The 56479-nt window shown below is 73.7% G+C and carries 48 protein-coding genes, 1 tRNA gene and 3 pseudogenes (1 of these 52 cut by a window edge); 27 read left to right on the plus strand and 25 right to left on the minus strand.

The window, feature by feature from the left end; genetic code table 11:
* The 3 genes and pseudogenes from IF88_RS0132330 to IF88_RS0132340 form a co-directional block, all read left to right on the plus strand.
* A pseudogene (locus tag IF88_RS0132330) lies at nucleotides 1–554 on the plus strand (serine/threonine protein kinase); the annotation flags it as partial.
* Between the two features lie 170 nt (nucleotides 555–724).
* Nucleotides 725–2047 (plus strand): sensor histidine kinase, encoded by a 1323-nt coding sequence (locus tag IF88_RS0132335; RefSeq protein WP_051837928.1) that lies wholly within the window; start codon nucleotides 725–727, stop codon nucleotides 2045–2047.
* The gene (locus IF88_RS0132340; RefSeq protein ID WP_030720607.1) at nucleotides 2035–2691 is read left to right on the plus strand and encodes a response regulator; all 657 of its coding nucleotides are present in this window, start codon (nucleotides 2035–2037) and stop codon (nucleotides 2689–2691) included. Before IF88_RS0132335 ends, IF88_RS0132340 begins: the two co-directional genes overlap by 13 nt.
* Here IF88_RS0132340 and IF88_RS47445 read toward each other — a convergent pair.
* From IF88_RS47445 to metG, 3 genes are all read right to left on the minus strand, one after another.
* Nucleotides 2688–5252, minus strand: coding sequence for a bifunctional serine/threonine protein kinase/MFS transporter (locus IF88_RS47445; protein ID WP_078893281.1), 2565 nt, complete (start codon nucleotides 5250–5252; stop codon nucleotides 2688–2690). The two genes, IF88_RS0132340 and IF88_RS47445, sit on opposite strands and share 4 nt — an antisense overlap.
* Nucleotides 5253–5292: 40 nt before the next feature.
* Complete coding sequence (locus tag IF88_RS0132355) at nucleotides 5293–6507, minus strand: glycosyltransferase 87 family protein (RefSeq protein WP_051837917.1); 1215 nt, start codon at nucleotides 6505–6507, stop codon at nucleotides 5293–5295.
* A gap of 151 nt (nucleotides 6508–6658) precedes the next feature.
* Complete coding sequence (metG, locus tag IF88_RS0132360; RefSeq protein ID WP_030720614.1) at nucleotides 6659–8374, minus strand: methionine--tRNA ligase; 1716 nt, start codon at nucleotides 8372–8374, stop codon at nucleotides 6659–6661.
* A 448-nt stretch (nucleotides 8375–8822) separates the two neighbouring features.
* On the opposite strand from metG, the gene IF88_RS0132365 reads away from it, so the two are divergent.
* Together IF88_RS0132365 and IF88_RS48495 are read left to right on the plus strand one after the other, a co-directional pair.
* Complete coding sequence (locus IF88_RS0132365; protein WP_234323769.1) at nucleotides 8823–9371, plus strand: sigma-70 family RNA polymerase sigma factor; 549 nt, start codon at nucleotides 8823–8825, stop codon at nucleotides 9369–9371.
* A gap of 851 nt (nucleotides 9372–10222) precedes the next feature.
* Nucleotides 10223–10942, plus strand: a pseudogene (locus IF88_RS48495) (IclR family transcriptional regulator domain-containing protein); the annotation flags it as partial.
* A 379-nt stretch (nucleotides 10943–11321) separates the two neighbouring features.
* On the opposite strand, the gene IF88_RS0132375 reads toward IF88_RS48495, so the two are convergent.
* A tRNA-Leu gene (locus IF88_RS0132375) sits at nucleotides 11322–11406 on the minus strand.
* 82 nt (nucleotides 11407–11488) lie between these two features.
* Here IF88_RS0132375 and IF88_RS0132380 point away from each other — a divergent pair.
* Nucleotides 11489–11797, plus strand: coding sequence for a hypothetical protein (locus IF88_RS0132380; RefSeq protein WP_030720621.1), 309 nt, complete (start codon nucleotides 11489–11491; stop codon nucleotides 11795–11797).
* Here IF88_RS0132380 and IF88_RS0132385 read toward each other — a convergent pair.
* Nucleotides 11784–12725 (minus strand): beta-ketoacyl-ACP synthase III, encoded by a 942-nt coding sequence (locus IF88_RS0132385; RefSeq protein WP_030720623.1) that lies wholly within the window; start codon nucleotides 12723–12725, stop codon nucleotides 11784–11786. The two genes, IF88_RS0132380 and IF88_RS0132385, sit on opposite strands and share 14 nt — an antisense overlap.
* 207 nt (nucleotides 12726–12932) lie before the next feature.
* Here IF88_RS0132385 and fdhD point away from each other — a divergent pair, with 207 nt between their 5' ends.
* Nucleotides 12933–13760 (plus strand): formate dehydrogenase accessory sulfurtransferase FdhD, encoded by an 828-nt coding sequence (fdhD, locus tag IF88_RS0132390; RefSeq protein ID WP_030720626.1) that lies wholly within the window; start codon nucleotides 12933–12935, stop codon nucleotides 13758–13760.
* On the opposite strand, the gene IF88_RS0132395 is transcribed toward fdhD, so the two are convergent.
* The 3 genes from IF88_RS0132395 to IF88_RS0132405 form a co-directional block, all read right to left on the minus strand.
* Nucleotides 13750–14187: a (2Fe-2S) ferredoxin domain-containing protein gene (locus tag IF88_RS0132395; RefSeq protein ID WP_199808171.1), complete on the minus strand. Its 438-nt coding sequence runs from the start codon at nucleotides 14185–14187 to the stop codon at nucleotides 13750–13752. The two genes, fdhD and IF88_RS0132395, sit on opposite strands and share 11 nt — an antisense overlap.
* Nucleotides 14188–14196: 9 nt before the next feature.
* On the minus strand, nucleotides 14197–15237 hold the full coding sequence (locus IF88_RS0132400; protein ID WP_030720631.1) for a bile acid:sodium symporter family protein: 1041 nt from the start codon (nucleotides 15235–15237) through the stop codon (nucleotides 14197–14199).
* Between the two features lie 149 nt (nucleotides 15238–15386).
* Nucleotides 15387–16415, minus strand: a complete 1029-nt coding sequence (locus IF88_RS0132405) for a hypothetical protein (RefSeq protein WP_158754701.1) — start codon at nucleotides 16413–16415, stop codon at nucleotides 15387–15389.
* A 270-nt stretch (nucleotides 16416–16685) separates the two neighbouring features.
* Here IF88_RS0132405 and IF88_RS0132410 point away from each other — a divergent pair, with 270 nt between their 5' ends.
* Entirely contained in the window at nucleotides 16686–17537 is an 852-nt protein-coding gene (locus tag IF88_RS0132410) for a LysR substrate-binding domain-containing protein (RefSeq protein WP_030720637.1), read from the plus strand.
* 154 nt (nucleotides 17538–17691) lie between these two features.
* Nucleotides 17692–19515, plus strand: coding sequence for an AMP-dependent synthetase/ligase (locus tag IF88_RS0132415; RefSeq protein ID WP_030720640.1), 1824 nt, complete (start codon nucleotides 17692–17694; stop codon nucleotides 19513–19515).
* 16 nt (nucleotides 19516–19531) lie between these two features.
* Here IF88_RS0132415 and IF88_RS0132420 read toward each other — a convergent pair whose 3' ends face one another.
* Complete coding sequence (locus IF88_RS0132420; RefSeq protein ID WP_030720643.1) at nucleotides 19532–20155, minus strand: HdeD family acid-resistance protein; 624 nt, start codon at nucleotides 20153–20155, stop codon at nucleotides 19532–19534.
* A 327-nt stretch (nucleotides 20156–20482) separates the two neighbouring features.
* Here IF88_RS0132420 and IF88_RS0132425 point away from each other — a divergent pair, with 327 nt between their 5' ends.
* The 6 genes and pseudogenes from IF88_RS0132425 to IF88_RS0132445 all read left to right on the plus strand — a co-directional run bounded on the left by IF88_RS0132425 (nucleotide 20483) and on the right by IF88_RS0132445 (nucleotide 26647).
* Complete coding sequence (locus IF88_RS0132425) at nucleotides 20483–21751, plus strand: ABC transporter substrate-binding protein (protein ID WP_030720645.1); 1269 nt, start codon at nucleotides 20483–20485, stop codon at nucleotides 21749–21751.
* Nucleotides 21752–21760: 9 nt separating this feature from the next.
* Nucleotides 21761–24472, plus strand: a complete 2712-nt coding sequence (locus IF88_RS0132430; RefSeq protein WP_051837920.1) for an ABC transporter permease subunit — start codon at nucleotides 21761–21763, stop codon at nucleotides 24470–24472.
* Nucleotides 24469–25002: pseudogene (locus tag IF88_RS0132435) on the plus strand (ATP-binding cassette domain-containing protein); the annotation flags it as partial. The gene IF88_RS0132430 and the pseudogene IF88_RS0132435, both read left to right, overlap by 4 nt.
* Before the next feature lie 120 nt (nucleotides 25003–25122).
* Entirely contained in the window at nucleotides 25123–25239 is a 117-nt protein-coding gene (locus tag IF88_RS49690; protein ID WP_420711019.1) for a hypothetical protein, read from the plus strand.
* A gap of 162 nt (nucleotides 25240–25401) precedes the next feature.
* The gene (locus tag IF88_RS0132440) at nucleotides 25402–26208 is read left to right on the plus strand and encodes an aldo/keto reductase (protein ID WP_051837934.1); all 807 of its coding nucleotides are present in this window, start codon (nucleotides 25402–25404) and stop codon (nucleotides 26206–26208) included.
* Nucleotides 26209–26221: 13 nt separating this feature from the next.
* Entirely contained in the window at nucleotides 26222–26647 is a 426-nt protein-coding gene (locus IF88_RS0132445) for an RICIN domain-containing protein (protein ID WP_030720657.1), read from the plus strand.
* Between the two features lie 69 nt (nucleotides 26648–26716).
* Here the strand turns inward: IF88_RS0132445 and IF88_RS0132450 are convergent, their stop codons facing one another.
* Together IF88_RS0132450 and IF88_RS0132455 are read right to left on the minus strand one after the other, a co-directional pair.
* Nucleotides 26717–27481 carry a class I SAM-dependent methyltransferase gene (locus tag IF88_RS0132450; RefSeq protein ID WP_234323770.1) on the minus strand — a complete coding sequence of 255 codons (765 nt, stop codon included), beginning with the start codon at nucleotides 27479–27481 and terminating at the stop codon, nucleotides 26717–26719.
* Nucleotides 27481–27786, minus strand: a complete 306-nt coding sequence (locus IF88_RS0132455; protein WP_030720662.1) for a 4a-hydroxytetrahydrobiopterin dehydratase — start codon at nucleotides 27784–27786, stop codon at nucleotides 27481–27483. The genes IF88_RS0132450 and IF88_RS0132455 overlap by 1 nt, the downstream gene beginning before the upstream one ends.
* 174 nt (nucleotides 27787–27960) lie before the next feature.
* Between IF88_RS0132455 and IF88_RS0132460 the strand changes: the two genes are divergently transcribed.
* Both IF88_RS0132460 and IF88_RS0132465 read left to right on the plus strand, forming a co-directional pair.
* Entirely contained in the window at nucleotides 27961–29763 is a 1803-nt protein-coding gene (locus IF88_RS0132460) for a hydroxysqualene dehydroxylase (RefSeq protein WP_030720665.1), read from the plus strand.
* Between the two features lie 43 nt (nucleotides 29764–29806).
* Nucleotides 29807–30622: a helix-turn-helix domain-containing protein gene (locus tag IF88_RS0132465; protein WP_030720669.1), complete on the plus strand. Its 816-nt coding sequence runs from the start codon at nucleotides 29807–29809 to the stop codon at nucleotides 30620–30622.
* On the opposite strand, the gene IF88_RS0132470 is transcribed toward IF88_RS0132465, so the two are convergent.
* The gene (locus tag IF88_RS0132470) at nucleotides 30608–31024 is read right to left on the minus strand and encodes a hypothetical protein (RefSeq protein WP_030720672.1); all 417 of its coding nucleotides are present in this window, start codon (nucleotides 31022–31024) and stop codon (nucleotides 30608–30610) included. The genes IF88_RS0132465 and IF88_RS0132470 overlap by 15 nt on opposite strands.
* 258 nt (nucleotides 31025–31282) lie before the next feature.
* Here IF88_RS0132470 and IF88_RS0132475 point away from each other — a divergent pair, with 258 nt between their 5' ends.
* The 4 genes from IF88_RS0132475 (at nucleotide 31283) to IF88_RS46880 (ending at nucleotide 35626) form a co-directional block, all read left to right on the plus strand.
* Nucleotides 31283–32278 carry a hypothetical protein gene (locus tag IF88_RS0132475; protein WP_158754703.1) on the plus strand — a complete coding sequence of 332 codons (996 nt, stop codon included), beginning with the start codon at nucleotides 31283–31285 and terminating at the stop codon, nucleotides 32276–32278.
* Nucleotides 32275–32859, plus strand: a complete 585-nt coding sequence (locus tag IF88_RS42495) for a hypothetical protein (RefSeq protein ID WP_030720678.1) — start codon at nucleotides 32275–32277, stop codon at nucleotides 32857–32859. The genes IF88_RS0132475 and IF88_RS42495 overlap by 4 nt, the downstream gene beginning before the upstream one ends.
* A gap of 86 nt (nucleotides 32860–32945) precedes the next feature.
* Nucleotides 32946–34379: an NAD(P)/FAD-dependent oxidoreductase gene (locus IF88_RS0132485; RefSeq protein WP_037807852.1), complete on the plus strand. Its 1434-nt coding sequence runs from the start codon at nucleotides 32946–32948 to the stop codon at nucleotides 34377–34379.
* The gene (locus IF88_RS46880) at nucleotides 34376–35626 is read left to right on the plus strand and encodes an MAB_1171c family putative transporter (protein WP_030720684.1); all 1251 of its coding nucleotides are present in this window, start codon (nucleotides 34376–34378) and stop codon (nucleotides 35624–35626) included. Before IF88_RS0132485 ends, IF88_RS46880 begins: the two co-directional genes overlap by 4 nt.
* An 82-nt stretch (nucleotides 35627–35708) precedes the next feature.
* Here IF88_RS46880 and IF88_RS0132495 read toward each other — a convergent pair whose 3' ends face one another.
* Nucleotides 35709–36554, minus strand: a complete 846-nt coding sequence (locus tag IF88_RS0132495) for a bifunctional 5,10-methylenetetrahydrofolate dehydrogenase/5,10-methenyltetrahydrofolate cyclohydrolase (protein WP_030720687.1) — start codon at nucleotides 36552–36554, stop codon at nucleotides 35709–35711.
* A 286-nt stretch (nucleotides 36555–36840) separates the two neighbouring features.
* Here IF88_RS0132495 and IF88_RS0132500 point away from each other — a divergent pair, with 286 nt between their 5' ends.
* Both IF88_RS0132500 and IF88_RS0132505 read left to right on the plus strand, forming a co-directional pair.
* Nucleotides 36841–37602: a methyltransferase type 11 gene (locus tag IF88_RS0132500; protein WP_030720689.1), complete on the plus strand. Its 762-nt coding sequence runs from the start codon at nucleotides 36841–36843 to the stop codon at nucleotides 37600–37602.
* 213 nt (nucleotides 37603–37815) lie between these two features.
* Nucleotides 37816–39405, plus strand: a complete 1590-nt coding sequence (locus tag IF88_RS0132505) for an RNA polymerase sigma factor (RefSeq protein WP_030720692.1) — start codon at nucleotides 37816–37818, stop codon at nucleotides 39403–39405.
* Between the two features lie 60 nt (nucleotides 39406–39465).
* Here the strand turns inward: IF88_RS0132505 and IF88_RS0132510 are convergent, their stop codons facing one another.
* From IF88_RS0132510 to IF88_RS0132525, 4 genes are all read right to left on the minus strand, one after another.
* On the minus strand, nucleotides 39466–39915 hold the full coding sequence (locus IF88_RS0132510) for an SRPBCC family protein (RefSeq protein WP_030720695.1): 450 nt from the start codon (nucleotides 39913–39915) through the stop codon (nucleotides 39466–39468).
* A 42-nt stretch (nucleotides 39916–39957) separates the two neighbouring features.
* Nucleotides 39958–41376 (minus strand): amino acid permease, encoded by a 1419-nt coding sequence (locus IF88_RS0132515; protein WP_030720697.1) that lies wholly within the window; start codon nucleotides 41374–41376, stop codon nucleotides 39958–39960.
* Between the two features lie 75 nt (nucleotides 41377–41451).
* Nucleotides 41452–43629: a phage holin family protein gene (locus tag IF88_RS0132520; RefSeq protein ID WP_030720700.1), complete on the minus strand. Its 2178-nt coding sequence runs from the start codon at nucleotides 43627–43629 to the stop codon at nucleotides 41452–41454.
* A gap of 202 nt (nucleotides 43630–43831) precedes the next feature.
* Complete coding sequence (locus tag IF88_RS0132525; RefSeq protein ID WP_030720704.1) at nucleotides 43832–44236, minus strand: hypothetical protein; 405 nt, start codon at nucleotides 44234–44236, stop codon at nucleotides 43832–43834.
* Nucleotides 44237–44367: 131 nt separating this feature from the next.
* On the opposite strand from IF88_RS0132525, the gene IF88_RS0132530 reads away from it, so the two are divergent.
* The 3 genes from IF88_RS0132530 (at nucleotide 44368) to IF88_RS0132540 (ending at nucleotide 46342) form a co-directional block, all read left to right on the plus strand.
* Nucleotides 44368–45156 carry an MBL fold metallo-hydrolase gene (locus IF88_RS0132530; RefSeq protein ID WP_030720708.1) on the plus strand — a complete coding sequence of 263 codons (789 nt, stop codon included), beginning with the start codon at nucleotides 44368–44370 and terminating at the stop codon, nucleotides 45154–45156.
* On the plus strand, nucleotides 45153–45809 hold the full coding sequence (locus tag IF88_RS0132535; RefSeq protein ID WP_030720711.1) for a DedA family protein: 657 nt from the start codon (nucleotides 45153–45155) through the stop codon (nucleotides 45807–45809). The genes IF88_RS0132530 and IF88_RS0132535 overlap by 4 nt, the downstream gene beginning before the upstream one ends.
* A gap of 74 nt (nucleotides 45810–45883) precedes the next feature.
* The gene (locus IF88_RS0132540) at nucleotides 45884–46342 is read left to right on the plus strand and encodes a hypothetical protein (RefSeq protein WP_030720714.1); all 459 of its coding nucleotides are present in this window, start codon (nucleotides 45884–45886) and stop codon (nucleotides 46340–46342) included.
* Here the strand turns inward: IF88_RS0132540 and IF88_RS0132545 are convergent.
* The 3 genes from IF88_RS0132545 to IF88_RS0132555 all read right to left on the minus strand — a co-directional run bounded on the left by IF88_RS0132545 (nucleotide 46339) and on the right by IF88_RS0132555 (nucleotide 49499).
* Entirely contained in the window at nucleotides 46339–47481 is a 1143-nt protein-coding gene (locus tag IF88_RS0132545) for an MBL fold metallo-hydrolase (protein WP_051837925.1), read from the minus strand. The genes IF88_RS0132540 and IF88_RS0132545 overlap by 4 nt on opposite strands.
* Nucleotides 47482–47543: 62 nt before the next feature.
* Nucleotides 47544–48770 (minus strand): aminotransferase class I/II-fold pyridoxal phosphate-dependent enzyme, encoded by a 1227-nt coding sequence (locus IF88_RS0132550; protein ID WP_030720721.1) that lies wholly within the window; start codon nucleotides 48768–48770, stop codon nucleotides 47544–47546.
* Nucleotides 48771–48926: 156 nt separating this feature from the next.
* Nucleotides 48927–49499 carry a TIGR03086 family metal-binding protein gene (locus IF88_RS0132555; protein ID WP_030720724.1) on the minus strand — a complete coding sequence of 191 codons (573 nt, stop codon included), beginning with the start codon at nucleotides 49497–49499 and terminating at the stop codon, nucleotides 48927–48929.
* Nucleotides 49500–49698: 199 nt separating this feature from the next.
* Between IF88_RS0132555 and IF88_RS0132560 the strand changes: the two genes are divergently transcribed.
* Nucleotides 49699–50517: a methyltransferase domain-containing protein gene (locus tag IF88_RS0132560; protein WP_030720727.1), complete on the plus strand. Its 819-nt coding sequence runs from the start codon at nucleotides 49699–49701 to the stop codon at nucleotides 50515–50517.
* Nucleotides 50518–50583: 66 nt separating this feature from the next.
* On the opposite strand, the gene IF88_RS0132565 is transcribed toward IF88_RS0132560, so the two are convergent.
* From IF88_RS0132565 to IF88_RS0132585, 5 genes are all read right to left on the minus strand, one after another.
* Nucleotides 50584–52551, minus strand: coding sequence for a DUF5107 domain-containing protein (locus tag IF88_RS0132565; protein WP_030720730.1), 1968 nt, complete (start codon nucleotides 52549–52551; stop codon nucleotides 50584–50586).
* 88 nt (nucleotides 52552–52639) lie between these two features.
* Nucleotides 52640–53539, minus strand: a complete 900-nt coding sequence (locus IF88_RS0132570; RefSeq protein ID WP_030720733.1) for an arginase family protein — start codon at nucleotides 53537–53539, stop codon at nucleotides 52640–52642.
* A gap of 4 nt (nucleotides 53540–53543) precedes the next feature.
* Complete coding sequence (locus tag IF88_RS0132575; RefSeq protein WP_030720736.1) at nucleotides 53544–54122, minus strand: GNAT family N-acetyltransferase; 579 nt, start codon at nucleotides 54120–54122, stop codon at nucleotides 53544–53546.
* A 47-nt stretch (nucleotides 54123–54169) separates the two neighbouring features.
* The gene (locus IF88_RS0132580; protein ID WP_158754705.1) at nucleotides 54170–54649 is read right to left on the minus strand and encodes a hypothetical protein; all 480 of its coding nucleotides are present in this window, start codon (nucleotides 54647–54649) and stop codon (nucleotides 54170–54172) included.
* Nucleotides 54650–54678: 29 nt separating this feature from the next.
* Nucleotides 54679–56479 carry the 3' end of a putative T7SS-secreted protein gene (locus IF88_RS0132585; RefSeq protein WP_030720741.1) on the minus strand. It continues 2873 nt past the right edge of the window, so only the last 1801 of its 4674 coding nucleotides appear in the window; its start codon lies beyond the right edge, outside the window — the gene reads right to left on this strand; its stop codon occupies nucleotides 54679–54681.

Consider the following 56479-nt stretch of genomic DNA (forward strand, 5'->3'; position numbering starts at 1 on the left):
CCCCCGCACCCACCCCCCCCACGCCCTCCCCCGGCGGCCCCGGCGGGCGGACCGGTACGGCGAGTCCGGCGGCGCCGCGGCCGGTTCCCCCCGCGTCCGACGACAAGGCCGCCCCCGCCGGCTACCACATGGTCGAGGACCCGGAGGGCTTCTCGCTCGCCGTCCCCCTCGGCTTCACGCGCAAGGTCGAGGGGCCGCGGATCTTCTACATGTCCCCCGGCGAGACCTTCCGCATCGGCATCAAGGTGGCTGATCCGGAATCGGGCGGTCCGCTCGCCGTGCACCAACGGGCCCACGCCAAGGGGCCGTCGAACAACCCCGGCTACCGGGACGCCGAGGTCGTGGCCAGCACGCACGACGGCCACGAGGCCGCCCTCTGGCTGTTCACCTGGAACGGCTTCTCGGCGGCCGAAGGCCCCCGGCACACCCGCGACCTGTGCTGGGAGGAGGGCGGGCGGCTGTACGACGTGTGGGTCTCCTCGCCGGTCGGGCGTTCCGGTGAGGCCCGCGGCTACTTCGACACGGCGGTGCGGACCTTCGTACGGACCGGCTGAGCGGCGCACCGGGACGGTTCCGTCCGGTTCCGGGCGACCGGGAGCAGAAGGCGACGGGAACCGATCAGGAGGAGCCGGAACTGACCCGCCTGCACAAGACGGTGCTGGTCCTGGTCGTCCTGGTCTCCTCCTTCATGATCTTCCGGCCGGCCCCCCTAGACTGGGGACACATGTCCGACTCCCTTCCTCCCGGCGACGCGACCGCCGGACCTGCCGCCGGGCCACCGGCCGCCGTCCGGGCCGCGATGCGAAGGCCGCTGCGGTTCCTGGGCTCGTGGTGGCCCTGGCGGTGCTGGGCGTACGCGGGCAGCGGGTTCCTCATCGGCTATCCGGTACTGGTCGTGCTGGGGCTGCTCGTCGGGCTCGGGGTGGTGCTCGCGGTGGCCGGGATCGGGCTGCTGCTCCTGCTCTGCGCGGTCGTCGCCGGGGTGCCGCTGGGCGCGCTGGAGCGGTGGCGGCTGCGGTGCGTGGAGCCCGTGCCGGTGGCGGATCCGCACGCCTCGCTCGCCGGGGCCGGGCCGGCGGCCTGGCTGCGGACGAGGCTGCGCGAGCGGGCCACCTGGCGGGAGTTCGGGTACGCCGCTCTGCTCGGGCCGGTCTTCGGGGCGGCCGGGTTCATCGTGATCACTCTGGTGGCGTTCTCCCTGATCCTCGTCGCGACCCCGGTCACCGTCCGGGCCATCGCTCCCGACCAGGTGATGCTGATACCCGGCCGGGCCGTCTCCGGGCCGCTGGAGGCCCTGGGCGGCACGGCGGCCGGACTGGTCGGGCTGCTGGTGGCGGCGTACGCGGGAGGCCTGCTCGCGGGGGCCCAGGTCGCGACCGTGCGCCGGCTGCTCGGGCCGCGCGAGGAAGCCGACCGGGTCCTGGAGCTCACCCGCTCGCGGGTCCGGCTCGTCGAGGCCTTCGAAGCCGAACGGCGCCGCATCGAGCGGGACCTGCACGACGGCGCCCAGCAGCAGCTGGTCGCGCTCAGCATGACCCTGGGCCTCGCCGAACTGGAGCTGCGGGGGCTGCCGGAGGCCGCCGGAGCCGCCGCGCTGGTGGCCCGGGGCCGCGGCGAGGCGAAGGTGGCCCTGGAGCAACTGCGCGACCTCGTACGGGGCATCCACCCGCAGGTGCTCACCGACCACGGGCTCGGGGCGGCCGTGGCCGAGGTGGCCCTGCGTCATCCCGTGCCCGTCACGGTGGACCTGGACCTGCCCCGGCTGCCCGAACCGGTCGAGATCACCGCGTACTTCACGGTCACCGAGGCCCTCGCGAACGCCGCCAAGCACAGCGGTGCCTCGCGGATCGTGGTCGCGGGTAGGGTCGAGGGCGACCGGCTCACCCTCTCCGTCACCGACGACGGCCGCGGCGGCGCCGATCCCGGCGCGGGGGCGGGACTGGCGGGACTCGCGGACAGGGTGGCGATGTTGAAGGGCAGGCTGGTGGTGTCCAGTCCGGTGGGCGGGCCGACCGAACTGCGCGTGGAGGTCCCGTGCTCAGGCTGATCCTCGCCGAGGACTCCGTACTGCTGCGCGCCGGGCTGACGGAGCTCCTCACCCGCGGCGGCCACCGGGTCCTCGCCGCCGTCGGCAACGCCGACGAGCTCGTACGGGCGGTGGAGGCGGAGCGGCCGGACGCCGTCGTCACGGATGTGCGGATGCCGCCCGGCTTGCGCGACGAAGGCCTGCGCGCCGCGCTCGAACTCCGCTCCCGGGACGCGTCGTTGCCCGTGCTCGTGCTCTCCCAGTACGTGGCCACGGCCTACGCCACCCAGCTGTTCACCGGAGCCTCGGCGGCCGGACTGGGCTATCTCCTCAAGGACCGCGTCGGCGAGGTCGCCGAGTTCCTCGACGCCCTTCAGCGGGTCGCCGACGGCCAGACGGTCATCGACCCGGAGGTGGTACGGGTCCTGCTCGGCCGGCAGTCCGAGGAGCGGCCGCTGGCCCGGCTGACGCCGCGCGAGCGCGAGGTGCTGACCCTGATGGCCTCGGGCCTCAACAACCAGGCCTTGGCCGCACGGCTGTTCATCACCGAGGCCGCCGTGGTCAAGCACGCGTCCAGCATCTTCACGAAGCTCGACCTGGACGCCACCGAGGGCAACCGCCGCGTCCTCGCGGTCCTGGCCCACCTGGCGGGCCAGGAGGCCTAGGGGGTGTCCCCTCGCGGGGTTCCGGTCCTGATCAGCAGGGCGGCCGGCAGGGCCGCGAGGAGGAGGCCGCCGACCACGCACCACAGGGCGGTGGTGTAGGAGTCCAGCAGCCGGGCGAACAGGTCGGTGTCGTCCGAGACCGCGTTGAGGTGGCTCATCAGGACGGTGCCGAGCACGGCCCCGCCGATCGACTGCCCTACGTGGTGGGCCGCGCCGAGGGCCGCCGAGGCCCCGCCGGCGTGCCGCGGGGTCACCCCGGCGGTCGCGAGGGAGTAGAGCGGGACGAGGGTCAGGCCCAGGCCGACGCCCGTGAGCAGCATGCCGGGCAGCATCCCGGTCGCGTAGGTGGCCGCACCCCCCACACCCGCCAGCAGGGCCAGCCCGAGGGCCGTGAGCAGCAGGCCGGGCAGGATCAGGGCACGCGGTGCGAAGCGGGGCAGCAGACGGGCGGAGACCTGGGTGGCCGTCACCAGGGCGGCGGCGACCAGGGGCAGGTGGGCCGTCCCGGACGCGGCCGGTCCCTCGCCGCGGATCTGCTGGGCGAAGAAGCCCAGCGCGGGGAGGAGGGCGACCGTGGCGGCGCCCGTGAACAGGACGACCAGGAGGGAGGCGAGGCGGCTCCGGTCGGCGAGGACGTACGGCGGGAGCAGCGGGCCGGACGTCCTGGTCTCCCACCCCAGGAAGGCGGCGAGCAGCACGATGCCGCCCACGAGCAGCAACAGGCTCAGGGGGACGGCCCAGCCGACCGTCCCGACCTCGACGAGGCCGTAGGTCAGGGCCGCGAGTCCCGCCGATCCGAGGAGCACCCCGGGTCCGTCGAACCGGGCGCCGGTACGGCCCGGGCGGTCGGGCAGCAGGGTGAGCGCGCCGATCAGGGCGAGCACGGCGAGCGGGACGACCGACCACAGGGCCCAGCGCCACGCCAGGACCTCGGCGAGCCACCCGCCCGTGAACACGCCGAGCGCGCTGCCGCCCGCAGCGACCGCCGCGTAGATCCCGAAGGCCCGGCCGCGTTCCCGGGGGTCGGTGAAACCGGTGGCCACCAGGGACAGGGCCGCCGGGACGAGCAGGGCGGCGGAGGCGCCCTGCAGGGCGCGGGAGGTGATCAGCAGCCCGGCGCCGTCGGCCGCGCCGCCGAGCACCGCGGCCACCGCGAACCCGATCAGGCCGGCCACCAGCAGCCGCCGGGCCCCGAGCAGGTCGGCGAGGTGCCCGCCGAGCAGCAGCAGCCCGCCGAGGGCGACCAGGTAGGCGCTGAAGGCCGGGCCGATGCCGTCGCCGCTGATGCCGAAATCGGCGTGCATCTGTGGCCCCAGCAGGTTGAACTGCGCCGCTTCGACCAGCACCAGCAGCTGCGTCAGGGCGAGGACCGCGAGGCCCCACCACCGTCTGGGGTGTGGGGGCGCGGGGGCGGACGGGTCGCCGGGGACGGGGCCCGGGGGCGGGCCGAAGCCGTCCGAGGGGCCGAAGTGGCCGGGGGCCGTGGGGGCGTACGCGGGCGGTGTCCCGTACGGGGAGGCGTCCTGCCGGGACTGCGCCGGCACGAGGCGGGGGTCCGGCGCCCCGGCGGGCGGTCCCCCGGCCGGAGCCTCGCCGCCGGCTCCGGCTCCGACTCCGGCTCCGAGTCCCACTCCGGCTCCGGCTCCGGCTCCGGGAGGAGACGCCGGGGCGTAGTCCAGCAGCCGCGCGGCGTGTCGCCCGAGTTGGGCCAGTACCGCACCCGGGAGCCATTCCCCGGGTGCGTCCGCCGCCGTACGCGCCGCCACCTCGTCGGGGGTGGGCCGCCGGGCCGGGTCCTTGTGCAGGCACGCGCCGACGAGGTCGACCATCGACTCCGGTACGCCGGTCAGGTCGGCCTCCTCCTCGGCGATCCGGAAGAGATGGGCGTTCAGCCCGGTGTCCGTGGCGCCGAAGAGCATGCGCCCCGTGGCGGCGTACACGAGGACCGCGCCGAGGCAGAAGACGTCGCTGGCGGGGGTCAGTTCGAGTCCGCGTACCTGTTCCGGGGACATGAACCCCGGCGAGCCGATCAGCATGCCGGTACGGGTGTGCAGGCTGTCGCCGGTCAGGCTGTCCATCGCCCGCGCGATGCCGAAGTCGATGACGCGGGGCCCGTCGACGGTGACGAGCACGTTGGACGGCTTGAGGTCGCGGTGGATCAGGCCCGCGTCGTGCACGGCCCGCAGCGCGAGCGCGAGCCGGTTGGCGAGGGTCCGCACCGAGTCCTCGGGCAGCGGACCGAACTGCCGGGCGACCACGGTCTGGAGGTCGGGCCCCGGGATGTACTGGGTCGCCACCCAGGGAACGGCGGCCTCGGTGTCGGCGTCGAGCACCGCCGCCGTCCAGCTGCCGCCCACCCGGCGCGCGGCGGCCACCTCGCGTGCGAACCTCCTGCGGAATTCGGGGTTCCCGGCGAACTCCGCCTGCACCACCTTCACGGCGACGGTACGGCCGCCCTCGGAGCGGCCCAGGTAGACCAGGCCCATGCCGCCCGCCCCCAGCCGGGCGATCAAGCGGTACGGTCCCATACGGGTCGGGTCTTCGGCGATCAGCTGATCCACGGACGGAAGGATAGTGCAACTATCCAATGTACGGGGACCGTCAGGCGAAATGCCCTCCCGACCGCTCGTTCCGCGCTGTCGGCCGCCCGTCCGACGGCCGGAGCCGGAAGGAGCCAGTCACGACGCGGGAGACGCCCGGGACCGTCACCGTACGGGACCAGAGCGCCAGCAGCACCGGGAGCGCCAGGTAGCCGAAGCGGCCGGCGGGGGCCAGCAGGAAGGCCGTGGTGAGGCCGATCGCGAGGCGGTCGGCCGCCGCGACCAGTGTGCGCGGGGGCCGGACCAGCAGCGAGAGGGCCACGGCCAGGCCGCCCAGCACCAGCAGGGCCACCGTCAGGTACCAGCCCCAGGAGCCGAGTTCGGCGAGGAGGTGTCCGGGGAGCGGGCTGCCGGCCGGGGTCGGGACCTCCGCGCGCCCGGTGGGGAAGGCGAACACCTGTCGCCACACCTCGCGCGGCTGGAGCAGTGCACCCGGCAGCACCAGCAGGGCCGTGCCGCCGGCCGCCACCAGCGCGCAGCGCACCGCCGGCCGCCCGCCCCGGCAGATGGCGAGCAGGCTCACCGCCACCGCCACCGCGGGCAGCGCCGTCCACTTCAGCGCGCAGGCCCCGGCGAGGGCCGCGCCCGCCACCGCGGGCCGGCCCGCCGCCGCGGCGGCGAGCGCCAGGCAGCACAGCCCGGCCAGCGGCAGGTCCACCCCGCTGACGGCCAGGGGCAGCGCCACCACGGGCGAGGCCACGAGCGCGGGGAGCAGCGGCGACCGGGCCGCGCCGAGCAGTCGCCGCCCGGCCCACAGGCTGCCGAACAGGGCCGCCGCGCACCAGATCCGGGCGTCGCCCAGCAGCCGGAGGGCCCAGCCGTCCCCGCCGCCGAGCAGCGCCCGCGGGAGGCCGAGCAGGGCCATGCCCGGCAGGTACGGCGTGTACTCGTCCACGGCCGCGGGCCCCTCCACGTAGAGCCGGCCGGACTCCAGCAGGAGCCGCCCGGACCGTTCGATGACCCTCACCTCCGACTGTCCCTGGCCGGTCAGGACCAGCCACAGCAGCGGCACGGCGACGGCCCCGAGCAGCGCGGCGCCGAGTGCGGCGCGGCGGCGGCCCAGGGCGGTGGCCGCGGCGGCGGCGAGGTAGCCGCTCGCCGCGCACCAGCCCCACAGCCGGTGGGGTCCCAGCGGGGACAGCAGCGGAAAGGACAGCGCCCAGGCGGCCGCGAGCAGCCAGCCCGCAGTCCAACGGGCGGTACGGGAAAGGGTCATGGCCCCATTCCAGCCGCGCGGCCCCCACCGGGTCTGCACGCCCAGGTGGACACTTCACGGTGGGGTTTTCCCTACCGTCCCGCCCGGCGGGCACGCGAAAGGGGCGCGACCCCGGAAGGTCGCGCCCCTCACGTGGTGGTCGCTCGAAGGCTCAGGCCTCCGGGGAACCGCCGAAGCGCTCGCGGTAGGACTCCAGGTCCTCCTCGGTGACCCGCGCGAAGAGCACCGGCGGCACGGTGAACGGCGTACCGGCCGGGACCGCGTCCAGTGCCTTGGCCTGCTCGGGGGCGATCCAGGCGGCCGTGTCGTCAGCGAGGTCGAAGGAGGAGCGCATGGCGCGCGCCGAGGCCGGGATGAACGGCTCGGAGACCACCGAGTAGAGGTGGATGAGGTTCATCGCGGTGCGCAGGGTGAGCGCCGCGCCGTCGAGGTCGGTCTTGACCTCCAGCCAGGGGGCCTTCTCGTCGAGGTACGCGTTGCCGGCCGACCACAGGGCGCGCAGCGCGGCCGCGGCCTTGCGGTACTGGAGGGAGTCCATGTGGCCCTCGTACTCGGCCAGCAGCTCGGCGATCTGCTCGCCCAGCTTGGCCTCGACCTCGCCTGCGGGGCTGCCGGCGGGGACCTCGTCGCCGAACTTCTTCCGGGAGAAGGTCAGTACGCGGTTCACGAAGTTGCCGAGGGTGCCGCCGAGGTCCTTGTTGACCGTGGCGGCGAAGTGCTCCCACGTGAACGACGAGTCGTCGGACTCGGGCGCGTTGGCGATGAGGAAGTAGCGCCAGAAGTCGGCCGGGAGGATCTCCAGCGCCTGGTCGGTGAAGACGCCGCGCTTCTGCGAGGTGGAGAACTTGCCGCCGTAGTACGTCAGCCAGTTGAAGGCCTTGACGTAGTCGACCTTCTTCCACGGCTCGCGGGTGGCCAGTTCGGTGGCGGGGAACATCACCGTGTGGAACGGGACGTTGTCCTTGGCCATGAACTGCGTGTAGCGGACGTCCTCGGCCTCGTACCACCACGACTTGTAGTCGCGGTTCGCCGGGTCCAGGTCCGACCACTCCTTGGTGGACCCGATGTACTCGATCGGGGCGTCGAACCAGACGTAGAAGACCTTGCCCTCGGCGGCCAGCTCGGGCCAGGTGTCGGCCGGGACCGGGACGCCCCAGTCGAGGTCACGGGTGATGGCGCGGTCGTGCAGGCCCTCGGTCAGCCACTTGCGGGCGATGGAGGAGGCGAGCTGCGGCCACTCCTCCTCGTGCTCGGAGACCCAGGCCTCGACCTCGTGCTGGAGCTTGGACTGCAGGAGGAAGAGGTGCTTGGTCTCGCGGACCTCCAGCTCGGTGGAGCCGGAGATGGCCGAGCGGGGCTCGATCAGGTCCGTGGGGTCCAGGACGCGGGTGCAGTTCTCGCACTGGTCGCCACGTGCCTTGTCGTAGCCGCAGTGCGGGCAGGTGCCCTCGACGTAGCGGTCCGGCAGGAAGCGGCCGTCGACCGGCGAGTAGACCTGCCGGATCGCGCGCTCCTCGATGAAGCCGTTCTCCTGGAGCCTGCGCGCGAAGTGCTGGGTGATCTCGCGGTTCTGCGCGGAGGAGCTGCGGCCGAAGTAGTCGAAGGACAGCTCGAAGCCGTCGTAGACCGCCTTCTGGGCGTCGTGGGCCTGCGCGCAGAACTCGGCGACCGAGATGCCGGCCTCCTTGGCGGCGAGCTCGGCGGGGGTGCCGTGCTCGTCGGTGGCGCAGATGTAGAGGACGTCGTGGCCGCGCTGGCGGAGGTACCGGGAGTACACATCCGCCGGAAGCATCGACCCGACCATGTTGCCCAGGTGCTTGATCCCGTTGATGTACGGAAGCGCGCTGGTGATCAGGTGTCGAGCCATCCTCGGATGCTCCATTTCCTATGTGCGGTACCACGTGACGTGACGGACTGTGAATGCGGTTCATCGTATCGAACCGCCGAAAGGCCACGCGCCGCATTTGTTCATGGGTGGACGTAACGCAAAAGCGAGGGCAGTGACCTCTCCGTCACGGCCCTCGCGATCGGGCCCATGTTACAGGCGGACCGCCGGCCGCCGGACCGGTGGTCCGGCGGCACCGGCAGCGGGCATATGCATACGTGCCGGCTGGAGCCTCCTGCGATCGACATCGATCACAAGTCGATCATCACCGACGCAATGCTTCCAGGTTTCTTCTCTGCGCCCTCCGAGTGCGCCCGCGCTGCTTTCCTGTTCTGCGCACAGGGGATGAGGTGGAGCGGTGAACGATGGCGGACCGGAGGAGTCCGGTGGGGCCGTGGGACTACCGAGCCGGCGTCGGCGGCCGACTCCCATGAGCCAGTGGCACCCGACGGCGCGCCTGTCGTACTGGGCCTTCCACGCCAACCGGCGGCCCGCGTACATGCGCTTCGCGTACCTGCACCTGGGTTCCGACGCGGCGGCGGAGGAGGCCGTGGACGCCGCCTTCGACTCGATCATGGGCGAATGGCTCCGGATGCTCCACATGGACCGCCTCGACGCCTACGCGTGGACGGTGCTCAAGCACTGCCTGGTCGACCGGCAGGGCCGGCGCCACCCCTGGCAGCAGCAGCCCGAGCCGATGGACATCAGCGCCTTCGAGGCCGCCCTCAAGGAGGCCCACGCCGACCAGTACGAGGTACTGACCGACACCATCCGCTTCTACTCCGCCGTCTCCCGGCTCGCCGAGCGCCAGCGCGACGCCGTACTCCTGCGGTACGGGCTCCAGTGCACCCCCGGTGAGGCCGCCGCCGTGATGGGCGTCGACGAGGCCACGGTCCGCTCCTACCTCGGCCAGGCCCACCGGCGGCTCGCGCGCCTCCTCGACACGTCCGCCGAATCAGCCGAATCCGCCGGCTCATGAAGCGGTACGAACCCCAGGAGCGGCGGGACGGCGACGGAACCCCGCGCTCGCTCGCCGAGTTCCTCGCCCGGGCCGGCGTGCGCGACCGCTACCGGTACTACGACCTCGGCGCGGCCGAGGCCCGGCTGCTGCGCGCCACGCCGCACGGCCCGGTCCCCGGACACCGGGCCCGGCGCCGGTCCGCCTACGGCTGGAGCGACCCGGCCGGGGACTGCCCGCTCGACGCCGAGCGGGCCCGGCGCGACCTCAAGGCCGTCTGCCTGGCCTCGGTGTGCGCGCCGAAGGCCGGGGCGCACCTCGACAACTTCGGCACCGGCGGGCGCACCGACCTGGCCGGCGCGGTCGTCTTCGGCTGCCTGCTGCACCTGGCCGGGCTGCGCGAAGGCTCCCGCTTCTGGTGGCAGTTCGCGGCAGGTTCCGGGAGCCCGCCGACCGCCGCCGCCGCGTACTGCCTCTTCCTCGACCACTCCCGGCGCGGTGAACACCACGACGCCCGGCTCTGGGCGCGCGAGCTGGGCCGCCGCGGCTTCCGGCCGGGCGGCCGGCGGGACCTGCGGGAGGTCCGGCTGTGCGCGCAGGCGGCCGTGCTGCGCTACGTCGACCAGTTCGAGGACCCCGATCTGGGCCCGGTGCCGCTGCCGCGGCCCGGGCTGTCCGGGGTGCTGGCCGCGTTCCTGGCGCCGCCCGTCTCCGTGGCGGCGACGGCAACGGAGACGGCGACGGCGACCGTCCCGGCACCGGTGGCCTCGGCACCGGTGGCCACGGTCCGGCCGGCCGCCGGGCCGCTGCGCCACCCGGCACTGACGGCGGCGGCCCGCGGGACCGTCGTCCAGGGCGGGACGAGCGAGGCCCTGGCGGAGGCCCGCCGCGCGCTGGCCGTCGTACGCGTCCTGGAACAGCACCCGCTCGGGGTGCGGGCCGCCCAGCTGGCCCGCGAGGCGAGCCTCGCCGAGGGGGAGCTGCGCCCGCTCCTGTCGATGCTGTGCGAGGAGGAGTACGCGTACCGCCCGGGCGCGGGGGTGTACGCGCGCGGGCCCGCCCTGGACCGGCTCGCCGCCCCCGGCGGCCACGGCCTGACCGGCCAGCTCCAGCGCACCCTGGCCCTGGCCCGGGACAGCGCGGGCGCCGCGGTGTACCTCAGCCGGTACGCCGAGGGCGAGGTCCGGATCACGCAGACGGCGGACGGGCCCGCGGCCCCGCCGGTGCGGGAGTGGGTGGACTTCCGGGCGGCCGCGCACGCCAGCGCGGTCGGCAAGTGCCTGCTGACCCAGCTCGACCACGACCGCCGCGCCGACCACGTGGCCCGGCACCGGACCGCCCGGCTCACCCCGCGGACGATCACCGACAGCAGGGTGCTGTTCAGCGCGCTGGACGCGGTCGCTCCGGGCGCGCCCGTCTTCGACCTGCTCGAGTACTCCCCCGGGGTCGTCTGCTCGGCGGTCCCGATCGCCACCGGCGACGCGGCCGGGAGCCTCGCGCTCTCGCTGCCCGCGACCCATGCCCACCGGCTGCCCGAGGCCACCGCGGCCCTGCGCCGCAAGGCCGTCCCGGTCCTCCTGGCCCTGCTCCTGACCGGCGCGATCCCCCCGGACGCCACGGCCGCCGCCGCGGCCCCCGCGGACGCCCCCGCCGCGGAGCCCCCGGCTCGGCCCGTGCCGATGAGGGCGCCGGTCACCCCGGAGACCCTCCGCCACCTGCGCCGCCTCTTCCGCACCCCGCTCACCGGAGCCACGGCCACCCCGGGCGGCCCCCACCTGGTCAGCGACACCACGGCCGCGGCGGCCTACCTCTTCGACGCCGCCCCGGCCGGCGACCAGCCCCGCCTGTCCCTGCCCCACACCTTCACGTCGGTCGCCCCGGGCAGCCTGACCACCCCGACGGGCCTGGTGGTCCTTAGCACGTGAACGGCAAAAAAGAAGAACCCCACACGATGTGTGGGGTTCTTTCTTGTGTCCGAGGGGGGACTTGAACCCCCACGCCCGATAAAGGGCACTAGCACCTCAAGCTAGCGCGTCTGCCATTCCGCCACCCGGACCAGGTGGTCGGCCCCGGTTTCCCGCGGCGACATGGACAACAATAGCAAAGGATCGGCGGGCTTCCGACCACATATCCGAGCGGTGGGCGTCCGCCACGCCGGGCTGACCTGCGGGCATGCACCGACGGGCGTAGCGAGACGGCATGTCTCGCCGGGGGCGGGCGGGGTCGCCGTCTACCTCGCCGGGGACCTGGACTTCCGGGCCGTGCTCGGGAGCGGCCCGGCCCGGTTCCGGGCGGCGGCGCTGGTGCTCGTCCTGGCGACGGTCCCGGTCGGCACGGGTGCCTCCGGGCTCCGGCAGCCGGTGGCGCTCGTCGTCGTGCTGCCGGGGACGCCGGGAGCCGAGGTGCGCCGTGCCCCGGGCCGCACGGCGACGCCTACGGGCAGCTGATGACCTGGCCCGCGTAGGAGAGGTTGCCGCCGAAGCCGAACAGGAGGACCGGGGCGCCGCTGGGGATCTCGCCGCGCTGGACCAGCTTGGACAGGGCCATCGGGATGCTGGCGGCCGAGGTGTTGCCGGAGTCGACGACGTCGCGGGCGACGACGGCGTTGACGGCGCCGATCTTGGCGGCGAGCGGCTCGATGATCCGCAGGTTCGCCTGGTGCAGGACGACCGCGGCCAGGTCCTCCGGGGTGATCCCGGCCTTCTCGCACACCTTGCGGGCGAGCGGCGGGAGCTGGCTGGTGGTCCAGCGGTAGACGGACTGGCCCTCCTGGGCGAAGACCGGCGGCGAGCCCTCGATCCGGACCGCGTTGCCCATCTCCGGGACCGAACCCCACAGCACCGGGCCGATGCCCGGCTCCTCGCAGGCCTCGACGACGGCCGCGCCGGCGCCGTCGCCGGTGAGCACGCAGGTGGTGCGGTCGTTCCAGTCGGTGATCTCGGTCATCTTGTCGGCGCCGATGACCAGGGCGCGGGTGGCGGAGCCGGCGCGGATGGCGTGGTCGGCGGTGGCCAGGGCGTGGGTGAAGCCCGAGCAGACGACGTTGATGTCCATCACGGCGGGGCCGCCGCCCATGCCCAGCTTGGCGGCGACGCGCGCGGCCATGTTGGGCGAACGGTCGATCGCGGTGGAGGTGGCGACCAGGACGAGGTCGATGTCGTCCGGGGTCAGGCCGGCGCCGGCCAGCGCCTTGCCCGCCGCCTGGTAGGCCAGCTCGTCCACCGGCTCGTCCGGGCCCGCCATGTGGCGGGTGCGGATGCCGACGCGGGACCGGATCCACTCGTCGGTGGTGTCGACCATGGCCGCGAGGTCCTCGTTGGTGAGCACTTTCGCGGGCTGGTAGTGCCCTAGCGCCACCACGCGTGAACCGGTCATGGGCGGGGTCCCCCCTTGTACGGAAGTCAGGATCACCCAGCTTTGCCTGCTACTGGTGGGTACGGGTGCGTGTGACCCGACAGGATTCCGGCCCCGGATTTTGGAGCTTCCCGAGGATCCACCTGCCGGGAGCGTCGCGGGAAGCGGAACCGGGACAATGAGCTCGTCGGATACCGGCGAGAAAGCAGAAGGGGAGGGCTGATCACCATGGGACGGGTCACCGAACGTCGTCGCGTCGTCCGGATCCGGAACGGCGGGGCGGGCGTCCGCCCGGACACGCTGGTGGCCGAGGAGCCGCTGGAGATACGTCTGAACGGCAAGCCCCTGGCCATCACGATGCGTACGCCGGGCGACGACTTCGCGCTGGCGGTGGGCTTCCTCGTCAGCGAGGGAGTGCTCGCGGCGGCCTCGGACGTGCAGGCCGTCACGTACTGCGAGGGGGCCACCGAGGACGGTTCGAACACCTACAACGTGGTCAACGTGCAGCTGGCCGCCGGGGTTCCGGTGCCGGACATCACGCTGGAGCGGAACGTCTACACCACCTCCTCCTGCGGCCTGTGCGGCAAGGCCAGCCTGGACGCAGTCCGTACGGCGACCCGTTTCCCGGGGATCGCCGCCGATCCGGTACGGGTACCCGCGGAGGTCCTCTGCGAGCTCCCGGACCGGCTGCGCGCGGCCCAGAAGGTCTTCGACCGTACGGGCGGACTGCACGCGGCGGGGCTGTTCACGGCACGGGGCGAGCTGCTGGACCTGCGGGAGGACGTGGGCCGGCACAACGCGGTCGACAAGATCGTCGGCCGTGCGTTCCAGGCCGGCCGCCTCCCGCTGACGGGCGCGGTCCTGCTGGTGTCGGGCCGGGCCTCCTTCGAGCTCGTGCAGAAGGCCGTGATGGCGGGCGTCCCGGTGCTGGCGGCCGTCTCCGCGCCGTCCTCGCTGGCGGTGGACCTGGCGCTGGAGTCGGGGATGACGCTGGTCGGCTTCCTGCGGGGGCCGGACATGAACATCTACGCGGGCGAGGAGCGGATCACCCTCTAGCCTTCCGGCGGCCGCGGCGGGCGGTGTCGGCGGCCGGCTTCGGGGCCGGGGGGTCGATGCGGTGGAGGTCCAGGGTGGCCGGGAGCGGGGTGGTGCCCGGGCCGCCGGATTCGGCCCAGGCGATGATCTCGTCGGTCGCGGTGTCGTCCAGGGCCCAGCCGAACCAGGTCGCGCGGGCGCCGCGGCGGCGGGCTTCGGTGGTGGGCTGCACCACGATGACGTTGGCCTGGGCGCAGGGGCCGAGGCACTCGCTCGTACGGACGGCCAGGCGGCCCCCGGAGGCGGCCGCGGCCTCGCGCAGCCGGGCGAGTTGGCCGGCGTGGTCGGAGCCGGGGTTCTTGCGGGGGTCGCCGCAGCAGCAGCCGCGGCAGACCACGAGGGTGCAGGGGCGTTCGGCGTGGGCGGCGAGCGGGCGTATCCAGGTCACCACCGCACGTTATCGGGCCTGGCCGGTGGGCTGTTGGGCCGCGGGCGAGACCTCCGCCACACGGTCGGGGGCGGGTTCGCGGTCCGGGTCCTGGGCGCGGCGGCGGGCGATGACCGCGCAGACCATCAGCTGCATCTGGTGGAAGAGCATCAGCGGGAGCACGGCGAGGCCGGCCTGGGCTCCGAACAGCACGCTGGCCATGGGGAGTCCGGCGGCCAGGCTCTTCTTCGACCCGGCGAACTGGATGGCGATGCGGTCCGCGCGGCCGAAGCCGAGGCGGGCCGAGCCGTACCAGGTGACGAGCAGCATGACGGCGAGGATCACCGCCTCGACCAGCAGCAGGGCGCCGATGCGCGGCGGGCTGACCTGGTGCCAGATGCCCGCGGTCACGCCCGCGCTGAAGGCGGCGTAGACGACGAGCAGGATCGAGCCGCGGTCGACGTAGCCGAGGACCTGCTTGTGGCGGACGAGGAAGCCGCCGACCCAGCGGCGCAGGGACTGCCCGAGGAGGAAGGGCAGCAGCAGCTGGAGGGTGATCTTGAGGAGCGAGTCGAGGGAGAAGCCGCCCGCGTGGCCGCCGAGCAGGCCGGCGGCGAGGAGGGGGGTGAGGGCGATGCCGGCCAGGCTGGAGAAGGAGCCGGCGCAGATCGCGGCGGGCACGTTGCCGCGGGCGATCGAGGTGAAGGCGATGGAGGACTGGACGGTCGAGGGGACCAGGCAGAGGAAGAGCAGGCCGGCGTAGAGCGGCTGGGTCAGGACGGCGGGAACGAGACCGCGGGCGGCCAGGCCGAGGAGCGGGAAGAGCAGGAAGGTGCAGGCGAGCACGGTGAGGTGCAGCCGCCAGTGGCGCAGTCCTTCGAGGGCCTCGCGGGTGGAGAGCCGGGCGCCGTAGAGGAAGAAGAGCAGGGCCACGGCCGCGGTGGAGGCGCCGTCGGCGATCGGGGCGGCCGCACCGCGGGCGGGGAGCAGGGCGGCGAGGCCGACGGCGGCGAGCAGGGCCAGGACGTACGGGTCCAGGGGCAGCCGGGCGGGGAGGTGCGGGCGGCGCATGTGCGGGGTGCTCACTTGCTGTCGGGGGGAGTGGCGCCCGGGTGGACGGACCCGGGCGCTGTGCTCCCTCCATGGTCGACGGTGGGCGGTGATCGGGAAACCCGTACACCGCACTCACTGTCATCACGACCCGCGATGGCAGGCGGGTGTCATCTCTCGCCGGTCTCCGCGGCGGACGCCGGGGCCGGGGCGGGTGCGTCAGTGGTGGTGGCGGTGGCACTGGCACTGGCGGCGGCGGTGGCGATCAGGGCCTCGGCGAGGTTCTCCTTGCGCATCCGCAGGTCGACGTAGAGCAGGGCGTTCACCAGCGAGGGGAAACCGTACTGGAAGAGCGCGCTGAGTACGCCGCCGACCAGCACGGCGATCGCGTACACGATGATCCCGACGATGATCTCTTCCGGATCGGCGTGGCCCTCGCTCCCCGCCGACAAGGCGGGGACGAGCGAGACCATGCCGACCAAGCCGAAGGGCATCTGGATGGCGTAGCCGACGGCGCCGGCCACGATGGACCCGACCAGCGAGATGCCGAACACGCGCCACCAGCCGCCGCTGACCAGCTGGGAGGAGCGCCGCAGGGAGGCGACCGGCCCGAGACCCTCGCACACGGCGACGGCGGGCGCGAGGCTGAACCGTGTCATCAGCCAGGCCGCGACGGGCAGGTAGAGCAGGACGCCCGGGATCAGCACGGCGAGGGCGGCCGGCGGACCGGAGCCGTCGGCGGACATGACGATCAGCGGGATGCAGACCGCGTAGAGGACGAGGATCGGCCCGCCCACGATCAACCCCGTCAGCAGCAGGGTTCCGAGCACCGACGGCAGCCGGGACCAGCAGCGGCTCCACATCGCGACGAAGGTCGTGGGCCGGCCGACCACGGCCTCCTGCACCACCGCGGGGCACAGGGCGGCGATCATCGCCGCGCACAGCGTCACCACGACCAGCAGGAGCACACCGGCCGGCACGAAGGACAGGAACAGGGCCGCCACGTCCGCGCCGTCGGGGTCTTCGCCCGGCGCGAGGTCGAAGACGGCGGCGAAGCGGTCCTGCGTGACGGCGACGGTGACGCCGATCGCCGCGACCATGATCATGACTCCGACGGCCTGTACCGCGAGCATCACGCCGATCAGGGGCTTGGCGTACCGGCGGAAGGTCGTGAAGGCACCGTTGAGTATCTCGCTCACGGCGAGCGGGTGCAGGGGTATGACGCCGGGCTTGGGCGGCGGCGGGAACGGCGGCGGCCAGCTCCCTCCCCACGACGGATTCGGCTGTCCCGGGTACGGTCCCGGCCCCGTGTTGTACGACATCAGTTGTCCCCCTCGAAATGAAGGGACACGGTAACCCGCCCCGGTGCGGTCCGGAGCAGCCGCCCCCGGCCCCCGTGGACCGCTCGTGCGCAGGTCAACGGCCACGACGCTGACCGGCGGCGGTGGGAACGGCCTAGCATCAGCGGTGTGTACGACCCCGTCCAGCTGCGTACGTTCCTCACGGTGGCCCAGACGCTCAGCTTCACCCAGGCCGCGGGGCGGCTCGGCGTGCGGCAGTCCACGGTCAGTCAGCACGTACGGCGGCTGGAAGAGGCGACGGGACGGCCGCTGTTCGTCCGGGACACGCACAGCGTGGAGTTGACGGAGGACGGCGAGGCGCTGCTCGGCTTCGCGCGGACGATCCTGGAGGCGCACGAGCGGGCGGCGGCCTTCTTCGCGGGGACGCGGCTGCGCGGGCGGCTGCGGTTCGGGGCCTCGGAGGACTTCGTGCTGACGCGGCTTCCGGAGATCCTGGAGGGCTTCCGGCACGAGCACCCCGAGGTGGATCTGGAGCTGTCGGTGGAGCTCTCGGGAACGCTGCACGAGCGGCTGGACGCGGGGCGGCTGGACCTGGTGCTGGCGAAGCGGCGCGGCCCGGGCGACGAGCGGGGCCGCCTGGTATGGCGGGACCGGATGGTGTGGATCGGCGCGGAGGGGTTGCGGGTTGACCCGGAGCGTCCCGTTCCGCTGATTGTCTTCCCGCCACCGGGCATCACCCGGGCCCGTGCGCTGGAGGTGCTGGAACGCGAGGGCCGGGCCTGGCGGATCGCGTGCACGAGCGGCAGCCTGAGCGGTCTGATCGCGGCGGCCCGGGCCGGGCTGGGCGTGATGGCGCACACCCGCGGGCTGATCCCGCCGGGCCTGGTGCGGGTCGGCGGGCTGCCCGAGCTGGGGCCGGTGGAGTTCGCGCTGCTCCGCGGGCCGCGCGCCTCCGCCGCGGCCGAGGCGCTGGCGGCGGCGGTGCTCTCCGGCGCGGACCGGCTCAGCCGCACCGGCTGACCCGCCCGCGCCGCCCGGGAGTCCCGGAACGTCGCACGTCAGAGGCATGGGACGGCGCGTCACTGGGGAGGTCTTGTGGAGGAATCCGATTGCTGATCAACGCCCCCTGACCGTGAGGTACGTTCACCCGCGGCGCGCGGAGAGGAGCGGGGCCTTGCGCGAGATCACCGTCCCACCGGTCGTCACGGGCGCGCCCGTCGGCGGACTGGCCGACGTCGTCTTCCGGCACGCCCACGAGGATCCGGACCGGGTGGTGCTCGGCCGCAAGACCGACGGTGTCTGGCGGGACGTCACCTCCGGGGAGCTGGCCGCCGAGGTGCTGGCGCTCGCCAAGGGGCTGCTGGCCCAGGGCGTGCGCTTCGGGGACCGGGTCGCCGTCATGTCCCGCACCCGGTACGAGTGGACCCTCTTCGACTTCGCCCTGTGGGCGATCGGTGCCCAGCCCGTCCCCGTCTATCCGACGTCCTCCGCCGATCAGGTGCACTGGATCCTGTACGACACCGACTGCACGGCCTGCGTGGTCGAGGACGAGGACCAGGCCATGACCGTGGGCTCGGTCATCGACCGGCTCCCCCACCTGCAACGGCTGTGGCAGCTCGACGCCGGGGCCGTGGAGGACCTCGTCGCGGACGGCCGCGGGGTCGCCGAGGACGTCGTGCACCGCCATCGCCGCGCCGTGACGCCGGACGCGACGGCCACCGTCATCTACACCTCCGGCACCACCGGCCGCCCCAAGGGGTGCGTGCTGACGCACGCCAACTTCATGTACGAGGCGGACACCCTGGTGACCCGCTGGGAGTCCGTGTTCCAGGGCAGACAGGGAGAGCAGCCGTCGACCCTGCTCTTCCTGCCGCTGGCCCACGTCTTCGGGCGGATGGTGGAGGTGGCCGCCGTCCGGGCACGGGTCAAGCTCGGGCACCAGCCCGTGCTGGCGGCGGCCGAGCTGCTGCCCGACCTGGCCGCCTTCCGGCCGACCTTCGTGCTCGGGGTCCCGTACGTCTTCGAGAAGGTCTTCGCGGCCGCCCGCCGCAAGGCGGAGGCGGAGGGGCGTTCGGGCCCCTTCGACCGGGCGGTGGAGACGGCCGTGCGGTACGCGGAGGCGCGCGAGCGGAAGGCGTTCGGCATCGGGCCGGGGCCCTCGGCCGGGCTGCGGATGGAGCACCAGCTCTTCGAGAAGCTGGTCTACGGGAAGGTCCGCGAGGCGATGGGCGGCCGGGTGCGGCACGCCATGTCGGGCGGGTCGGCGATGTCGCGCCGCCTGGGGCTGTTCTTCGACGGCGCCGGTATCACGGTGTTCGAGGGGTACGGGCTGACCGAGTCGTGCGCGGCGGCCACCGCGAACCCGCCGGGCGCGACGAAGTACGGCACGGTGGGCCGGCCGATCCCGGGCAGCGCGGTGCACATCGCGGACGACGGGGAGGTGTGGCTCCAGGGCAGCCACATATTCGCCGGGTACCTCAACGACCCGCGCGCCACGGAGGCGGTGCTGCGCGGCGGCTGGCTGGCGACCGGGGACCTGGGGCGGCTGGACGAGGGCGGCTACCTCACGATCACCGGCCGCAAGAAGGACATCCTGGTGACCTCCAACGGCAAGAGCGTCGCGCCGGCCGCGCTGGAGGAGCGGGTCCGTTCGCATCCGCTGGTGTCGCAGTGCGTGCTGGTGGGCAACGACCGGCCGTACATCGCGGCCCTGCTCACGCTGGACATGGACGGGATCGCGCACTGGCTGTCGATGCGCGGCCGGCCGCAGCTGCCGGCCCCGGACCTGGTGAACGACCCCGAGCTGACGGCGGAGGTCCGCCGGGCGGTGGTGGCCGCCAACACGCTGGTGTCGCAGGCGGAGGCGATCCGCACGTTCCGGGTGCTGGGCGAGCAGTTCACGGAGGAGCGGGGGCTGCTGACGCCCTCGCTGAAGCTGAAGCGCCGGGCGATCGAGAAGGCGTACGCCAAGGAGGTCTCGGCGCTCTACTCGTCGTGAGTGGGGTGCCCGGCGTTCACCCCGGACGGGGCGTCGGCTTGGGCGTGGTCCGGCGGGTGGCCGAGCGCAGCGCGAAGGCCATCACCACTTCGAACACGCCGAGCAGGACGAGCCACAGGCCCAGCAGCCGCGTCAGGGCGACCGCGGAGTCCACCGGGAAGCAGAGCACGACGATTCCGGCCACGACGCCGAGGGCGCCGAGGCCGAAGGTCAGGCCCCGGTGCACGAGCGCGCGGTCGGCGATGGCGACGTATGCCGTGAGCACTCCGGTCATCAGCCAGAACACCCCGACGACTAGGGACAGCGCACCGATCGTCTGCATCGGATGCCGCAGCACCAGGACGCCGGCCAGGAACGCCAGCAGGGCGATCAGGACGCCGGCCAGCCTGCTGCTGCCCCCGTCACTGCTGTGGGAGAAGGCCGAGACGAAGCGGAAGCCGCCGGCCACCAGCAGCTGCAGGCCGATGATCACGGCCAGGATGTGCAGCGTCTCGTCGGGCCAGACGAGCACCAGGATGCCCGGAATCAGGGTCGCGAGGGCGAAGCCGAGTGCCCAGTGCCACGAGTTGCCGAGCTGCCCGAGGACGTCCTCGGGGTCGCTCTGCGCGTGCCGCGGCGCCGCATCGGAGGGTACGGTCATCACGCCTCCAGGGACAGCCGGACGGCACGCGGGGGTACCACGAGCCGCCGGACATGCTTTTTACCTTTCCGATCCACTTTAGCCGGATATGACGGGCTTTGCCGCGCCGAAGGCGGGCCCGCCCCCACGGCCCCCTCGGGGCGGAGCACCTCGTCGGCACCCCTTGGCCGCGATCGTCCCATCACCCCGGTCACCGCAGGTCCGGCCCCCTCCCCGGCCCCCCTTCACCGGAACTGACGGTCCGTCATTTCTCTTTGCCGTAAACATTGACGGTGCGTCAGCTCACGCACAGAATGCGGGGATTCCGACCGGAGGGGATCCCCCGACATGTTGCGACCGATCCGCACCCTGGCCGCCGCGGCGGCGGCCCTCGCGCTCGTCTCCGCCTGCAACTCCGCCTCCACGAACGGCACCAGCCCGGGCGCGCCCGGCGACGGCCCCGGGAACTCCCGCGGGGTCACCGCCGACTCGATCAAGGTCGGCGGCATCGTGTCGATGACCAGCGCCAGCGGCTACAGCAAGAAGGACACCGACCTCGGCGCCAAGGCCCGCTATATGAGGGCCAACGCCGAGGGGGGCGTCAACGGCCGCAAGATCGACTACCTGGGCGCGGAGGACGACGGCCAGGACCCCGCGAAGAACCTGGCGGCCGCCCGCAAGCTCGTCCAGCAGGACAAGGTCTTCGCCGTCTCCCCCATGAGCTCGGTGACCTTCTCCGGAGCCGACTTCCTGGAACAGGAGAAGGTCCCCACCTTCGGCTGGGGCACCCTGCCCTCCTTCTGCGGGCCCCAGTACATCTACGGGTTCAACGGCTGCCTGGTCCCCACCCCCGGCGGCACCCTGAACCAGACCTGGCCCGAGGGCATCGCCACGGTCCTCGGCGGGGCACAGGGCAAGTCGGTCGCGGTCATCGCCAACGACAGCGACGCCGGGAAGTTCGGCATCCGGACCTTCCAGCAGGGCTTCACCAGCGCCGGGTTCACCGTCTCCTACGCCAAGGCCTCCGTGCCGGCCGCCGCCGTCCCGAGCGACTGGTCCGCGTACGTGAAGGAGATCCTGGAGAGCAACGGCGGCAAGGCCCCGGACGCCGTGGTCTCCGTGATGCAGACCCCCAACAACATCGGGCTGTTCACCGCGCTCAAGCGCAGCGGGTACAAGGGGCTGCTCTCCGACCCGACCGACTACGACCCGGGCCTGCTCGCCAAGGACGCCACGAAGCAGGCGCTCGACGGGGTGCACGTCCTGCTGCAGTTCCAGCCGTTCGAGTCGACGGACCCGAAGATGGCGCAGTTCAAGGCGGACATCAAGGCGGCCGCGGACGGCCGGGAAGCCCCGCTGAACATGCACATGCTCACCGGGTACATGTCGGCCGACCTGTTCGTGTCCATCGCGCGGAAGGCGGGCAAGGACCTGACCGTCGAGTCCTTCCAGAGCGCAGCGCGGGGCTTCTCCGACACCGGCACCCTCGTCGGAGACCGGGCGGAGCCCAAGGGACAGAAGGACAGCTTCGGCTGTGGGGCGCTCGTACAGCTGAAGAACGGCGCGTACGAGGTCTCCGTCCCGTTCAAGTGCTACGAGCCCATCCCCTTCAAGTAGGGCTGCGCCATGGGAGATCTGCTCGTCTTCGTACTGAGCGGTCTGGTCTCCGGCGCCCTGTACGCACTGCTCGCCACCGGGCTGGTGCTGTCGTACTCGGCGTCCGGACTCTTCAACTTCGCGCACGGGGCCACCGCCTACCTGTGCGCGCTCACCTTCTACGAGCTGCACTCGGGGCTGGGCTGGCCGGCGGTCCCGGCGGCGCTGCTGGTGGTGTTCGTCCTGGCCCCCGGCCTCGGCCGGGGGCTGGACCGGCTGATGTTCCGGCGGCTCGCGCGGGTCGGTGAGACCGCGCAGATCGTGGCGACCATCGGTCTGCTGGTGGCGCTGCCGGCCGCCGGGCTGTGGGCGGTGGACCTGCTGGCGGACGCGGGCGCGCCGGTGAAGCCGGCGGAGAACCAGTTCGGGCTGCCGGGGGTGGGGCCGAGTCCCGCCCGGTCCTGGCAGCTCGCCGAGGGCGTCGGCATCGACTCCGACCAGCTGATCACCTGGGTGGTGACGGCGCTGGTGGCGGTGGCCCTGTGGGTGCTGATGCGGCACACGCGCCTCGGGCTGCGGCTGCGGGCCGCCGTCGACAACCGCTCGCTGACCGAACTGCGCGGGATCAGCGCCGACCGGCTGTCGTCGGCGGCGTGGATGATCGCGTCGGGGCTGGCCGGGCTGGCGGGGGTGCTGGCGACGCCGCTGCTGGGGCTGTCGGCGCACGACTTCACGCTGTTCCTGTTCGTGTCGGCGACGGCCGCGGTCATCGGGCGGTTCGCGTCCGTGCCGCTCGCCTTCGCGGGCGGGCTCGGGCTGGGGGTCCTGCAGAACCTGGTGGCCGGGTACGCGTCCTTCGCCGAGGGCATCACGGGCTTCCGTACGGCGGTGCCCTTCCTGATCCTGTTCGGCGGGCTGCTGGTGCTGACCCGCAGGGCCCGGACGGCGGGGGTCGCGGCCGTGGACGCGCCGCCCGTCGACCATCTGGCGGGGGCCTCGTGGGGGCGGCGGTGGGGGGTGTGGGCGGCGGGCGGCGCACTGTTGTGCGTGGCGTTCTACACCGTGACCACACCCTTCTGGAGCGGGCTGCTCGCGCAGGGGCTGGCCATCGCGCTGGTGTTCATGTCCTTCACGGTGGTGACCGGGCTCGGGGCGATGGTGTCCCTGGCGCAGGGCACCTTCGTGACCGGGGCCGCGCTCGTCGCCGGGCTGCTCATGAGCCGGGGCTGGCCGTTCGTGGCCGCGCTGGCGGTGGGCACGTGCGCGGCGGCCCTGCTGGGGGCGCTGGTCGCGCTGCCGGCGCTACGGCTCGGGGGCAGGTCCCTGGCGCTGGCCACGCTGGCGCTGGCGTTCCTCGCCGACCAGGTCCTCTTCCAGCTGAGGTGGCTGCGGAACGGTGATTCCGGGTGGTCGGTCCCGCGGCCGGTGTTCGGGCCGGTGGACCTGTCCGACGACCGGGCGCTGGGGGTGGCCCTGGTGGTGCTGGTCGCGGTGGTCGCCGCGGGGCTGAGCGCGCTGCGGAACTCCCCGTCGGGGCGGGCGATGCTGGCCGTACGGTCGGCCCCGGCGGCGGCCGTGGCCTCGGGGGTGTCCGTGCTGCGGACGAAGCTGCTGCTGTTCACCCTGTCGGCGGGGCTGGCCGGGTTCGGGGGCGTGCTGTACGCCTCGTACAACACCCGCATCACGGCGACGGACTTCACGGCCCTTACGGGGCTGGTGTGGCTGGCGGTCGTGGTGGCGGCGGGCGTACGCCGGCCGCAGTACGCGGTGGTGGCCGGGCTGGTCTTCGCCGTTGCTCCGCGGGTGCTGGCGGACCATGTGACGGCGTCGGCCCATCTGCCGGTGATCCTGTTCGGCCTGGCGGGGTTGGCCCTGGCCAATGACCCCGACGGGTACTGCGCGGCAGTGCCGGTGCGGCTGGCGAAGCGGCGGGCCGCCGCTTCCCGGGGCTCCGCCCCGGACCCCTCGGGGGCTCCGCCCCCGCACCCCCGCGCCTCGAACGCCGGCGGGGCCGGTTCTTCGGCCGCCCTGGAGCTGCGCGGCGTCCGCGCCGGGTACGACGGGGGGCTCGTGCTGCACGGGGTTGATCTCACCGTCCGCAAGGGGGAGATCCTCGCCGTGCTCGGGCCCAACGGGGCCGGGAAGAGCACCGCGTGCCGGGTGGCCGCCGGGCTGTTGCCGGTCACGGGCGGCGCGGTGTTCGTACGTGGGCGGGACGCCACCCGTGACGGCCCCGTGCGGCGGTCGCGGGCCGGGGTGCTGCTCGCCCCCGAGGGCCGGGGGATCTTCCCCGCGCTCACCATCGAGGAGAACCTCGCCCTGTACCTCACGGAGGCCGGGGCCCGGGCCGCCGTGTACGCGCGCTTCCCCCGGCTCGCGGAGCGCCGCGCCGTGCCCGCCGGGGCACTGTCCGGCGGGGAGCAGCAGCTGCTGGCCCTGGCACCCCTGCTCCAACGGCCGCCCGAGGTGCTGATCGCCGACGAGCCCTCGCTGGGGCTCGCCCCGCGCGTGGTGGAGGAGGTGTACGCGCTGCTCACCGAGTTGCGCGACGCCGGGACCGCGCTGCTCCTGGTGGAGGAGAAGGCCGCCGGGATCCTCGGGATCGCCGACACCGTCGCCTACCTCTCCCAGGGCCGGGTCTCCTGGTGCGGCCCCCGGGCCGAGGTGGAGGCGGACCGGCTCACCGAGGCCTACCTGGGAATGGGGACGAGCGGGATCGGGACGAGCGGGGTGGGGACATGAGCGGCTACGTGCTGGAGGCCAGTGGTGTCAGCGTCCGCTTCGGCGGGGTCAAGGCGCTGACCGGGGTGGACCTCGGGATCCGGGCGGGCGAGGTGTGCGGGCTGATCGGGCCCAACGGGGCCGGTAAGACCACGCTCTTCGACGTCCTGTCCGGGATCCGCCGGCCCGACCAGGGGCGGATGCTGCTGGACGGAGTGGACATCACCCGGCGCTCCCCCGTCTGGCGGGCCCGGCACGGGATGCGCCGGACCTTCCAGCGCCAGCAGTTGTTCGGGCAGCTCAGCGTGGCCGACAACGTGCTGGTGGCGCAGGAGTGGCGGGGCGGCGGGGGCGGGCTGGCCGCCGATCTCCTCGCCCTCCCGGCCCGGCGGGCCCGGGAGCGGGTCCGCCGGCTCCGCGGCGAGCGGGTGCTGGCCGACTGCGGGATCGGCGCGCTGGGGGCCTCGTACGCCGGGGGGCTGCCCGTCGGGCAGGCCCGGATGGTCGAACTGGCCCGTGCGGTGGCCGATCCGCCGCGGGTGCTGCTGCTGGACGAGCCCGCCTCGGGGATGTCGGCGCCCGAGCGCGAGCAGCTGGCCGGGGTCGTGCGGCGGCTGGCGGCCGAGGAGGGCTGTGCGGTGCTGCTGGTCGAGCACAACGTGGCCTTCGTGATGGACCTCTGCGCGCGGGTGGTCGTACTGGACCTCGGGACGGTTCTGGCCGAGGGGACGGCGGCCGAGGTGCGGGCGGACCCGCGGGTGCGGGAGGCGTATCTGGGCGCCGCGTGAGGGCCGTCCGGGGGGCCTCGTGAGCGCTCCCCGGATGGCGGGAATAGGTCGTACGAGGGGCCGGTTGTCGCCCCTCGTACGACGCTGTACCGCCGCCGACGCGAGGAACGACCAGACGTGAACCAGCAGGTCCCCACCCTTCAGCTCAACAACGGCTCCCTCATGCCCCAGCTGGGCTTCGGCGTCTGGCAGGTGCCCGACGCGGACGCGGAGCACGCCGTCGGGACCGCGCTGGAGGCCGGTTACCGCAGCATCGACACGGCCGCCGTCTACGGCAACGAGAAGGGCACCGGCAAGGCCGTCGCCGCCTCCGGGCTGCCGCGCGAGGAGCTGTTCGTCACCACCAAGCTGTGGAACAGCCGTAAGCAGCGGTGGGGCCGGGACGAGGTGCTGCGCGCCTTCGACGACTCCCTCGGCAAGCTGGGACTGGACCACGTCGACCTGTACCTGATCCACTGGCCGCGCCCGATGCGCGACGACTTCGTCTCCATCTGGAAGACCTTCGAGGAGATCGCGGCGAGCGGCCGCGCCAAGGCGGTCGGCGTGTCGAACTTCCGCCCCGAGGACCTGGAGCGGCTCGCCGCCGAGAGCGCGCTGGTGCCGGCCGTGAACCAGGTCGAGCTGCACCCCCTCTTCCCGCAGGCCGAGCTGCGCGCCGTGCACGCCGCGCGCGGGATCGTGACCGAGGCCTGGTCCCCGCTCGGCCAGGGCAAGGAGCTGCTCACCCTCCCGGCGGTCACCGCGCTCGCCGACAAGTACGGGCGCAGCGCCGCCCAGGTGGTGCTGCGCTGGCACCTCCAGCACGGGAACATCGTGATCCCGAAGTCCGTGACCCCCGCGCGCATCCGGGAGAACCTGGACGTCTTCGGTTTCGAGCTGGAAGCCGCCGACGTGGCCGCGCTGGACGCCCTGGGCGCGGGCGCGGCGGGCCGCCGCATCGGGCCGGACCCGGCCGAGTTCGACGTCTGAGGGCGACGGCCGGGTGAACCTTCCCGAAGGGCTCTACCGGATCCGCAACGTGGACAGCGGGCTGGTGCTCCAGCTGGAGGGCGCCTCCCGGGTGCGGGTCGGCCCGGACGGGCCGCCCGCGCCGGAGGCCGCCCGCCGGTGGCGGATCGCTCCGGTGCACGACGGCGGCGGGATCTTCCACGTGGTGAGCGAGGACAACGAACGGCGCCTGGACGTCGCGAACGCGTCGACGGACAGCGGCGCCCGGGTGCAGGTGTGGCGGGCCAACGCGTTCGGCGCGCAGGAGTGGATCGTCGAGGAGCACCTCGACGATCCCGGAGTGGTGTCCCTGATCGCCTGCATCAGCGGCCTGCCGCTGGAGACGGACGGGGCGGGCCGGGTCCGGCAGGGCGAGGACACCGACTCGCCGGCCCAGTGGTGGCGCCTGGAGCGGGTGTAGCCGCGCCGCGCCCGGAGCCCGGGTGGCCCGCGGGCGCGGAGCCGCGCGGCTCCGCGCCGCGCGCGCCCGTCAGACGCGTACGAAGCCGCGTACGCGGTACGTCGGCTCCGCGCGCGGCACGTCCTGGTCGGGCAGCAGCTCCAGCCGGGCCGCCAGCTCCTGCGCGGTGATGCCGCGCGGGGCGATGCGGGAGGCGTACCGGCCCGCGAGCAGGGCCTCGGCGGAGGCGCGCGGGCTGCGGCCCTGACCGTGGCCGGTGAAGAGGGCCTCGCCGGCCGGGAGCAGGCCCGCCCGGGCCGCGTAGGCCTCGACGTCCCCGGAGGCGTCGGCGGGGGTCGGGGCCAGGTGCGCGGCGAACACGGCGTCGATGTCGCTGCCCACATCGTGCGCGGAGTCCTTGTCCACGGTGGTGACGAAGACCCCGCCGGGCCGCAGGACCCGGCCGGCCTCGGCGATCACCGCGGGCACCAGTCCCGGCTGCCGCAGCAGGTGCAGGAGCCACACCGCGCTCACCGCGTCCACCGAGCCCGACCGCACCGGCAGCCGGGCCGCGTCGGCGAGGGCCACGGGGACCCCCCGCCGCAGTGCCGTGGAAGCCATGCCGTGGGAGGCGTCCGCGCCCAGGACGCGCAGTCCGGGGCGGGTCAGCCGGCGGGTGACGATGCCCGTACCGCAGCCGAGGTCGAGGAGGGTTTCCGCGTCGGCCGGGAGCAGCCGCAGGACCGCGGCGGCCGCGGCCTCGGCCCGTGGGGCGCCGCCGCGGCTCGTGTCGTAGGCCGCGGCCTCGGCGTCGTAGTCCAGCAGGGGTCTTGCGGTCTGTATGTGCGTGGTCATCAGCTCGCGCCGTGGGCGGGGGCGAGGGCCTCGACGCGTTCGGCGAGCGCGAAGTCGGTCTCGGTGACGACCCCGCCCGCGTCGTGGCTGTTCACGGCGAGCCGGACGGTGTTGTAGCCGAGGGTGAGGTCCGAGTGGTGGTTCAACTCCTCCTGGACCGATGCGATGTGGGCGACGAGGGCGCTCGCGGCGAAGTGCCCGCCCAGCCGGTAGGTGCGGATGATCCGGTCGTCCTCGAAGGCCCAGCCGGGGAGTTCCCGCAACCGGTCCTCGATCTCCTTCTGTGACAGCGGCTCACTCGGCATGCACCGGCTCCTTTTCCCCGTGACGTGTAGTCAAGGTTCCCACAGTGCACGCCGGGGCAACCCTTTCGCGCCATAGTGCGCTCGGGTACTTCTGCGCCTTCCGCGCCCATCGCGCCCCCTCTATGCTCCTGCGCCGGACACGACTGTTACCAGCGGTAACCAGGGGGCATTCACATGACCGGCACAGGGAGTTCCAGGCGTACGTTCATCGCGGGGGCGGGTGCGGGCGCCGTCGCCACCGCCGGTGCGCTGTCGGCCGGCATCGCGGCCGCCCCGGCCGCGGCCGCCGCGCCCTCGGGTGCCCCGGCGGCGCCGGACGGCCGCCGCGTCGCCGTCCTGGGCGGCGGGGTGGCCGGCCTGACGGCGGCGCACGAACTCGCCGAGCGCGGCTACGCCGTCACGGTGTACGAGCGCCGGGCGCTCGGCGGCAAGGCGCGCAGCATGGACGTGCCCGGCAGCGCCCGCGGCGGCCGCCGGCCGCTGCCGGCCGAGCACGGCTTCCGCTTCATCCCCGGCATCTACCACAACCTGCCCGACACCATGCGGCGCATCCCCTTCCCCGGGAACGCGAACGGCGTGTGGGACAACCTCGTCGCACCGCGCGAGATGATGTTCGCCCGGGCGGCCGGCCGCGAGGACCTGCGCGGGCCGATCCCCTGGCCGGAGCACTCCCCCGCCGAGCTGACGCCCGACGAGGTCCGCAGGGCCCTCACCGGCATCCTGCAGACGCTGGTCCGGCTCCCGCTCCACGAGACGGCGTACTTCGTCAACCGCGTGCTCGTCTTCCTCACCAGCTGCGACGAACGGCGGAGCGAGGTCTGGGAGCGGACCCCGTGGTGGGACTTCGTGCGCGCGGCGCAGATGTCGTCCGAGTACCAGCGCATCCTCGCCGTCGGCATCACCCGCAACATCGTCGCGACCAAGGCCGAGGAGGCCTCCACCCGTACGGTCGGCACCCTCGGCGAGGCCTTCGTCTTCAACCTGCTGGGGCGCGGGGCGGACGGGCCGCCGGACCGGATCCTCAACCTGCCCACCAACGAGGCCTGGATCGACCCGTGGGAGGCCCATCTGCGCTCGCTCGGCGTGGAGTTCAGGATCGGGTGGACCGTACGGGAGGTGCAGTACGGGAACGGCCGGGTCAGCGGGGTCTCCGTCGACGGCCCGGACGGCGCCCGGCAGACGGTCACGGCCGACCACTACGTGAGCGCGCTGCCCGTGGAGCACGCCCGCCGCACCTGGAGCGCCGGGCTGCGGGCGGCCGATCCGATGCTGGGGCGCTGCGACGAGCTGGAGACCGACTGGATGACCGGCATCCAGTTCTACCTGACCGAGCGTGCGCCGCTCGTGCACGGGCACCTCAACTGCATCGACTCGCCGTGGTCGTTGACGGCGATCCAGCAGGCCGAGCACTGGCCCGCGCGGAACTTCCCGGCCGACTACGGGGACGGTACGGCGGTCGACTGTCTCTCGGTGGACATCTCCGAGTGGGACAAGCCGGGGATCCTGTACGGGAAGACGGCCAAGCAGTGCACCCGCGAGGAGGTGGCCCGCGAGGTGTGGGCGCAGCTGAAGGCCTCCCTCAACGACACCGGGAAGACGCTGCTGAGCGACTCCCGGCTGCACTCGTGGTTCCTGGACCCGGGGGTGGACGGACTCGGCACCCCGCACCCCACCAACCAGGACGAGCTGCTGATCCACCCGGTGGGCACCTTCCACAACCGGCCGAGCGCGGGCACCCGCATCCCGAACTTCTTCCTCAGCGGGGACTACGTCGCGGTGGACATCGACCTGGCGACGATGGAGGGCGCGAACGCCTCGGCCCGCGCGGCCGTCAACTGCTTCCTGGACCGGGACGGTTCGAAGGCCGGGCGGTGCACGGTCCGGCCGCTGTACCGGGCGCCGGAGATGGAGTCCGCCAGGCGCCATGACCTGTGGCGCCACCGCCTCGGCCTGCGCAACGTCTTCGACCTGGGGTGACACGTCCGCCCCCTGGGGGCTCGGCTCGGCTACCGTCGTCGGCATGACCACCACGACGCCCGCGGCCGCTTCGACGGTCGGCGCCCTGCTCCGCGCGTGGCGGGAGCGGCGCGGTATCAGCCAGCTGGAGCTGGCGGGCCGCGCCGACTCCTCGTCGCGGCACATCAGCTTCATCGAGACCGGCCGGTCCCGGCCGAGCGAGGAGATGGTGCTCAGGCTCGCCGACCGCCTCGACGTGCCGGTCCGCGAGCGCAACGCCCTTCTGCTGGCGGCGGGTTACGCCCCGCGCTACGCGCAGACCGCGCTGGACGACCCGTCGATGGAGACGCTGCGCGAGGGCATCCAGCAGCTGCTGACCGGGTACGAGCCCTACCCGGCGCTGGTCGTCGACGCCACGTACCACGTCGTCGCCGCCAACCGGGGCATCCTGATGCTGCTGGACGGGCTGCCCGAGCACCTGCTGGCCCCGCCGCTCAACGCCATGCGGATCACCCTGCACCCCGAGGGCCTGGCCCCGCGGATCCACAACCTCAGGGAGTGGCGCGGGCACCTACTGGCCCAGATGGAACGCCAGATCGCGCTGGCCCGCTCCGAGCCGCTGCGCGAGCTGTACGAGGAGGTGTCCGCGTACCCGCTGGCGCCGGCCGCGGTGCGCCCGGGCGACGGGGAACCGGCCGAGCCCGTCCCGTACATCGCGCTGCCGCTCGTCATCGAGCACGACGGCCACCTGCTGTCCTTCGTGTCGTCGATCGCGACCTTCAACACGCCGATGGACGTGACCGTCGCCGAGCTGGCCATCGAGACCATGCTCCCGGCCGACCCGGCGACGGCCAAGTACCTGCGCTCACTCGTCGACTGAACGCAGGGCGAGCTGCTGGAGCAGGGCGAAGCCGGCGACGGCGAGGCCCTGCACCGCAATCCACACCGTCCCGGTGAGGGTGGGCGTGAACCAGACGGCCAGGGAGACCAGACTCAGGGCCGCCCAGGCGTAGTTGGTCTCGATGACGGCCTTCACGGCGAGTGCCGGGGGCCGGCCGCGCGAGGCGAGCAGCCCGACGGCGGCCCCGTACGCCACGAGCAGCAGCCCGAGCCCGAGCAACAGCCCCTGCCCGACGCCGAGCAGGCGTCCGAGCGGGGTGGAGAAGGCGACGTACGCGAGCCCGTTGCCGGTGGTGACGACGGAGTCGAGGGCGAGGAAGCGTCGCAGCACGACCTGCGGGACGCTGGTACGAGCGATGCTGCCGAGCAGGGTCGCGGACATGGGGAATCACCCTCCATCGAGGTGGAACGGCCAAGTGGGGACACGGTTTCCGGGGCCGAGTGCGCGGCCCCGGAACCCGATGACCCCACTGTGCCGGGCGGCCCGGAGGGGGTCGATTACCTCTGAGGTCATGCCAACCCTTTTTGAGCCGTACGGCAGGAAACGTTGGGGTTCCCCTGGTTCGGGCCGGGGTGGGGGGCTAGGCTTCCCGGAGCCCGATCCACTCGAACGCCTTGTCGACATATGGAGAATCCGCCGGTGCGAGCCGCCGTCCGTCCCGATCTCACCGCGATCCGGCGGCGTGTCGAGGCACTGTCGGAGCGGCGCGGGCACGATCCGGCCGACGTGGTGGGCGTGGAGCGGCTGAGTCACCTGTCGGGGGTCGAACCCGGGCGCATACCGCGGGTGGTGGCGGGCACCGCCGCGGAGGTGCCGCTGGAGCGGCGCGTGCACCAGCGGTTCCTGCGGCTGCGCGCCACCCGACGGGACAAGCACGGCCGGGAGTGGCCGCTCGCCGCCATCGCCGACGACTTCGACGCCCCCGGGGCATCCCTCGGGCCGCTCAACGCGGGCACCGGGCTGCCGCGGATGGGCCACGCGGCGGGCGTGCAGCGGTTCTTCGGGGTTTACGCCGGCTTCCTCCTGGCCGACAGCAAGAGCGCCGTGGAGCGGGCCCTCGCCCTCTCGGCCACCGCCCCGGACGGCCGGGACGACCTCGCGCACCTCTCGTACCTGACCGGCATGACCCCGCAGGCCATCCGGCTCACCCTCGACGGCGAGCCGCCCCGGCTCCCCCTCAAGGAGCAGGTGCACCAGCGGTTCGAGCACCTGCGCCGGACCCGCGTGCGGGAGGACGGCCAGGCCCATTCGCTGGCGGCCATCGCCGGGTCCTTCGACGCGTCGGGCCAGTCGCTGACCCGTGTCGCCCAGGGCGAGGGCCTGCCCAACCTCGCCGCGGCCGCCGGGATCCAGCGGTTCTACGGGGTCGAGGGCGGTTTCCTGCTGGCCGACGACACCGAGGCGCTCGCCACCGCACTCGCCCTGATCGAGGCCGAACTGGAGTCCGCGGAGCGGGAGCGGGAGAACCCGATGCTGGCCGTGATGCGGGCGCACGACGTACGGAACATCGTCACGCGGGCCGGCCGGCTCTCCCCGCGGGGCTGGAAGTCGCTCGCCGACCACCTGGACGACCTGCTCGCGCGGGAGGGACGGCTCGGCCGCCCGGCGCAGCCCGACGAGGGGGGAGCTCCATGAGGACCACGCGGGCGATGCGCAGGCTGGGCGGCGATCTGCTCGCCGGCGCGCGGCTCACGCCGCCGGCCTGCGCCGCCGAGATCATCGGCGCGCTGTGCACCGCGTACGGCCGACGGCGCGGCGGTCGGAAGGTCGACTTCCGCTTCGCCTCCTTCCCGCCCGACACGGCCAGCGGGCTGTGGCTGGAGATGGACGCGCGCGATCTCCTGGTCATCGAGGAGCACACCCGCCCCGAGCACCAGCTCGTCATCGCCTGCCACGAGTTGTGGCACGTGGACGAGGGCACCTGCGACAGCCACGGCCCGGGCATGGCGGTGGCCGCCCGGCTGACGGGAGACGCGGGCACCGCGGACGGCGGGCCCGGCGGCCTCGCGGAGCTGCTCCGGTCGGACAGCGGTCTGGGGACGGTGGTCCGGCAGGCCGCCGCCCGCGCCGACCGGGAGGATCCCGCGGAGATCAGGGCCGAGATCTTCGGCCTGTACCTCGGCAAACTCCTCAAGCCCTACCTGCCGCCTCCCCGGGAGGAACAGGTCCCCGAGGCCATCGAGCGCATCAAGACCTCGCTCGGCTGGGGGCGTTGAGTGTCACGCCGGTGACCCGCAACCCGCCCCCGCCGCACCCCTCGCGCCGATGCCCTCAGCACGGCCCCGACAGAGAGCACGACACGATGACCCAGTCTTCCCCGCCCCGCCACGCCGTCGTCATCGGCGGCAGCATGGCCGGCCTGCTCGCGGCCGCCGTCCTGGCCGAGCACGCCACGGTCACGATCATCGACGCGGACACCCTCCCGGACAGCCCGGCGCCGCGCCGCGGACTGCCGCAGGCCCGGCACGTCCACGTGATGTGGTCCGGCGGGGCGCGCGCGATCGAGGGCATCCTGCCCGGCATCACCGAGGACTGGACGGCGGCGGGCGCGATCCGCCGCAGCCTGCCCACCGACCTGGTCACCAAGACCGCCGAGGGCTGGATCCCGCGCTACGCGGAGATGCAGTTCAACATCTCCTGCAGCCGCGACCTCCTCGACTCGGTCGTCCGGGCCCGGGTGACCGCCCTGGACGGGGTCTCCACCCTCCAGCGGAGCCGCGTCCGCGGCCTGGAGGGCACCGCGGCCCGCGTCACCGGCGTCCGCGTCGACACACCGGAGGAAGAGGGCAGACTCGTGCCCGCCGACCTCGTGGTCGACGCGAGCGGGCGCGGCTCCCGCGCCCGCACCTGGCTGCAGGAGCTCGGCGTGGGCGGTATCCGGCAGGCCGAGGTCGACTCCGGCCTGGTCTACGCGACCCGCATCTTCGAGGCGCCCGCCGGAGCCCACGAGTCGGGCTTCCCCATAGTGAACGTCCAGTCCGACCCCCGCGTGGCCGTACCGGGCCAGACGGCCACCATCGTGCCCATCGAGAACGGCCAGTGGCAGGCCACCCTCTCCGGCACCCGCGGCGGCCAGCCCACCGGCGATCCCGACGCGTTCATCCCGTTCGCCAAGGGCATCCGGGACCCGATCGTCGGCGAGCTCCTGGAAGGCCGCAAGCCCCTCACGGACGTGGCCGTCACCAAGGGCACCGCCAACCGCCGGATCTTCTTCGAGAAGGTCGAGCTGCCCGACGGGTTCTTCGCCGTCGGCGACTCGGTCGCCACCTTCAACCCGCTCTACGGGCAGGGCATGACCGTGGCCGCCCAGGGGCTGCTCGCCGTACGGTCCCTGCTGCGGGCCAAGGGGCTCGCCCACCCCGCCTTCGGGCGCGAGGCGCAGCGCGCGATCGCCCCGCAGGTGGCCACGGCCTGGGACCTCGCCACCTCGCAGGACATCCTCTACCCCGGCGCCACCGGCATGAAGCCGCGGACCGGGGCCGGGCTGCTCAACGGGTACGTCAGCCGGCTGATGACGGGGGCCACCACCCGGGAGGCGCTCACCGCCGCCTTCCTCCAGGTCATCACCATGAGCACCGCGCCCACGCACTGGCTCCGGCCTTCGGTGGTCTGGAACGTCCTGCGCGCCTCCGACCGCGGCGCGCTGAAGGCGCCGCCGCTCACCGCCGCCGAACGGACCGTCGCCGGGCTCGACCAGCGGGCCGATCCGGCCGATCCCGTCGGCCGGGCCCGGTGAAGAGCGGCCTGATCCTCTACGTGCCGGGGGCGCTCCTGATCCTGATCCTGCTGGTCAAGGCGCCCACCCTGCACAGGAGGTGGGACCAGCCCCCGATGCGGGCCGTGTGCGCACTGCTGGTCATGGGCTGCCTGGTGCTGTTCCTGGCGGCGCCGCCGACGATCGCGGCGGTCAACCGCTTCACCGGCGTGGCCAACTTCTCGGCCCCGCTGGTCTTCGGCCTGATCACCGCGTTCTCCGGGTCGTGCGTGGTGCTGGTCCTGCAGTGGGGCGGCGGCCCGCCGGCCGTGGTGCGCCGGGCCACCCGGCTGACGGTCGCCGTGTACGGCGGGGTCGCGGTGGCGATCATCGTCCTCTTCGCGATCGGCGAGGCGCCGGTGGAACGCCTGCGGGACCTGGACACGTACTACGCCGACACCCCGTGGATCCGGGAGATGATCGTCTGCTACCTGCTGGCGCACACGGTCGGCAGCTCGGCGCTGACCGTGCTCACGGGGCGGTGGCTGCGCCGCACCCACCCGTCCCTGCGGTCGCTGCGCACCGGGCTGGCCCTGATCATGACCGGCGGGCTGCTGGACCTCGGCTACCTCGTCGCCAAGTGGACCGCGCTGGGTGCCCGCTGGAGCGGCCGCGACTGGGACGGCCTGTCCACGGACGCGGCGCCACCGCTGGCGGCGGGGGCGGCCCTGATGGTCGCGACGGGCTTCATCGTGCCGCTGGTCGGCGGGTCGGCGACCTGGCGGGACTTCAGCGAGTACCGCGGCCTGCACCCGCTGTGGAAGGCCCTGCGGAGCTTCGCCGCGTCCAGCGTGCGGACGGTTCCGCTCACCTGGTGGTCACCGGTCGGGATCCGGCTGATCCACCGCGAGTCGGTCATCGACGACGGGATCCTGGCCCTCGCCCGCTGGTTCGACCCGTGCGTGCGCCGGGCGGCGTACGAGGCCGCGCGCGAGCAGGGCATGAGCGAGGCCCGGGCCGAGGTCGTCGCGGACGCCGCCATGCTCGCGGCCGCGTGCGGCCGCAGGACCGCCGCCACCACCGACGCGGACACCGGCCCCCACACCGCCGCTCCCGCCGCCACCTCAGGCTCAGGCGCAGCCTCGGCCGAGACCGCCACCGGCGCCTGCTCCGTACCCCTGCGGGACCGCGAGCCGCCACGGCTGTCCGGACGGCCCCTGACCGCCCTGGCCCGCGAGTTCCGCGGCTCCCCCATCGCCGCCGCCCGGGCCGCCGCCGTACGCGCCTAGAACCCGGCGAGCCCCCCCGTCCCGGGGAAGCGGAACGCCCCGGGCCCGAAGGCCCGGGGCGTCCGGCGTACGCGCGGCGGGGTCAGAGCTCCGCGAGGTCCAGCCCGGCCTGCGCGGCGGCCGCCTGGACGGTCTGCTCCAGCAGGACGGCGATGGTCATCGGGCCGACACCGCCGGGCACCGGGGTGATCAGCGAGGCGCGCGCGGCGGCGGACTCGAAGTGGACGTCGCCGACGTTGCCCTCGTTGTACCCGGCGTCCAGGACCACAGCGCCCGCCTTGATGTCCTCGCCCCGGATGAACTCGGCCTTGCCGACGGCGGCGACCAGGACGTCCGCCTGGCGCACGATCGAGGGCAGGTCCACGGTGCGGGAGTGGCAGTAGGTGACGGTGGCGTTCTGCTCCAGCAGCAGCATCCCGGCCGGCTTGCCCAGGATGGCGCTGCGGCCGACGACGACGGCGTGCTTGCCGGTCAGGTCCACGTCGTAGGCGGCGAGCAGGCGCATGATGCCGCCGGGGGTGCAGGAGACGAAGCCCGGCAGCCCGAAGCCCATGGCGGCGAAGGAGTGCATGGTGACCCCGTCGACGTCCTTGCCCGGGGCGATGGCCTCGAAGGCGGCGCGCTCGTCGATGTGGTGCGGGACGGGGTGCTGGAGCAGGATGCCGCTGATCTCGGGGTCCTCGGAGAGCGCGGTGAGGGTGGCCACCAGCTCCTCGGTGGTGGTCGCGGCCGGCAGCTCGACGTGGCGGGAGGTGATCCCGGCCTTGGCGCAGCGGTTCTGCTTCATGCGTACGTAGGTGACGGACGCGGGGTCCTCGCCGACCAGCACGGTCGCGAGGCAGGGGGCGGTGCCGGTGCGCTCGGTGATCTTCGCCGCGTACGCGGCGGTCTGCTCCGAGATGCGGCGGGCGAGGGCGGTGCCGTCCATCAGCCGGGCGGTGCCGGTGGCGGCCTGGGCGGGCTGGGCAGTCTGGGCAGTCGTCACGGGGTCTCCTGAACGTCGCTGCGGATCGCGGTTCGCCCAGGCGCGCGGCAGTCGACGTACCGGAGGTCCCGGGGAGGTCCCCAGGGCGGATGTCCGGAGGTCCGGAGACCCGCGGGTACGCCGGGCCGCTCCCCGGTGGTGATCCACCCGAACGCCAGTCACGGCCCGCCGCCCACTGTAGTCGACATATGCGGTGGATGACCGGCGCCCGACCTGGGACGATCGATACATGACGCGTACTTTCGACCATCTTGTCGCCGAGGCCGAGTCCGTCTCCGTGGACGGCTGGGACTTCTCGTGGCTCGACGGCCGGGCGACCGAGCAGCGCCCCTCCTGGGGCTACCAGCGGCTGCTGGCCGAGCGCCTGTCCCGGGTCCGGTCGGCACTGGACGTCCAGACCGGCGGCGGCGAGGTCCTCGCCGGCTCCGGGCCCCTGCCCCCGCTGATGGCCGCCACCGAGTCCTGGCCGCCCAACGTCGAGAAGGCGACCCGGCTGCTGCACCCGCTGGGCGCGGTGGTGATCGCCGACTCCGACGAGCCCCCGCTGCCCTTCGGCGACGAGGCCTTCGAGCTGGTGGCCAGCCGGCACCCGGTGACCATCTGGTGGGAGGAGGTCGCGCGGGTGCTGACGCCGGGCGGCACCTACCTCTCGCAGCAGGTCGGCCCGGCGAGCGTCTTCGAGCTCGTCGAGTACTTCCTCGGCCCTCAGCCGGAGGAGGTCCGGCGCGGCCGGCACCCCGATGACGCGGTCGCCGAGGCCACGGGGGCCGGCCTCGAAGTCGTCGATCTGCGGTCCGAACGTCTGCGCACGGAGTTCCACGACATCGGAGCCGTGATCTACTTTCTGAGGAAGGTGATCTGGATGGTGCCCGGCTTCACGGTCGGGCAGTACCGGGACCGGTTGCGCGAGCTGCACGAACAGATCGAACGCGAAGGTCCGTTCGTCGCGCACACCGCCCGCTTCCTCATCGAGGCCCGCAAAAAGGGCTGAAGGGAGGGTGGACGGATCCACGCCGAATTGGTTGCGTGGCCACAGCGTGGCGCAGGTCACTCAATTCAGCGCGTAACGAATCGACTCGGGCATGCGATGAACCGACAGGTGTCCTCGCGCGGCCCGGAATACAGACCCCCCTCGGGTCTGTTTCCCGAGTTCGCGCGATGATGTCCCGCTTACCCCTTATCTGTTCGCAACGAGAGGCTCCTTGTGTCGCTCAGCCCGTCCCGTACGTTCCCTCCGGAGATCGCCGAATCGGAGGCCCTCGTCGCGCTCGTCGAGCGCGGCCGCGAGCAGGGTCACATCAACGGTGACGACGTGCGCCAGGCCTTCGAGGCCGGCCGCATCCCGGTGGACCAGTGGAAGCGGGTCCTGCGCAGCCTGAACCAGGTCCTGGACGAGGAGGGTGTCGCCCTCCACGTCAGCGCGGCCCCCGCCACCAAGGCTGCCGCGAAGAAGCCCCGCAAGGCTGCCGCCGCCCCGGCCCGTACCGTGGCCAAGAAGGCCGCCGCCGCGCCGCGCCCCATCGGCGCGCGCAAGACCTCGGCCGCCAGCACCGCCACGGCCACGGCCTCGGCGATATCCGCATCGCCGGCCGCCGCCGCCCCGGACGAGGCGTCGGCCGAGGCCGCCGCCGAGCCGAAGAAGCGCGCGGTCAAGAAGACCGCCGTCAAGAAGACCGCCGTGAAGAAGACCGCCGCGGCGAAGAAGACCAGCGCCAAGGACGCCGACGAGGGCGAGACCCCCGTGGTGGAGGGCGAGGACTGGGCCGCCGAGGACCTGGCCGACGAGGCCGAGGAAGGGGCCCCCAAGCCCGGCGGCACCCAGGGCTTCGTCCTGTCCGACGACGACGAGGACGACGCCCCGGCGCAGACGGTCATGGTGGCCGGCGCCACCGCCGACCCCGTCAAGGACTACCTCAAGCTGATCGGCAAGGTGCCGCTCCTCAACGCCGAGCAGGAGGTGGAGCTCGCCAAGCGCATCGAGGCGGGTCTCTTCTCCGAGTACAAGCTCGAAGAGGAGGAGGACCACAAGCCCGCCTTCAAGCGCGAGCTGGAGATCCTCGTCGAGGACGGCCGCCGGGCGAAGAACCACCTGCTGGAGGCCAACCTCCGCCTCGTGGTCTCCCTCGCCAAGCGCTACACCGGCCGCGGCATGCTCTTCCTGGACCTGATCCAGGAGGGCAACGTCGGCCTGATCCGCGCCGTGGAGAAGTTCGACTACACCAAGGGCTTCAAGTTCTCCACGTACGCGACCTGGTGGATCCGCCAGGCGATCACGCGTGCCATGGCCGACCAGTCGCGCACGATCCGCATCCCCGTGCACATGGTCGAGATCATCAACAAGCTCGCCCGCGTGCAGCGCCAGATGCTCCAGGACCTCGGCCGGGAGCCCACTCCGGAGGAGCTGGGCAAGGAACTCGACATGACCCCCGAGAAGGTCATCGAGGTCCAGAAGTACGGCCGCGAGCCGATCTCCCTGCACACCCCCCTGGGTGAGGAGGGCGACAGCGAGTTCGGCGACCTCATCGAGGACTCCGAGGCGGTCGTGCCCGCGGACGCGGTGTCCTTCACCTTCCTCCAGGAGCAGCTCCAGTCGATCCTGGGCACGCTCTCGGAGCGTGAGGCGGGCGTCGTCTCGATGCGTTACGGCCTCAACGACGGCCAGCCGAAGACCCTGGACGAGATCGGCCGCGTGTACGGGGTCACCCGTGAGCGCATCCGCCAGATCGAGTCCAAGACCATGTCGAAGCTGCGCCACCCGTCGCGTTCCCAGGTGCTGCGCGACTACCTCGACTAGGCGGCAGGGTGGTGCTCCCCCGGCCATGCGCGGCATAGCGGGGGAGCACCACCTGCCCGGTCAGCTCGCGGAGTGCTCCAGCAGGTGCTTCAGTTTCTCCTCGCCGCGGGGCATCTCCTTGCGGACCACGGGCTTGACCACAAGGGGGACGAGGGCCCGGCCCATGCCGTGGCCCTCGAAGTCGACGGAGAGGGTGACGCGCGAGCGGGTCCCGCCGTCGAGGGGTTCGATCCTGCCCCGTACGTCCGGCCGGACCGGCCCGTCGACGCCGTGGAGGTGCCAGCTCCGCGGCGGGTCCATGGCCGTGTACTCCATGGTCGTGGGGATCCTCCGCCTGCCGATGCGCCGGGTGACGAGGATCCGGGAACCGACGTGGACCGGGAGGTCCCCCATGGGAACGGCGGACAGGGCACTGTCCTGCCACTCCGGCAGGTGCGTGGGGTCCGTGACGTACGAGTAGACGTCCTCGGGCGTGCGGTCGATGTCGATGCTCTTGCTGATCGCGGACATGGCGACCCCCTGGAGCCCCCCTGGGTGGCTTCTCCCTCCAAATTACCCCGCGGGCGAAACGGTGGTCCGCTGCTTGCGGGCGGCCATCACGGCGTACACGAGGACGCCCGCGAAGAGGAACAGCACGCCCTGGTAGACGGCCGCGTAGCCGGAACCGGCGACCAGCCACATCGAGAAGGCGAACGCCAGGCAGGCGAGGACGGCGTCGCGGACCAGGCGGCCGGGCCGGACCCGCTCCGGGCGGCCCGAGGCCAGGAAGTAGATCTGCGCGGCGGTGGAGAGCAGGTACGGGACCGTCGCGGTGAAGGTCGTGACGAGGACCAGGACCTCGAAGACGCGCTGGGACCCGGCCGTGTAGTTGTAGACGGTGAGCGCCGAGGCGAGGGCGACCGTGACGAGGACGCCCGCCACGGGTACGCCGCGCTTCTTCGTCTCGAAGACCTTCGGGAAGAGCCCGTCCTTCGCGGCGGCGTACGGGGTCTGTGCGCTGAGCAGGGTCCAGCCGTTGAGCGCGCCGGCCATCGAGATCACGGCGGCGCAGGCGACGAGCGTGCCGCCCCAGGTACCACCGGCCCCTCCGTCCACGGAGAACATGGCGTTGACGGCGTCGCTGAAGGGGGCCTGGGAGGAGGCCAGCTTCTCGTGGGGGACCAGACCGAAGACGGCGAGGGTGCCGAGCAGGTAGACGGTGGCGGCGCCCAAGGTGCCGAGGATCGTGGCCCGGCCGACGTTGCGCTCCGGGTCGCGGACCTCGCCCGCGCTGACGGCGGCGGACTCGACGCCCAGGTAGCTGAAGAGCAGGATCGCGGCGGAGGCGGAGACCGCGCCGACCGCGCCCTGGCCGGTGGCCTGGAAGGGGCCGAGGTTGGCGGGGTCGAAGAAGAACAGTCCGCCCACGGCGACGAGCAGCAGCGGGGCGAACTTCAGCACAGTGGAGACCAGTTGGACGGCGCCGACGTACCGGGTGCCGGCCAGGTTGGCGAGTGCCGGGAGCCACTGCACGCAGAGGGCGGCCAGGCACATGGACCACTTGTGCGCGCCGACGGCGGGGAAGAGGACGCCGAGGTAGCCGACGGCGGCCACCGCGAGCGCCGCGTTGGAGACCCAGGTGGTGATCCAGTAGCTCCAGGCGGCGAGGAAGCCGGCGAAGTCGCCGAAGGCGGCGCGGGCGTAGACGTACGGTCCGCCGGTCTGCGGGTGCCGGTTCGCGAGGCGGCCGAAGACGAGGGCGAGGGCGATCGCGCCGAGGGTGAGCACGGCGAAGGCGACGAGGCTGATGGTGCCGAAGGGGGCCACCGAGGCGGGGAGGAGGAAGATCCCGCCGCCGATGATGTTGCCCATGACCAGGCAGGTGGCAACGGGGAGGCCGAAGCGGCGCTCGCCCTGCGGGCGGTTCTCGGCGGTCCCGGGAGCGGAATCCGGGGCCGGGGCCGGGGCCGCGGTGGTTATGGTGCTGGTCATCGGTGGTGCGCCTCTGGGTGTCTCACATGCTGGGCAGGTCGACACATGCTCGGCCACCGCACGGGCCGTACCAAATCAGCGCGTTTCGTCCCGCGCGAGCACCCCGGCGGAAGGAAGGATTCCGTCGCCGGCCCCCTCCGGCCGGGGATCTTGCACCGGTCCCGGCCGCAGGCCGAGCGGGACCTGCGGGCCGTCCGCCTCCCGCAGCCAGCGGCGCAGTACGCCGTGCACCGCCTCCGCGCCCACCGGTTCCGCTCCCGGTTCCGCTCCCGATTCCGGTTCCGCTTCCGCTCCCGATTCCGGTTCCGGGTCCGCTCCCGGGTCCGACAGCACCGTGGGCCACATCAGGAACGGGCGCCCCTGCTCCCCGCCCAGGCCGCCGTGCGAGCCGATCTGTTCCTCGAAGGCGTGCACCGCGCCCGTGTCCGGGTCGTACGCCGAGTTCACCATGATGTCGGCCACGTGCGGGAAGGCATCGGTCCGGCGCACGGCCTCCGCCGCGCCGGGGCCGAAAGGGGACAGCAGCTCCTCCGCCTCGCCGGGCACGTCGAGCCGGGCCACCGCCCCGCCCGGGCCCAGCACCACCCCGTCCACCAGCACGAAGCCCACGCCCGGATGGTTGGCCAGGGTCGCCAGCAGGGCGGGGTGCGCGCGCTCGACGCGCTCGCGCGAGGCCCGGCCGGGGACATCGGGGAAGGAGATCAGCGCGAGGTTGCCCGAGGCGAGCACCACCGGGTCGGACCCCGGCCCCGGGCGGGCCTCCTCCCCCTCCTCCACCGGCCGGTGCAGGGCCGCGAGGACGGCGGCCCGGGCCTCGGCGCCACTGCGGGTGCGGCCGGCCCGGCGGGAGACCGGCATCCCGCAGCCCGCCCGGACGAGGTCCTTCAGGGTCAGTCCGTAGCGGCCCAGGAAGGTCTCGCCCGGGCTCTGGCCGTGGTCCGAGAGCAGCACGATCCGGTACTCCCGCGGGGCGTGCTCGGCGACCCGGGCGATCAGCGCGAGGCTGCGGTCCAGGCGCGCCAGCACCTGGTCGGTGTCCCGGCCGCGCGGGCCGGAGTGGTGCGCGACCTCGTCGTAGGCGACCAGGTCTGCGTAGACCGCGGCGCGGCCGGCGAGCATGTCGCCGATCACCGCAGCGACCACCACGTCCCGTTCGACCACGGTCGCGAAGGCCCGGATCAGCGGGTACAGCCCGCCGCGCGACACCCGGGGCCGGTCCCCGCGGATCCGCGCCCGCAGCGACTGGCCGATCTCCCGCACCACCTCGGCGACGAAGGACACGGCCGTGCGGACGGCGTTGGCCGGATCGGAGAAGTACGCGAAGTAGCCCGCGCGGGACCGGTTCGCCCGGCCCCGCCGGGCCGAGACCGAGAGCACCAGCGCCAGTTGGTCGGCGCCCCCGCTGAACAGGTTGCCCCGGCTGGCCCCGCCGAGCATGAGCAGCCCGCCGTCCCCGGTGCGCGCGACGGCCCGCCGCTGCAGCTCGGCGGCGCTGGTGGGCCGGTTGCAGACCATCACCTCGCCGGTGTCCTTCTCGTACCAGCGGAAGGCGGGCACGTCGAAGTTGGAGCCGTGCAGGATGCCGAGCTGGCTGGCCCCGGTCTGGCTCGACCAGTCCGTGCGCCAGGGCGTGATCCGGTGGCTGCGGTCCAGCCAGCCGGCCACGGTGGGCATCAGTCCGCTGCCGCACGCGCCGCGCAGCACCTCGTACCCCACCCCGTCCAGCTGGAGGAAGACCAGGCCGGGCGCGGCCTCGCCGCCGGCCCCCGGCGCGCCCGCCCCGCGCTGCCTGCGGCGGCGCCGGTCGGCGAGCCGGTAGAGGCGGCGCCGGTACGCCTCGTCGTCGCGCACCGCGAGTGCGGTGGAGGTCGCGGACGCCACCGCGGACATCACGGCGGCCACCACCACCGCGGTCTCGGGGGCCGCCTCGCCCCGCCAGGCGGGGATCAGGTCGAGCGCTATGAGCAGGAGCGAACCGTTCAGGAAGAAGACGAGCAGCCCGAGGACGAGGGCGGGCACCAGCAGCAGGGCCCGGACGAGCACGGGCCAGACCACCGCGCTCAGCAGACCGAAGGCTCCCGCGCCCCAGGCCGCGGTCAGCCCGATCTGCGTGATGCTGTCACCGTCGTTGGACTGGAGCCGGAAGTCCGGCAGGAGCCCGGCCAGGGCGAGCATGGTGAGGGTGGACGCCGCCCAGACGAGGATCACCCGCAGCAGGGCGCTGCCCGCGGTCCGCCACCGTCCCCGCCACACACCGCCACCTCCCGCGAGCCCCGTCCCGCCTTCCAGGCTCGCACAGCCGGGCCCGGCCGGCCGGGCGGAACGGAGGGCGCACCGGAGTGCGGAGGGGGCCGGTCAACGCAGGGGACGGCGCGCGGGGGAGGCCGCGTACGGCGGTACGGCGGGACGGCGGTGCGGCAGGACGGCTCGCGGCAGGACGGCGCGCGGCGGGGTGTCAGGTGCCGTCGTAGCCGGCCGTCGGCATGGAGAGCCTGCGGTGCACCTCGGCCTTCATCGCGGAGGTGTACTGCGGCTCGGCGCCCCCGGCGGTCTCCAGCCGTACGCCGCGCCGCTCGCACTCGGCGGTGAACTCCTCGACCGAGCGGAGCGCGCGGGCCAGCACCCGGTGGTTGGCGGCGACGAAGAGGTCGACCTGTCCGGCGTCGACGTCGGACCAGAGCCCGCAGTGGTCGGCGCGCAGCCCGTAGACGAGCAGCTGCTTCGTGACGACGTAGCCCCGGTCGGCGGCCCAGCGCGCGCACATGGCGTGCTGGCCGCGGGTGTCCACGGCGAAGGGGTCGGCGTCCAGGTCTTCGAGCGGGGCCAGGCTGGTGATCGCGGCCACGCGCAACTCTTCCATGCCGCCGGACCCTACTCCGATCCGCCGCCGGAGAGGAGGGGCCCGGCACTTCCGGTTCCGGGCGGATCCTCGGGGCAGCATCTAGGCTCGTGGACGAGGGCGAGGCGGGGGGCCGAGGGAGGGAGGGCCGGGTGCCGGTGGAGATCACCTGGTGGGGTCATGCCACATGCACCGTCGAGGACTCCGGGGTCCGGCTGCTGACGGACCCGTTGTTCGCCCGGCGGCTCGCGCACCTGCGGCGGCGGCGCGGGGCGGTGCCACCGGCCGAGGCCGCGGTGGCGGACGTGGTGCTCGTGTCGCACCTGCACGCCGATCATCTGCACCTGCCGTCGCTGGAGCGGCTCGCGCCCGGCACCCGGCTGCTCGTGCCGCGCGGGGCGCGCCGGGCCGTGCCGGGGCTGGCGCGGGCCGCGGGGCTGCGCGGGCTGCGGGTGACCGAGGTGGCGGCGGGCGAGGAGGTCACCGTACGGGAGGGCGTAGGGGGCGGCGTACGGGTCCGGGCGGTCAGCGCGCGGCACGACGGGCGGCGGCTGCCGTTCGGGCCGCACCTCGCGCCCGCGCTCGGGTACGTGGTCCAGGGCTCGGCGCGGACCTACTTCGCCGGGGACACCGGGCTGTTCGACACGATGGCCGAGGAGGTCGGGCCGCTGGACGTGGCCCTGCTGCCGGTGGGCGGCTGGGGCCCGTACCTGGGCCCGGGGCACCTGGACGCGGGGCGGGCGGCGCAGGCACTGGCCCGGCTCGCGCCCGCGGCGGCGGTGCCGGTGCACTACGGGACGTACTGGCCCGTCGGGATGGACGCGGTGCGGCCGCACGAATTCCACGCGCCGGGCGAGGAGTTCGAGCGCCGGGCCCGGCAGCTGGCACCGAAGGTGACCGTACGGGTCCCCGGGCACGGTGAGCGGGTGCGCCTGCCGTGACGTGGCGCGAGCTCGCGGCGGCGGCTGGCCAGGTGCCGCCGGAGACCACCCAGCAGGCGGTCGGGTACCCGGCGTTGTTCGTGCTGGTGGCTCTGGGCGCGCTGGTGCCGGTGATCCCGACGGGCGCGCTGGTGAGTTCGGCGGCGGTGGTGGCGTTCCATCACCAGTCGCTGCCGTTCGGGGTGTTGCCGGTGGTCGGGGTGTCGGCACTGGCCGCGTTCACCGGGGACATGGCGCTGTACTGGCTCGGGCGGCGCGGGGTCCGCTCGCGCAACGGCTCGCGCCGGCTGGCGGAACTGCGCGGCCGAGCCACCCCCGAACGGCTGGAGCAGGCGCAGACCAAGCTGGAAGGGCACGGGGTCATGGTGTTGGTGCTCTCCCGGCTGGTCCCGGCGGGCCGGATCCCGGTGATGCTGGCCTGCCTGCTGGCGCAGATGCCGCCCCGCCGCTTCGCCCGCGGTGACGCCCCCGCGTGCCTGGCCTGGGCGGTGACGTACGGCCTGATCGGCATCCTGGGCGGCTCGCTGTTCTCGGAGCCGTGGAAGGGCGTGGCGCTGGCGGTGGGCCTGACCCTGCTGATCAGCGCGGGCCCGGCGCTCTGGCGGCGGCTGCGGGGCCGGGGCCCGGGCCGGAGCCGGCGAACGGAGGATTAGACCTCAAGTGCCCTTCGGGTCCTAGGGTCTTGTCCGTCGGGGCAACGAACAGCAGCGAACGGAGCGGATCCACCATGGAGTACTCGCACAGCGACGCGGAACTGGTCCGGCAGCCCATCGGCTACTGGAGCTGGGCCGCCTACGACGCGGTCGTCACCCGCACCCGGGGCGCGCTCGCCGGGATCGGCACCACCCAGCCGCAGTGGTGGGTCCTGGCCCAGGTGGCCCTGGCCGAGGAGGTGAAGACCCGCGCGGAGGTGACCGAGGTGCTGCGCGGCTACCTCGCCGTGGGCGAGGAGGCCCTGGGCGAGGAGATCGACACGACCATCGCCCGCGGCTGGATCACCCAGGACGCCGGGGAGCGCCTCGGGATCACCCCGGAGGGCCGGAAGTTCTACGACGAGGCGGCGGCCCTCCAGGGGCGGTTGTGGGACGAGCGGCACGCGGGCATCTCGGACGAGGAGTACCTGATCACCCTCAAGGTGCTGCAGCGCTTCATCCACAACACGGGCGGGCGGGCCCGGCACCACTAGGACGCGGCCGGCCCCCGGTCCGGGCCGGGGTCGGGGTCTGGGCAGGGACCGGGGCCGAGCAGCGTGCGGGAGGCGCCGATCGGGAGGTCCCAGAGGTGCTCGCGGGGCAGCCCGGCACGGGACCAGGCGGCCCGGGTGCGGTGCAGGGGTTCCATGACCGGTTCGGCGGAGAGCACGAAGGTGGCCCAGTGCATGGGGGCCATCCGGAGCGCCCCGAGGTCGAGGCAGGCCCGGACCGCCTCCTCCGGGTCGGCGTGGACGTCGCCGAGCCACCAGCGCGGTGCGTAGGCGCCGACCGGCAGGAGGGCGAGGTCGATGCCGGGGTGGCGGCGGCCGATCTCGCCGAACCAGTGGCCGTAGCCGGTGTCGCCGGCGAAGTAGACCTTCCGCGGCGTCGGGCTCCGGGTGTCGGTGAGGATCCAGCCGCCCCACAGCGACCGGCAGGTGTCGATCAGCGACCGCTTCGACCAGTGGTGCGCGGGGACGAAATCGAAGCGTACGCCGTCCAGTTCGGCCGATTCCCACCAGTCGAGATCGGTGACCCGGGTGAACCCGCGGCGGCGGAACCAGCCGGCGAGCCCGGCCGGGACGAACAGCGCCGTGTGCCGGGGCAGCCGCTTGAGCGTGGGGGCGTCGAGGTGGTCGTAGTGGTTGTGGCTGATCACCACCGCGTCCACCGGCGGCAGGTCCTCCCAGCGCACTCCGACGGGAGTCACCCGGGCCGGGGTGCCGAGGATCCGCCGGGACCAGACGGGGTCCGTCAGTACGGTCAGCCCGCCGGTCCGCAGCACCCAGCTGGCGTGTCCGGCCCAGGTGACCGAGACCGTCCCGGGGGGCGCGGCGGGCAGCGGGCCCGGCTCGTACGGCAGGTCGGGGATGCCGCGCAGCCCTTCGGGACCGGGCCGGAAGGCGCCTTCGCGGGCGAGCCGGGCGAAGGCGCGGACGCCGGGGAGCGGGGCGGTCAGCCGGTCCGCGAAGGAGCGGGGCCAGCGGCGGTGTTCGCCGAGCGGACGCGGTTGCGGATGCGGCTGCAGAGGCGGCTCCGACTCCGGCGGTGCCGGTGCCGGTGCCTGCGTCGGCCGGGGCGCGGGCGCCGTGGACACGGGGGCGGCGGGGGCGGCGTCCGTCCGGTCCCTCATCGAGCGGTCTCCGTTCACCGGGTCGGGGCAGGCGGGTCGGGTCATCGGCGCGTGTCGGGAGGTCAGGCCAGCCCGGCCAGGACCGATCCGAGCCGGTCGAGGGAGCTCCGTACGTGCGGGAGTGCGAGCGGATCGGGGGCGGTGAGCGCGGCCAGCCGCTCCTGCGGGGTGGCGCCCAGCAGCGGCCCGGTGGACAACCTGACCCGCAGCGCGCCCAGTTCGTCCGCGAAGCGCTGCCCGCCGGGCGTCGGCGCGCCGAGCCGGCCGCCGAGCCAGTCCTCCAGTTCCATGGCGTCGCCGACCCCGTGCCGGGCGAGTCCGGCCCGCAGCGGGGTGAGGTCGGCGTAGAGGTGCCGGCCCGCCTGCGGGGGCCGGGCCAGCGCCCCGGCCGCGAGGAGCTCGCGGTGCGCGGCGGCGGCCACCACGCCGTGCAGGGCGGCGGCCGCGTGGGCGCGTCCGGCGACGGCGTCGGATTCGTCGAGGGCGTGTGCGGCGGCGCCCGCCACGGGTCCGGCGACCATCGCTCCGGTGGCGGTGAGGACGTCGAGGGTGCGGGCGCGCAGCCAGGTCCGGCGGGCGGTGCCGGGGAAGCGGATCACGGCGGCGGGCCAGCCGGCGGGCAGCAGCGCGCCGGACAGGTCGACGAGGACGGCCGCCTGTTCGGGGAGCATCTCGGCGGGGCTCAGGACCAGGGTGTCGTGGGGCCGGTGGACGGTGTCGCGCCAGCTCTCGTCGCTGACGACGAACAGCCCGGCGGACTCGGCGGCCTCGCAGGCCTCGCGCAGCATCTCGGGCGGCGGGACGGTCGCGGTCGGGTCGTCGGCGACGGACAGCAGCAGCACCCGCGGGTCGCCGCCCTCGACGCGCACCCGCCGTACGGTCTCCAGCAGCGCGTAGGGGTCCGGTACGCCGCCGCACTCGGCCGGGGTCGGCACGTGGTAGGCCCGTCGTCCCAGCAGCCGGACCTGCGGGGTCCACCAGGCGGGACAGGGCCGGGGCAGCATCACGTCGCCCCCGTACGCCCCGAGCACGGCGAGGAGCAGCGCGGGGGCGCCGGGTCCGGCGGCGACGTGCTCCGGGGAGGTGGCGAGCCCGCGGCGCCCCCAGTGCCGGCAGGCGGCCTCGCGTACGGCTTCCCCGCCGCCCGGGGGCTCAGGGGCGGCGCGGCCGGCGGCCGCGGCGAGGACGGAAAGCAGTTCGGGGAGCACGGGCAGGCCCGGCTGGGGTGCGGGCGGCCCGTACCGGACCGGGCCGCGGCCCTCCGTCGCCGTGCGCTGCGTCCCCGCCACCGTGTGCCGCCTTCCGCGCTCGTCCGGCCACGCGCCGGTGGCCCAGGCCTCGACCTGATCTGACCTGCTCCTGAACCCCGATCCTGACCTTTATACGATTATTTGTGGCTCTGTGCCCGTTACCTGGACGTAGGGAGCCGACCGCGGGCGCCGGGCTCAGCCCTTCCGCCCCACCAAGCCGAGCAGCCTGGTCTGCGCGTTCGCACCGGCCGGCACCTCCAGCGGCGCCGCGAACATCCCGCTCGCCGCGAGCGCGTCGGCGTACGGCATGACCTCCTTGATGGAGAACTCGACGAGGCCGTCCGGCAGCCTGTCGTCGGCGCCGATGCCCCGCGCGAGGTCCCACGTGTGCACGACGCAGTCGGCGGTCAGCTCCGAGCAGTACGCCGAACCGAGCGCGGGCCCGTACGAGAGCCGCACGGTCCGGTCCAGCGCGCCGGACGCGGCGAAGGCGGCGTGCGCGGCGGCCGAGGCCTCTTCCCATGCGGCCACCGGGTCCTCGCCCAGCACGTCGCCGGAGAACGCGTCGCCGAGCTCCTCGACGGTGCGGCCCTCGGTGACCAGCGGCGGGATCCAGAGCTGCTCGCCGGTGACGTGGTTGACCAGCTCCCGCACGTTCCATTCCGTGCACGGGGTCGGCGCGTCCCACTGGTCGTCCCTGACGGCGCGCACCCGTTCGCCGAAGAGCCGCAGCGCCTCGGCGTGCTGTTCGAGCAGCGTCTCCGGCATGGCCCTCACCGTCCTCTGCCATGTCAACGCCCCCTGGGGCCACTCTCCTCGCACCCGCATCGCCCTGCCACCGACCGGCCGTGGATGCGGCCAACCCCCTTGGTGCACAAGGATGGTGTCCACATGTCAAAACGCATATCTCAGATGACGAACTGATCGTCTACGGTGGTCGCAACGCTTTCGACGAGGAGGGCCGGCCATGCACGCCGCCAAGGAAACCGCCGTCTACACGCACGGCCACCACGAGTCGGTCCTGCGCTCGCACCGCTGGCGCACCGCCGAGAACTCCGCCGCGTACCTGATCGGCGAGCTGCGCCCGGGGATGTCCGTACTGGACGTCGGCTGCGGCCCGGGCACGATCACCGCGGACCTGGCGGAGCTGGTCGCGCCGGGCGGGCGGGTCACCGCGGTCGACGCGGCGCGGGATGTGGTCGAGCAGGCCCGGGCGCACGCGGCGGAGCGCGGGGTGAGCGGCATCGAGTTCGGCACGGCGGACGTCCACGCGCTGGACTTCCCGGACGACTCCTTCGACGTGGTCCACGCCCACCAGGTGCTCCAGCACGTGGGCGACCCGGTGCAGGCGCTGCGCGAGATGCGGCGGGTGTGCCGGCCGGGCGGGATCGTGGCCGCGCGCGACGCCGACTACGCGGCGATGACCTGGTACCCGGCGACGCCGGGCCTGGACGAATGGCTGGACCTGTACCGGCGCGTCGCCCGCGCCAACGGGGGCGAGCCGGACGCGGGGCGCCGGCTGCGGGCGTGGGCCCGGCAGGCCGGCTTCACGGACGTGACCTCGTCGGCGACGGCCTGGTGCTTCGCCACCCCGGAGGAGGCCGCGTGGTGGTCGTCGCTGTGGGCGGACCGTACGACGGCCTCCGCGTACGCGGCCAGGGCCACCGGCGGGGGGCACGCGGCGGCCTCTGACCTGGCCGCCGCCGCGGAGGCCTGGCGCACGTGGGGTGCGGACCCCGACGCCTGGTTCTCGGTCCTGAACGGCGAGATCCTCTGCCGGGCCTGACCCCGCGGCCCGGCGCGGTGCCACCTCCCGGGGCTCCGCCCCAGCGGCGGCCGGGCGGCCGGGCGCCTACAGAGGGGGCCGCATGCGGAAGTCGTAGCGGGGTGGGAGCGGGCGGTCGGTGAGGGCGGACCAGGCCTCTGACAGGGTCTCCTCGCCCTCGCGGAGGTCCGGGATCTCGAAGCCGTCCTCGAAGACCCGGCCCGCCGCGGCGACATGGCCCTCCGCCGCCAGCAGCCGCGCGGCGAGCAGCCGGAAGCGGCCATGTTCCCGCAGGGCCGGCCGGAGCCGGTCCCAGACGCGGCGGGCTTCCGGGAGGCGGCCGGCGGCCAGCAGGGCCGCCATCGCCTCACGGCCCAGCGCGGCCTCCGCCGGGGCCCACGTCTCACCGCCGCGGCTCTCCCCCGCCAGGTCCTCGAAGGCCGCCGCGTACCCGTCGGCCGCCCGCGCCGGATCCCCGGCCAGCGCGTCCGCCACCGCCAGGCACCTCAGCAGCGGCCACCGCGACGGCGCCAGCGCCAGCCCGCGCTCCCAGCTCCGTACGGCCTGCGCCACGTCCCCGGCGTGCCACTGGGCCACGCCGAGGTGGTACTCGGTCAGCGGATCCGCCGGGGCCGTCTCCAGCATGTCCCGCCAGTGCGCGGCGACCAGGCTCGGGCCCGGCGGAACCACCCGCCGCGGGGTGGGGAGGACGCCCGTGCGCCACAGCTCCAGCCAGGGGGCCTGCTCCTCGCCGAGGGTGGACTCGTCGAAGGGGGTGCCCGGCAGTGGGAAGCCACCGCACATCACTTCCAGCGCGCCCCAGCCGGAGCCCGCCGCGAGCCGCTCCCCCGGTTCGGTGTCGGCGCACTCGCGCCACGCCTTGTACGCCGTCTCCACCCGCTCCGCCGGCAGCGCCCGCGCCAGCGCGTGCTCGGCCGCGCCGCGCGCCGCCGCCCAGTCGGCCCCGTGCACGGCGGCGGGTTCCGCGGCCAGCGGCCCGTACGCCTCCAGCCAGCTGAACTCCCCGCCGCCCTCCAGCCGTACGTGCTCCAGCTGGGTGCGGGCCAGCCCGGCCTGGATCTCCGCGTAGCCGCCCGTGCCCGGCTCGGTCAGCCACTCCTGCCAGCGCCGGCCGCCGCCGCCCGCGCCCCACACGAACAGCTTGCGCCCGCGCAGCCGCCCGGTGGAGGTCTGCACGAGCCCCTGCCCGGCCGCGTCCAGCGAGGCGATCCAGGGTCTGGCCCCGGGCTCGACCTCGTAGAAGAAGTCGGCCGGGTACTCGCTGCGCAGCGGGTACGTGCGGTCCGTGCCCTCCCACTCCGGTACGGGGACGCGGCGCAGCGCGCGCTCGTAGCCGAAGTGCCAGGCCTCGTCGGCGGGGGCGAGCACCCGGGTGCCCGCGTCCTCGGGTACGGCGATGTTGGACCACCAGTACACGGGCGCCGGCCGTTCGTGCGGGTTGCGCACGCGGACGCCGACGTAGAGGAACTCCGCGTCGGCGGGCAGCCACAGGTCCACCTGGAAGGGCAGGTCGCGCAGCCGCTCCCACTCCCACAGCCGGACCATCACGCCCCCGTCCGGGGCGGGGACGAGCGCGGCGTGCAGCGGGGCGCAGGAGAGCGTGGTGTGGCCGGTCGCGCCGATGTTCCACTCGATGCCGCCGGAGAACCAGGCCCCGTTCAGCGCGAAGTTCGCGGGCTGGAACACCGGGTTGCGGTACAGCAGTTCGCGGCCCGTCGGCAGGTGCAGGAGCGAGTGGACGCGCCCGCCCAGCTCCGGGAGCACGGTGACCCGCAGGTGGTCGTTCTCGATGACGATCGTCTCGAACTCCCGCTCCGGCCGCTCCCGTCGGTACCCGTCCCGGATCCGGACGGGCAGCAGGGAGCGCAGGGGCTCGTACCCGATCTGCCGTGCCATCTCGCGCGGCAGCCCGTCGCGCGACCGGTCGTCCAGCGCGTGCACGCCGTCGGGCGCGCGCAGGGCGGGCAGGGGGTTCTCGGCGCCCAGCGGGGCTGCGGGAAGGGTCAGTACGGCGCGGCGGACGATGGTGGCCATGGGGAAATGGAACACGCCGGGGCGGCCGGTGCACAGGGGTTCCGCGGATCACCACCGGTCAGGATTACGCAAAGCCCCTCGTGCGGTCCTACCGGAAGGCGCCCGCGACCAGATCGGCCAGCAATGCGCCGGCGCGCCCGTCCGGGTCCAAATCCGGGTCGTAGATGGTGACGTTGATCCCGACGCAGCGCGGTGAGCGCGCCAGTACGCCGAGCAGCTCGGCGAGTTCGTCGGGGATCAACCCGCCCGGGTCGGGGCTGTCCACGGCCGGCATGACGGCCGGGTCCAGCACGTCGGCGTCCAAGTGCACCCAGAATCCGGCGGTCTCCGGCGGGTGCAGCCCTTCCAGCGCCGCCCGCGCGACCGGTCCGGCCCCGCGCTCGCGGATCTCCCCGACGGTGGCCACGGAGATCCCGGCCGCGTGCAGTTCCGCGAGGTCCGGGTCCCCGTCCCGCAGGCCGAAGAGCCGTACGTCCTCGTCCCGCAGGTAGGGGGCCCGCCCCTCCAGGTCGGCGAGATCGGCCTGGCCGCGGCCGGTGGAGAGGGCGAGCTCCTCTCCGCCGGCCGCGCCGACGGGCCCGTTCACGGCCTCGTTGCCGGGGTGGCGGAAGTCCGCGGAGCCGTCGATCGCGGCCAGTCCGTACCGTCCGATCCGGCGCATGGCGAGGGCGGCGCCCAGCTGGATCGAACAGTCGCCGCCGAGGACGACGGGGAACTCCCCGGCCCGCAGGTGGCGTTCGATCCGGTCGGCGAGCGTGACGGTGTAGGCGGCGAGGGCCTCGGCGTGGAAGACGCCGTCGCCCTCCTGCCAGTCGCCGCGGTCGTAGCGCGGCGGGACGACCACCCCGCCCTCGCGCGCGCCGAGCCGGGCGAGGAGGCCCTGTTCGCGCAGGGCACCGGCGAGCTTGTAGACGCCGGGTACGGCGCCGGGCGCGGGCGGGCGCAGACCGAGGTTGGACGGGGCGTCGAGGAGCACCAGGGTTCGCATGCCCTCATCCTGTGCGATGAGCCCCCTCGGGAACCTGCATTTCGGCGGTGATCGCCCAGCGCTCGTGGTCGCGCCAGGCTCCGTCGACGTACAGGAAGTCGGGGGAGAGTCCTTCGAGGCGGAAGCCCGCTCCCCGCACGAGGGCGAGGGAGGCGGTGTTGCCGGGCTGGACGTTGGCCTCCAGGCGGTGCAGCCCGAGGCCGTGGTCGGCTTCGGGGGCGAAGGCGTGGGTGAGGACCAGCCCGAGGGCTTCGCGGAACAGGCCCCGCCCGGCGGCGTGCGCGAAGGCCCCGTAGCCGAGGGCCCCGCACTGGAAGGCCCCGCGCACGATGTTGTTGACGTTGACGAAGCCGGCGATGGCTCCGGTCTCCCGCTCGCAGACCAGGAACCCGGCGCGGCCCTCGCCTTCGGTCAGCCGGGCCGCGTACGGCTCGTACTCCTCGATGGTGGCGGGCGGCGCCAGCCACGGACGGTGGAGCTCGCGGCTCTCGTGCACGCGTGCGGTGAACTCGGGGCCGTCAGCGAGCCGGAAGGGGCGCAGGCCCACGCGCTCGCCCTCCCGGAGGTAGGTCGAAAGGGTCATCACCCCAGGAGGATGCCAGGCGTGCGGGCGCGGCTGCTCAACGAGCGTCAGTACCACCCTTCGCGGTCGCCCGAAGTGAGCTCTGCGACAGCCGCGTCCTGGACGTTCTCGATGTCGCGGATGTAGGGCACGGCATTCGGGGTGTGCGTGCAGAAGGTGACGGTGGCGGTCAGGAGATCATCGCCCTCTCCGCCCATGGAAAGGGTGACGTACGACCGTACTTCCTGGTCTCCGAATTTCCGCTCCGCTTCGACGAGACAGGCGAAGGCATAGGCAAGACACCTCCTGAGGAGGGGGCCGGTCCGCTCGGACGCCGCCGCCGGGAGGTCATAGTCGATCATGCCTCGTCCGTTGATCGACGTCTCCTCCTGGAGCACGTCGAAATACGAGCTGGTGAGCTCGGGGACAAGTCCGGTCAGTACACGGGCGCCGTTGGGGGTGTACGACCAGCCTTCGGCCGCCACCTCGTGGAACATGGGCGGGATGTCGCGGTCCGTGAGTTCCGCGACGGGGTACTCCGCCAGCATCCGGGTCATCTTCTCATTGATTTTCATGACTATCCCTCACCGAGAGCGGAGAGGCCCTTTCTGATTGCGGCGATGAATCCCGGGCTGTTCCCTACGGACTTTTCAATGGAGCGCGGCAGCCCATCGAACTTCCCCGTCTCGAAATCATACTGATACTTCGCACTCTTGTTGGCCTGGTCCTGGAAATGCAGCTGCCCCGGGCGTCCGCCGGGATCCGGGTTCTCCACATCGATGCGGTACTGCCCGTGGTTCCACAGCGTCTTGCTCGTGATCTGCGTGCCGTTGGCCCCGATCATTCCCTTGGCATCGGGGTCCTTGATGCCGTAGAGATCACGCATCTCCTCGACGCGCTTGCGCACGACCTCAGGGTGGTACGGGTCCTTCTCGAATCCCGGCTGGGAGGTGTAACCCTCCCGGAGCGGCGTGTACTTGGGTGCGAGGCCGAGAGGGTCGAACCAGGTCAGGGGGTTGTGTACGTAGGCGGACGGATTGGGTGCCGCCGCCAGCCCGAGGGGGTCAAGGGTGAGGTATCGCGCCGCTTCCGGGTCGTAGTGGCGGAAGTAGTTGTAGTGGAGTCCGGATTCGGGGTCGAAGTACTGCCCGGGGAAGCGGAGCGGTGTGTACGCCGTACTCGAGCTGCTCCAGGTCGTGGTGCCCCACAGCGTGCTGCGGGATCGCCACACCACATGGCCGGATTCGTCGATGAGTTCACCGGGGGTGCCGACGAGGTCCGTGACGAGGGCGAAGAAGCGCTCGTCGACCACGTCCTGCGCGTCGTCCGCCGTGAGGAGGCGCTCGGTCTGCGCCAGCGGACGCAGGCCGTTGTGGTCCCAGGTGGTGGCCACCGGATGGGGCAGCTCGGGTGCGGTGGCGACCTGTTCGCACAAGGTGGTTCCGTCCCAGGTGAAGGTCACCTGCTCCGTCACCGTGGCCCCGTCCTCCCCGAGTCGCTGTTTGGCGATGCGGCGGCCGAGCGGGTCGTAGAGGTACTTCCACACCGTGCCGTCCGGTGTCGTCACCTTCGACAGGCGGTCCTCCGCATCCCACACGTAGTGCCAGGTGTCCGCCTTGCGTGAGATCCGCTTCTTCCGCCGGACCGTGACCCGGCCGAGGTCGTCGTGCTCGTAGCGGACGCTTCCGGCCTCGACCAGCGCGGTACCCGCGTACGAACGGCGACCGGTTGCCTCTTGCGCGGCATGTGAGCGGGCCCAGTGGGCCTCGGTCTGGTTACCGGCCTCGTCGTACGCGTACTGCTCGGTCCAGTTCGCGGCCCGTACAGCGGTCACGCGGCCGCCTGAGTCCAGGTCGAACCTCTTCGTCCCCGACTGATCGTCCGCGAGGGCGACGAGATGACCGTCGGCGCGGTAGGTGTAATCACGCCGCTGGATGCCGCGGCCGCGGCTGCTGACCTGCTGGCTGGTGAGCCGGCCCATGGCATCGACCTGCGACACCAGCGAGAGCGACTCCCCGATGTGGCGGGCGGTCTCGTGTCCCGCGGCGTCGTGTTCGAAGGTGACCGCGCGCTCCGACGTCGTGAGCGAGACGCGGCGGCCCGCGGCATCGTAGCTCCAGCGGCTGACGACACCGCTGGGGGTGGTGCGGCTCACCCGGCGGCCGAGCAGGTCGTACGTGTACCGGACCGTCCGACCGTTCACCGTCTCGTGGTTGAGACGCCCGTGGCGGTCGCGGATGACAGCGAGCGTCGCATCCGGTCCCACGGCGTGCGTGACTTGGTCGAACAGGTCGTATTCAAAAGTGGTCGTCCGGCCGTCGGCTTCCTTGGAGACCGCGTTGTCGAGCACATCACGCGCGTAGCGCACCACTCGGCCC

Origin of the sequence: Streptomyces sp. NRRL F-2580 (assembly GCF_000720115.1) — a bacterium.
Classification (GTDB): domain Bacteria; phylum Actinomycetota; class Actinomycetes; order Streptomycetales; family Streptomycetaceae; genus Streptomyces.

Coding starts and splice junctions, on each gene's coding strand:
- IF88_RS0132335 (WP_051837928.1), top strand. CDS start 725: ATGTCCGACTCCCTTCCTCCCGGCGACGCGACCGCCGGACCTGCCGCC.
- IF88_RS0132355 (WP_051837917.1), bottom strand. CDS start 6,507: ATGACCCTTTCCCGTACCGCCCGTTGGACTGCGGGCTGGCTGCTCGCG.
- metG (WP_030720614.1), bottom strand. CDS start 8,374: ATGGCTCGACACCTGATCACCAGCGCGCTTCCGTACATCAACGGGATC.
- IF88_RS0132365 (WP_234323769.1), top strand. CDS start 8,823: ATGAGCCAGTGGCACCCGACGGCGCGCCTGTCGTACTGGGCCTTCCAC.
- IF88_RS0132385 (WP_030720623.1), bottom strand. CDS start 12,725: ATGACCGGTTCACGCGTGGTGGCGCTAGGGCACTACCAGCCCGCGAAA.
- fdhD (WP_030720626.1), top strand. CDS start 12,933: ATGGGACGGGTCACCGAACGTCGTCGCGTCGTCCGGATCCGGAACGGC.
- IF88_RS0132400 (WP_030720631.1), bottom strand. CDS start 15,237: ATGCGCCGCCCGCACCTCCCCGCCCGGCTGCCCCTGGACCCGTACGTC.
- IF88_RS0132420 (WP_030720643.1), bottom strand. CDS start 20,155: ATGACCGTACCCTCCGATGCGGCGCCGCGGCACGCGCAGAGCGACCCC.
- IF88_RS0132425 (WP_030720645.1), top strand. CDS start 20,483: ATGTTGCGACCGATCCGCACCCTGGCCGCCGCGGCGGCGGCCCTCGCG.
- IF88_RS0132430 (WP_051837920.1), top strand. CDS start 21,761: ATGGGAGATCTGCTCGTCTTCGTACTGAGCGGTCTGGTCTCCGGCGCC.
- IF88_RS49690 (WP_420711019.1), top strand. CDS start 25,123: ATGGACCTCTGCGCGCGGGTGGTCGTACTGGACCTCGGGACGGTTCTG.
- IF88_RS0132440 (WP_051837934.1), top strand. CDS start 25,402: ATGCCCCAGCTGGGCTTCGGCGTCTGGCAGGTGCCCGACGCGGACGCG.
- IF88_RS0132450 (WP_234323770.1), bottom strand. CDS start 27,481: ATGACCACGCACATACAGACCGCAAGACCCCTGCTGGACTACGACGCC.
- IF88_RS0132455 (WP_030720662.1), bottom strand. CDS start 27,786: ATGCCGAGTGAGCCGCTGTCACAGAAGGAGATCGAGGACCGGTTGCGG.
- IF88_RS0132460 (WP_030720665.1), top strand. CDS start 27,961: ATGACCGGCACAGGGAGTTCCAGGCGTACGTTCATCGCGGGGGCGGGT.
- IF88_RS0132465 (WP_030720669.1), top strand. CDS start 29,807: ATGACCACCACGACGCCCGCGGCCGCTTCGACGGTCGGCGCCCTGCTC.
- IF88_RS0132470 (WP_030720672.1), bottom strand. CDS start 31,024: ATGTCCGCGACCCTGCTCGGCAGCATCGCTCGTACCAGCGTCCCGCAG.
- IF88_RS42495 (WP_030720678.1), top strand. CDS start 32,275: ATGAGGACCACGCGGGCGATGCGCAGGCTGGGCGGCGATCTGCTCGCC.
- IF88_RS0132485 (WP_037807852.1), top strand. CDS start 32,946: ATGACCCAGTCTTCCCCGCCCCGCCACGCCGTCGTCATCGGCGGCAGC.
- IF88_RS0132495 (WP_030720687.1), bottom strand. CDS start 36,554: ATGGACGGCACCGCCCTCGCCCGCCGCATCTCGGAGCAGACCGCCGCG.
- IF88_RS0132500 (WP_030720689.1), top strand. CDS start 36,841: ATGACGCGTACTTTCGACCATCTTGTCGCCGAGGCCGAGTCCGTCTCC.
- IF88_RS0132510 (WP_030720695.1), bottom strand. CDS start 39,915: ATGTCCGCGATCAGCAAGAGCATCGACATCGACCGCACGCCCGAGGAC.
- IF88_RS0132515 (WP_030720697.1), bottom strand. CDS start 41,376: ATGACCAGCACCATAACCACCGCGGCCCCGGCCCCGGCCCCGGATTCC.
- IF88_RS0132525 (WP_030720704.1), bottom strand. CDS start 44,236: ATGGAAGAGTTGCGCGTGGCCGCGATCACCAGCCTGGCCCCGCTCGAA.
- IF88_RS0132540 (WP_030720714.1), top strand. CDS start 45,884: ATGGAGTACTCGCACAGCGACGCGGAACTGGTCCGGCAGCCCATCGGC.
- IF88_RS0132545 (WP_051837925.1), bottom strand. CDS start 47,481: ATGAGGGACCGGACGGACGCCGCCCCCGCCGCCCCCGTGTCCACGGCG.
- IF88_RS0132555 (WP_030720724.1), bottom strand. CDS start 49,499: ATGCCGGAGACGCTGCTCGAACAGCACGCCGAGGCGCTGCGGCTCTTC.
- IF88_RS0132560 (WP_030720727.1), top strand. CDS start 49,699: ATGCACGCCGCCAAGGAAACCGCCGTCTACACGCACGGCCACCACGAG.
- IF88_RS0132565 (WP_030720730.1), bottom strand. CDS start 52,551: ATGGCCACCATCGTCCGCCGCGCCGTACTGACCCTTCCCGCAGCCCCG.
- IF88_RS0132570 (WP_030720733.1), bottom strand. CDS start 53,539: ATGCGAACCCTGGTGCTCCTCGACGCCCCGTCCAACCTCGGTCTGCGC.
- IF88_RS0132575 (WP_030720736.1), bottom strand. CDS start 54,122: ATGACCCTTTCGACCTACCTCCGGGAGGGCGAGCGCGTGGGCCTGCGC.
- IF88_RS0132580 (WP_158754705.1), bottom strand. CDS start 54,649: ATGCTGGCGGAGTACCCCGTCGCGGAACTCACGGACCGCGACATCCCG.